Genomic DNA, 45,351 nt, shown 5'->3' on the forward strand with positions numbered 1-45,351 from the left:
CCGGTGCCGCCGCACGCCGCGAGCGGCGCGGCGCGTCTCGGTCTGCTCGCTCTGCACGCCAGCGCAGCGGAATTTCGTTTCGTTAGAGCGTTAAGCGATCAAATGGCCGAAGCCGACGAAGACGCCGCGATCATCGTGCTGGGTACCACCCTTGACGATCTCAAGCTGATGCAGCGCTCGAACGTCACGGTCGCCGGCGCAATCGGCGTCGACGACGTCACGACGCTGATCGAAGGTCACGGCATCACGAAACTGGTTCTCGACATCGGCGAACCGGCGTTCGGACATCCGTTGGTGGACGCGCTGCTAGCCACCGGATTGCCCACTGCCGCGATCGAATGGAGTCCGGCACCACCGGGACGCAGCCGAAACACCGACCTGAAGCTGCAGCCAGGACTTGATGCCGACGACGCGATTGCCGCCGTCCTCGACTGGGTGGCCGAGGACGTGCTGCTACATCCCGATCGGCGGCGCAGTCGGCTGAGGCGGGAGGTTGGCGCGCGGCTTCCATGACCGCGGCGGCCATGCGAGCGACGAGAACGGCGTCGAATCCAGCCCCAGCAGCGGGCTGTAATAGGGATCGTCCAGCAGCACCTCGCCCCACTTCGCGCGCAACATCGCCAGTTCGTGCCCGAAGCGTGCCCTGCGATCCGGCGCGGAATCGCGGCCCCGGCTTGCCGATTCCAGATGCACGAGCTTTGCGTCCGGCGTGAACACGATCCGCTTTCCGAGCTGGCGCAGCTTCAGGCAGAGATCGATATCGTTGAAGCTGATCGGGAAGCGGACCTCATCCATGCCGCCGACGGCCAGGAAATCGCGCTTGCGCATCAGCAGGCACGCCGCCGTCAGCGCCGAGCATTCGTGCGCGACCTGGAGCAGATCGCCGTAGCCGGGATCACCGTCCATCCGATCGTTGAAGGCGTGCGCAGCCGAGAAATTGGCGCCAAGCAACACCCCGCCATGCTGCACGACGCTGCTCGGCCAGAGCAGCTTGGCGCCGACGGCTCCGACATCGGGAGCGGCGAGCCGCCACAGCATCTCCGCCAGCCAGCCGTCATCGAGCGCCTCGATGTCGTTGTTGAGAAAGCAGATGTTATCCGTATCGACGCAATCGACGGCAGCGTTGTTGATGGCTGCGAAGTTGAACGGCCCCTCGACCGAAATCACGTCGATTTCGTCGTCGGACAGGCCCTCCAGATAATCCAGCGCGTCAGGCTCGCTCGAGCTGTTGTCGACGACAAGAATCCTGGCGTTGGTCTCATGTGCGGCCGGCAAGACCGTCTCGATGCATCGCTTGAGAAGCTCGGCGCGATTCCTGGTCGGGATGATGATGGTGGTGCGCTCGTTCCAATCGACGGCGCGCTTGACCCGCACGGCAGGAAGAAGACCCGCTGTCCGCGGCTCGACATGCGCCTCGACGCCGGCCCTCGCGAAATATGCCTCGCTTGCGGCGACAAGCTCGGTGGTTGCGACCGACGCATCAATTCCCGGCAGCGCCGCAACCGATCCCGGCAGGTGATAGGTTCGCTCCCGCTCCGCGCAGGACAGGAAGATGTCGTAGAGCGACGCCGCCGATCGCAGCGCCTCCACAGCGCGCTCGCGGCGCACTGCAAAGCAATACGCGCCATAGCCCTGCTCGAGCGCACGTTCGAGATCGAATGCCGAAAACGCCAGCGGCCAGACGGCGCCGGCACCCGCGGCGACCTCGACGTCGCCATAGACGAGATCACAGCCGGGTTCGGAAGCGAACACGTCGGCGAAGCGCTGCAAGGCATCTTCCGCGAGGATCGTCCCGCTCAGGCAGAACACGAAGAATGCGCTGTCGGCGGCATCGCCGTCGATAAACTCGCGCGCAGCTGCCGGATCGAACCGGCTGAACCCGCGCGCCGGCAGGCACACCGCCGACCAGGCCGCATGCCGCTGGGCTTCGAGGCTCTCGATGCTTTCGTCCACCCTGGCGTCGCCGATCAGGACGACGGCGGCCTCGGATCGAACGTCAGACTCGACTGGCGGCGCGAAACGCTCTTTCCAGCTGCGATAAGTGTGAAATGGCACCGAAGCCGGCAACAGCTGATCGAACAATTGTCCGCGCAATCGCTCGCTATCCCAGCGTCCGAGCTCCGCGATGGTCTGCTCCAGGCCGCGCTCGAAAGCGACGAATGCGATCGGCTCCGAGATCACGCTCCGTCCGGTAGCCGTCCGTGCGGACAGCCCGCGCACGCGTCCATCGGCAAAATGCTCGGGCAGATGAAAATCGATCCGGCGGCCGACGCCGAACTCGCCGCCCCGCGCAACGTTGGTCCACCCGGTCGGCTTCACGGTCATCACCGGCCGCTGCGCGATCAGGATTTCGATGTCTTCGTCGACGTCCTGCGAAAGCCAGCCCTCGAAGCGCAGACCTCCGGCCCATTTGATTTCGCCGATCCGGTGCCACTGTGCGTCCGGTGCTGCGACATCGCAGCGAATCGGAGCACCGACAGCACTTCCGATATTTGCCAGTCTCGCCTCGATGATGCCGGCGTTCGCGCCGACCTCATCCTGCACGTTGAAGGTAAAGCCAAATCGCCCGTCGCCGATTCCGGCATCGGCCAGCTCTGTTACAAACTCGTCACACAATGATGACATGTATGGCTCGCCGTCGACGAGCAGCTCGACGGTGTAGCGCCGGCCGAGATCGGCGCGGTCGTAAACAAATCCAGAAAACGTCGTGCGATCGTATCTGGAGAATTGCGTTTGCAACGACGCGTATTCAGCTCCCGAGGGCCTCTGCTTGCCAATCGTCTTCGTGCTCATGTCCAACCCTCAAACGGCGGCTCGATTGTCAGTCGATTTCAAGTTGAGAATGTGTCCATGGCGCGTCAAAGGTGACTAGCGCGCACTCAACTGCACTGAGGCCATCACCGTTTGCACAAAAAGCCGCCGAGCTCCAACACAAACTATACGTTATAAAACTTGGCGTTATCGGCGCCAATTGTGCTAGTGCTAACTCCTCCTCTCCACACTGATCGACGAGCGGATTCATGAAGATTGCAATGGTTGGAACGGGATATGTAGGTCTCGTGTCCGGAGCGTGTTTTGCCGACTTCGGCCATCAGGTCGTTTGCGTCGACAAGGACGCCGGCAAGATCGAAGCCCTGAAGCGCGGCAAGATCCCGATCTACGAAACTGACCTCGATAAGCTCGTCGAGACCAACACCGCCGCCGGACGGCTGACCTTCACGACGGAGCTCGCGGGAGCCGTCGGCGACGCCGATGCCGTGTTCATCGCGGTCGGAACGCCCTCGCGGCGCGGCGATGGCCATGCAGATCTGAGCTACGTCTATGCAGCCGCCAAGGAGATCGGCGCCGCGCTCAAGAAATTCACCGTGGTCGTGACGAAGTCGACCGTGCCCGTGGGCACCGGCGACGAGGTCGAACGCCTGATCCGCGAGACCAGTCCCAACGCCGATTTCGCGGTTGCCTCGAACCCCGAATTCCTGCGCGAAGGCGCCGCGATCCAGGATTTCCGCCATCCCGACCGGATCGTCGTCGGCACCGAGGACGAGCGGGCCAAGAAGGTGATGGGCGAAGTCTATCGTCCGCTCTATCTGAACCAGGCGCCGATCCTTTATACCGCACGGCGCACGGCGGAACTGATCAAATACGCTGCAAATGCCTTCCTCGCCACCAAGATCACCTTCATCAACGAGATCGCCGATCTCTCCGAAAGGGTCGGTGCGAACGTGCAGGAAGTCGCGCGCGGCATCGGGCTCGACAACCGCATTGGAACCAAGTTCCTGCATGCCGGCGCGGGCTATGGCGGCTCCTGCTTCCCGAAGGACACCCGCGCCTTGTTCAAGACGGCGCTCGATCACGACGTGCAGCTGAAAATCGTCGAAGCCACGCTGACCGCGAATGACAACCGCAAGCGCGCGATGGCGCGCAAGGTCGCCAACGTGCTCGGCGGCGAGCTGCGCGGCAAGACGATCGGCGTGCTTGGCCTGACCTTCAAGCCCGATACCGACGACATGCGCGAGGCGCCGTCGATCCCGCTGATCAACGGCCTGATCGATTTCGGCGCCAAGGTTCGCGCCTATGATCCGGTCGGCATGGAGCAGGCGCGCAAGGAGTTGCCGGAGATCGAGTACTGCACGGACGCCTATGAATGCGCGCGCCAGGCCGATGCGCTCGTCATCGTGACCGAGTGGCGCCAGTTCCGCGCGCTCGATCTCAAGCGCATCAAGCAGGAGATGAAGCATCCGGTCGTCGTCGACCTGCGCAACATCTACCGCCCGGACGAGATGGCCGCGCACGGCTTCACTTACGAGAGCATCGGCCGACCGCGCTGAGCGGCGATGGTCGACCGGCGGCGATCGCCACAGCTCGATCGCAGAGCCCCGTTCCGAGTCAATCGGAGCGGGGTTTTGAATTTTTATCCGAGGCGTTCTCTTCGCGAACCGCTATCGGCTTCGCTGGAAAACGCGCTAGGCGTGCGCGGGCACGTCGAGCTGGACGAACGCATCCAGCTCGCGCGCGAGCGCTTCCTGCCAAGTCGGCATCGCAACCCCGAACTGCGCCTTCAGCCGCGTCAGATCCAGCCGCGAATTGCTAGGGCGCACCGCCTTGGTCGGAAAATCGGCCGTCGCGATCGGAACGATATTGTCGACGGCAAGCGTGACGCCACGCGACCGCAGCCCGCCGACGATGGCCGTGGCAAAGCCATGCCAGCTGGTTTCGCCGGCGCAAACGAGATTGACGACGCCGCCCCTGCGCACCAGCTGATCGTGCAGCGTGGTGATGTTCGGCAGGACGATGCCGGCAACCGCACTGGCGATCGCTTGTGCCGTCGTCGGCGCGCCGATCTGATCGGCCACGATCCGCAGCTCCTTACGCTCGCCGGCAAGCCGCGCGATGGTGCGCAGGAAATTGGTGCCCTTTGCGGCATAGACCCATGAGGTGCGCGCGATCAGATGCGCCCCGCCCGCCGCCTGGATCGCGACGTCGCCAGCAAGCTTGCTCGCGCCGTAGGCCGACAACGGTTCGGTTGGGCTGTCCTCGCGCCATGACCGGTCGCCTGAACCGTTGAAGACATAGTCGGTGGAGAAATGCACCAGCGGCACGCGGTTCGCAGCCGCCCATTTCGCGAGCGCCTCGGGTCCCCTGGCGTTGACCAGGAAGGCCAGCTCGCGCTCGTCCTCGGCGCGATCGACCGCCGTGTAGGCAGCCGGATTGATGATGAGATCGGGCTTCAGGCTCTCAAGCTGGGCCGTCACCATCTCCGGCTTCGACAGATCGAACTCCGCGGTCGGCGGCGAGATGATGGTGCCGTGACTTTCCAGCAGAGGCTTCAGCGCACTGCCAACCTGGCCGCGCGTTCCCGTCAAAAGAATCCGCATCAGATTTGTCCATAGGTGGGAAGATTGCTGGCATCGGCGAGCAGCGGCGCATCCGCATCCTTGGCCGACAGCTGTGGCTTATCGACGCCCCATTTGATCCCGATCGCGGGATCGTTCCAGCGGATCGAGAGCTCGTCCTTGGGGCTGTAGAAGTCGTCGCATTTGTAGAAGAAGTCGGCGGTTTCCGAGAGCACCACGAAGCCGTGGGCAAAGCCGCGCGGCACCCATAACTGCCGGCGGTTGTCCTCGCTCAATTCGACCGCGACATGCTTGCCGAAATTCGGGCTGCCGACACGCACGTCGACGGCGACGTCCAGCACCTTGCCGCGCAGCACGGTCACGAGCTTGCCCTGGGTGATCGGGTTCTGCAGATGCAGCCCGCGCAGCACGCCATAGGCCGAGCGGGACATGTTGTCCTGCACGAAGGGGCGCGCGATGCCGTGCTCGACATAACGGGGCGCCTGGTAGGTCTCGAGGAAGAAGCCGCGCTGGTCGCCAAACAGCTTCGGCTCGACGATCAGGACTTCCGGAAGTTCGGTCTTGATGACGTTCATTTAACAAGGGTTCCAGTTTTGGGCAGGCCCGAAATGTTAATTTGCTACTCATAACAAACTTGTGCGGCGCACGCTATCTGTTATGTTTTGATAGTCAAACTGTGAGGGACCATGAAGGGCATTATCCTCGCCGGTGGAACCGGCTCGCGCCTCTACCCCGTGACCACCGTCGTCTCCAAGCAGCTGCTGCCTGTGTTCGACAAGCCGATGATCTATTATCCGCTGTCGACGCTGATGCTCGGTGGAATCCGCGATATTCTCATCATCTCGACGCCGCAGGACAAGCCGCTGTTCCAGCGGCTGCTCGGCGACGGCAGCGAGATGGGCGTCCGCTTCGCCTACGCCACGCAGGAGACCCCGCGCGGTCTTGCCGACGCCTTCATCGTCGGCCGCGAGTTCATCGGTGATGACTCCGTCGCGCTTGTGTTAGGCGATAACATTTTCTACGGCCACGGCCTGCCGAGCATGCTGTCGGCCGCCTCCGTCCGCAAGAAGGGCGCCACGGTGTTCGGCTACGTCGTGAACGCGCCGGAGCAGTATGGCGTGATCGAGCTCGACGGCACCGGCCGGGCGCTGTCGATCGAGGAGAAGCCGAAGCGGCCGAAGTCCAACGTCGCCGTTACCGGCCTCTATTTCTACGACAACGACGTGGTCGACATCGCGGCCGGCATCAAGCCGTCGCCCCGCGGCGAGATCGAGATCACCGACGTGAACAAGGCCTATCTCGAGCGCGGCGACCTCTATGTCGAGGTGCTCGGCCGCGGCTTCGCCTGGCTGGACACCGGCACGCATTCCTCGCTGGTCGAGGCCAGTCACTTCGTCCAGATCCTGGAGCAGCGTCAGGGCCTGCGCATCGCCTGCCCCGAGGAGATCGCGCTGCGCCAGGGCTACATCTCGCTCGAAGCCTTCGCGCGGGTGGCGCAGAAGACCGCAAAGAGCAGCTACGGCGAGTATCTGCTGTCGGTCTACCGTTCGTTCCAGGGTCAGCCCCGCACAGCCGAGGTATTCAAACATGCGGTTTAAGGGATCGACGATTTTCGTCACCGGCGGCGCCGGCTTCATCGGCTCCGCCGTGGTCCGTCACTTGCTGCGCGACACCCACGCCCGCGTCGTCAACATCGACAAGCTGACCTATGCGGCGAACCTGGCCTCCCTGCCCGGCTCAAGCGAGAGCCTGAACTACACCTTCGAAAAGGCCTGCATCTGCGAGGGACAGGTGCTGCGCCGGCTGTTCGAGAAATATCAGCCCGATGCGGTGATGAATCTTGCCGCGGAAAGCCACGTCGACCGCTCGATCGACGGCCCCGGCGAATTCATCCAGACCAACATCGTCGGCACCTTCACGATCCTGCAGGAGACGCTGCGTCATTGGCGTACGCTCTCGCCTGAGAAGCGCGATCAGTTCCGCTTCCTGCATATCTCGACCGACGAGGTGTTCGGCTCGCTCGGCGACGAGGGGCTGTTCACCGAGACCACGGCCTATGCGCCGAACTCGCCCTATTCGGCCAGCAAGGCATCATCAGATCATCTGGTGCGCGCCTGGCGCGAGACCTATGACCTGCCGACCCTGGTGACCAACTGCTCCAACAATTACGGCCCCTATCACTTCCCGGAGAAGCTGATCCCGCACATGATCATCAAGGGGCTCGCCGGCGAGCCGCTGCCGGTCTATGGCGACGGCCAGAACGTCCGCGACTGGCTGTTCGTCGAAGATCACGCCAAGGCGCTGACCCTGGTGCTGGAGCGTGGCGAGGTCGGCGAGACCTATAATGTCGGCGGCCGCAACGAGCGAACCAATCTCCACGTCGTGGAAAGCATCTGCGACCTGCTCGACGAGGTCGTGCCGGCTGCGGCAGGCCCGCGGCGCAAGCTGATCAACTTCGTCGCCGACCGTCCCGGCCACGACCGCCGCTATGCCATCGACGCGACCAAGCTCGAAACCGAGCTCGGCTGGCGCGCCGAGGAGAATTTCGAGACCGGCATCGCCAAGACGGTGCGCTGGTATGTCGACGAGCAACCCTGGTGGCGCGCGATCCTGGAGCGCGGCTACAAGGTGGAGCGCGTCGGCCTGAACCAGTAGCCGCCGTCTCTCCAAGCCACCGGCGTGGATAGCCAGCGGGAAACCGAGAAGCGCGATGATGATTCAACCGGATCTCATCGCGACTTGACCAGCCGCGACCGCCTTCCGACGGTGGATTGGCAGCCATCCGACAGACGACAAATCGAGAAACCACGGGGTCCCGCCATGAAAATCGCAATGGACGGTCAGGAACTCACACTGTTCAAAAGCTTCGTAGATCTCTCGAAGCGCTATCTGGAATTCGGCTCGGGCGGGAGCACCTGGCTCGCCTGTCAAACCAGCAAGGAGTGGGTCATCTCGATCGATTCCTCCCTGGAATGGCTCAACAACGTCGGTGACGCCACGCGCGATGCGAGCACCAAGCCGCTGCTGCTGCACGTCGATATCGGCAAGCTGCGCGAATGGGGTTATCCGATCGAGAAGGAGAAGGAGAGCTCCTGGCCCGAATATCACGAGCGTGTCTGGGAGCGTCCGGAAAGCCGGACAGCCGACCTGTATTTCATCGACGGCCGGTTTCGCGTGGCGAGCTTCGTACAGTGCGTGCTGCACGGCGCACCGGGAGCCTTCATCGCAATTCACGACTTCGAGAACCGGCCCCACTACCATTCGGTTCGGACGGTGGCGCGGGAAATCGCCCGCGCCAACAACATGTCGATCTTCCAGAGGCCTGCGAGGATCGACGTCGATGCCGCACAAGCCCTGCTTGCGAAATACCGGCTGGAGCCGCTTTAGCCGGCAGCCGTAGCCGGAAGCTTCTGCCGTCGATCGCTGCTGCGGTCAAAGATCACGCAAGCTGCATGATTGATCGGGCGCGCCGCCTGGCGCGCCTTCCTTTTCGGTGAGGAAATCGCTGTCGGCTGGGGTCAGCCCTGGACCAGCTTCTTCAGCTCCGGAAGAAACCGCTGGATCGTTGCGTCTTCGATATCGTTGCGATCCCGCAACGTGAAGAACTCCATCGCGCGGATCTTCTCGGGATCTCCATCGGCGAGCGGCCGGCCGCGCTCGCGCTTCTTCAGCAATTGCTCGCGTGACTTCGTGTAGTAGTGATTGATCACGAGCTTGCTCCGCTTGGGAGCCGTACAGCGGCCTCCGATCGGGAATACCGGCGTGCCGTCTTCCTGGACGTAGCAGCCCAGAACGAGCGATTGATGCGGATGCAGGTAGGACACGATGGTGTCCGGCCGCACGATCGACTTCATGATGAAATGATCCGGGAAGTCGTCCGGAGCGCGACGCGTGAAGGACTCGATGCACAGGCCGGCCGGCCTCGCGTCGTGACCGTTCGATCCGAAGTTCAACCAATGCACCGCCACCGCCGGCGCCGGGCCGAGCTCGGCCAGGACGTCCTTGATGCTGCCGGCCTGCGTCGGAAACAAATACTCATCGGCATCAATGAAGGCGCACCATTCCGCACAATTGCGATAGGTGTCGATCGCATGCGAGAAGGCGCGCATCTGGCCGAATTCGCCCTCCACGAAATGATAGGTGATCATCTCGGGCCACGGAAAGGACTCGATCACGGCGCGCGTATTGTCGGTGCTGCCGTTGTCGTAGAGGTAGAAGTGATCGAAGCCGACCAGTCGGTGGAAGTGCAGCCATTCCAGCAGATCGTCGCCTTCATTCTTGATGGCGCACACCGCGGCGAGGCCGTGCTTCTTCCGATCGACCCCGACATAGAGCTTCTTCGCCTCCATCACGCGCAGGAGGCCGGCAAACTCGCGCCGCAGGTTTTCACTCTTCGGGGCCGCAGCGAGCGCGGACAAATAGACGTCCTGCGCTTCATGGGCCGCCCCCATGTTGAGATCCGCGATCGCAAGACGATGCAACACCCGCGAGTCGGACGGCATCTGCTTGACGAGGTCGAGCAGGATCCCGCGCGCTCCGGCGAAATCACAGGCCTGCACAAGCGCTGCCGCCTTTGCAAACTGGAATTCCTTGTAATCGCCGAATTGCCGCTCCAACTGCTCGACCGACTGGATGAGCTCGTCGGGTTTCGGATTTGCGATCCGCCCGGAAAAGAAATCTCGAAGCTTTGTCTCGACCTCACTTGCTGGAAGCGTATCGAGATTCACGCCTGAGCTGAAACTAGACAATGCAGGAATTTCCATGTCCAACCTGAGCCGCTCCCCACGAGATCAACAAGCAATTACCATTGGTTCGCACCACGAATTCCCTATTACCGCACTTATCCTACAAGAATAAGGCTATAACACGTAGCGCTCACATTTAACTGTTGTAAGGTTATTTCGAGGAAAATCAATACAATAGAGTACAGGGCTCGGTGTCATTTGCACGAAACCGTCACACAGGACGGGAACGACCGGAGATCGCCAATGGACAATGGGAACGAAGCAATCCGTAAGCCGTTTGCGCTTACGAGACGGATGTTTTTGACATCGCTATCCGCAAGCCTCCTGCCCGGCTCGCTCAGCGTCTTGGGTTCCAGCCACCCTGCTGCGGCTGCGGCAGCTTTGCGGCCTCTCGTCGGAGCCATCCGATGGGACGCATGGTATTCGCCGGGCTCGCAGCCGACGGAAGCCATGAAGCAATCGCTCGGTCCGCAGAAATATCGTTGGCGGGCTCCCTTCTTCGGCGCCCAGATCAACCGCGATCCAAATGCGCTGGATTTTTCGAGCTCGATCGAGGCCGAGATCGACAAGGAAATCGACCAGGCGATCTTTGCCGGACTGGATTATTGGGCATTCGCTGGCTATGGGGCCAACCACCCGATGTCGAAAGCCCTGTATGCGTTCAGAACCCGTCCGAAGGCAGCCCAACTGAAGTACTGCATGTTTACCGAGCTCGGTCGATGGGGATCGGCGGCCAAGCTGTCGCCACTCCCCCACGAGCACATCGGCCTGATGGCGGACAAGAACTATCTCAGGGTCGAGGGCGATCGGCCGCTCTACTTCCTGGGCTTCATCAAGGGCGCCGACGTGCAGCGAAGCTGGGGAGGTGTGCAAGGTCTCCGCACCCAACTGAGCAAGTTCAAATCCGATGCGACCGCAACTGGCGTCGCGGAGCCGTACATCGTGCTGGCAGGCGACACGAAATTCCTGAGCCAGGAGGCCGCCAATCTGGGCGCCGATGCGCTCGGATCGTATGCGATTACAACCGGCAACGGCCGCGGGAGCTTTGCCGACCTCGCGAAGTATGCCGAGAAAGGCTGGAATGCCTTGGCCGCCAGCCAGGTCCCTGTTGTGCCCACGGTGATGACAGGATGGGACAGGCGCCCTCGCATCGAACATCCCGTGCCCTGGGAAACGTCGCAGCGTCCCGGCGACGGCATCACCAATTTCTATACGGCTCCGACGAAGCAGGAACTGGCCAGCCACCTCGCGCAATCGATCCGCTGGGTGAACAGCCAAGCACCTGATCGCCGAGCTCCCGCGGTGCTGATCTACGCCTGGAATGAAAATGACGAGGGTGGCTGGCTGGTCCCAACGCTGCCGTGTCAAACGGAGCGCCTTGAAGCGCTGCGCGAGGTTCTCAAGACGACGACACGGGCGGCGGCGAAGAACCTTTGCTAGGCCGGTTTGAGCGAGGTGCGGCGCGGCTTGTGCAAAGCCGCGCCGAACTCGCAAACCAAGGCTCCGTTCCGATTGCATCGGACCGGACAAGATCGGCTCTACACTTTCGATCAGCGCCAGCGAAGCGGCCTGGTCCGGTCGTTCGACTCCACCGTCCGGTGTTCGAGATGGTAGGGCGCGTAGATCTGCTTGACCCAGTAGTTGAAGTTCGGGTGCAGCTTCACGAAGTCATAGAATGAATCGCCGAAATTGGACGGGCTGAGGCAGGTCTTGTTTTGCGGCCGCGACGAGATTGCATTCAGGCAATACGACACCATGCAGGCCTTCGTCTCGCTCTCCGCCACCTTGCTCAGACTTCGGAAGCTGTTGGTGGAGTGCAGCCGGTACAGATAGCGGTCGGCCTCGAGGTAAGTCGGCTCGACCTTGGTGACGGCGCGCAAGGCGAAGTCCCAGTCATGGCAGTATTTCAGGTCGGCAAGCCAGCCCACCTGCCGCAGCAGCTCGCGGCTGAAGACGAAGTTTCCGGTCGACGCGGCAATCTGGGAATCCAGGAATGTCCACGACAGCGGCGCACCGGCAATCTGCGCCCGGTCGATCGCATAACGCAGGCGCGTCGGAAACTGGTAGTTGCTGATCGACTTTCCATGTTCGTCGATCGGCTCGACGGCCGAGAAGCCGAAGAACAGCCGCTCGTCGCCATGCTTGTCCGCGAACAGCTGCACGCGGTCCCTGGAAAAGGCATCGTCCGAGTTCAAGAGGAAGATCATGTCGCCTTTGGTCAGCGACAACGCCCTGTTCCAGGTGTAGTGGGCGCCGAGATTCTGGGGGTTCTTGAGCAGCTTGCACGACACGAAGCGCTTTCCGAACGACCGCTTCTTGATGACCCGCTGCGCGACTTCAAAACTCCGGTCCGGCGAATTGTCGTCGACGATGACGAGTTCGATATCGGCAAACGTCTGCTGGTAGACGGTCTCGAGACATTCCTCGAGATACTGCTCGTGCTTGTAGCACGCGATGACCACACTTGCGAGCATCGGCGGCGACCTCAACGTCTCACGATGATCGAATGGCGCGACCTCACCAGGGCGCTGGCGCCGTCGCCGACCTCCAGGACCGCGAGTTGATATTCACCATCCGGCAAATCTCGAATCGAGAACGACAGCTGGAAACCGAAATAGCAATCCTTGCTTTCGGCCTTCATATATTCCTTCACGTCGACGCGCTCGTGCCAATCGACGATCAGACAGTAGCCGCCGTTGATTGCGCCTTCCGCGGCAAGCCCCGACAGGACCAGGAATCCCGTTCTCTGCCTGCTTGCTTCGAAGGCGTTGCCCGCGCAAATCCATCCCCGCACCAGGATCTCAAAGCGCGGATCAACAATCACCCGCTCGCCGGTCTGTGAATTGATGTTCTCGATGACCAGCAACGAACCTGCCGGATTGTCGGACGCGCCGTCCGCCTCAACCGGAGTGCCGCTCCTCAAGCGCTGCACCCCCGAATGAGTGAGACCCGACCGGTGCAGGCTTGCGAGCACCTCGACATGCGTCGAGGCTTCCTTCACCGCCCACTCAAGCTCCTGCCTGCTCAGGCAATCCAGCAGATCCGGGCTATTTCTGATCTGCGCCGAAATAGGCTCAGCCGACGCGACCCTCCGCACAACCTCAAGGAAGGCGCGTCCATGACGCGAATCCGGCTCGAGATGAGCCCCCTCCGCCCATTCGTTCCAGGAATTGATAAACACCAGTGACTCGGAGAAGCTGTTGCCCTTGGCCCGCAGGGTGGCATCGCGAAGCCAGACCTCAAACGCCTCCGGGCTGGACCTCGTAAAGACGTGACCGCGCGGTCCCTTGCGCGGCGTATTGTCCCAACGCGGCATGACAGCAGGAAAGAACGGGAAGTCGTAGGTCTTGCCGATCGACGATCGCATGGCGTCGACATAATCGTATACCTTCCCGGCGAAGGTCGCCGGAGCATCGACTTCGGTCGGCGGCACTTCCCGCGTCGAGACCGTGTGCGGCGGAAACTCGATGGCCGCATCGCAATTGACGTCGCGCGGATCGAACTCGCCGAAGGTCATCGCATTGCAGATGAGAAGCTCGCCAATTCCGAGCTCCCGAGCTCGCTCGCGCCAGATCTCGAACAGACGCTGCTTGTCCGGCAGCAATGACGGCCGGTAGATGACGATGACCTTTCGACCATCGACCGTGATGTAGCGCTCGTCGAGCAGCAGGTCGGCCATGTCATCGATAAAGCGGACATCGTCGTCCAGCGAGTGATTTTGTCCGAGCAGCAGCTCGGCATCCGAGCCGTCCCACCGGCGGGACCAGTTCTCGTTGGCCCAGCAAATGCAGAAAGGCAGGTTCGGCTCGCCGTCCTCGAGCAGCAGCTGAAGCGGCTTTTCCAGCAACCTGCGACCCTGGAACCAATACACGTAGTAGCAGAATCCATCGATGCCGTACTTGCGCGCGAGGTCGCCCTGCTGGCGACGCGTCTCCGGCAGCCGGACGTCGTAGAATCCAAGATCGGCCGGCAGCCACGGCGATTCATGAGACGGAAACTGGGCGCGCATGCGCGCGACATTGGTCCACTCGGTGAACCCCGGTCCCCACCACCTGTCGTTTTCTTCAAATGAATGGAATTGCGGCAGATAGAAACAAATATAGCGCACCTCCTTGGTGGAGGCGTCCGCCGGTCCCGCAACGCTTCGGTTGTCAACGCTGGGAAACAGCAGATCGTCGTAGTCTTCGAGCGAGAAGCCGAGCGCAACGACCACTTCGCTTGGCGCGAAGTTCTCGAACAGCGGGATCTCGTAATATTCGCCGTCGCTTAGGCTGATGCGCAGATAGATCTGCGCATGCTTGGGCTCGACCAGCGTGTTTCTCAGGGCACGCGCCAGACGACGGCGCACGCCCGGCGTCGACAGATCGATCCGAAATCCGGGACGCCCGATCACGCTGCGCGGACCGATGCGGGCCGGCATGGACCGGCCGGTGCGCCCCTCTTCGACACAATGGGAGCCGACGAAGAGCGCTATCGAAACGGTTGCAGCGGGCGACTGGGCATCGACGATCCAGCCCGAGATTCCTCGTCCCGAATATTCGAGGATCGCGCCACGCAGCCGCGATCCCGACTGGAGATCAGTGATATCGGGATCCAGGAACAGGCTCTGCGCATGGTCGTCCTGCTGAACCGGACTGGCAACGGGCAACATATCCTTCGTATCCCTGACGCTCCGCTCGACCATCTTGTTCATTGCCACTCAATCTCCTGCCAACGCTTAACGCCGGCTCCAGTTTCTTTCCCGGTCACACGGACGTTCGATCCCGAGATCACGCTGCCTGACACGCCTCTGATCATGACCTCTCGGTTCTTATCGATCATCTTCACACAACCAGAGGTGCAATGAGCATTTATTCCGCGAACCCACATTAACGCAATCTCTCTATCGTCGATATGAAAGCCATTGTTAGTTCTGCCTAGATTGTCACGCAGAGGTGCACGCTTCCGTGCCTTCGCGCCCAAAAACAAAGCCGTTCACCGTCTCTGCCATTGCGCGCGTGCGACGAGATGTCCGCCTCCAACAATCTCAGCCGACGCTCTCGCCCATCGCCTGCAGACGACGTAGCGCGCCTTCGTTGTTCTGCTGCGCCGCCTTTCGATACCAACGCAGCGCCTGGTCGCGGTCCTGCGCGACGCCGTTGCCGGCACGCAGTGCATCGCCGATGGCGAGCTGGGCTTCGACCATGCCCTGCTCTGCGGCTGCCGCGAACCATTCGGCCGCCTTCGCCGGATCAGCCTCGCGGCCCTGGCCGCGCCCGAGCATCACCGCAAGGTTGTATTGCGCCGTCGCGTGGCCCTGGCGCGCCGCGGCCTCGTACCACGTCACGCCCTGCGCAAGGTCCTGCTCGACGCCCTGCCCGGTGCAATACATAACGGCAAGCTTGAACTGTGCTGCGGCGTTGCCGCCATCGGCGGCCTTGACGATCCAGCCGGCGGCGGCCTGCGGATCCTTGAGGCCGCTCTTCGGATCGGAATACAGCAGCGCCAAGGTGTGCTGCGCCTCGACATGGCCGGCGCTCGCCGCGCGCTTGAACCATTGCGCCGCCGCCGGAAGATCGACCGTGCCACCGGACCTTCCCATGTGAAGCCCGCCGAGTTGAAACGCCGCCGCGGAATGACCGCCCTCGGCGGCATCGGTCAGCAACGTGCGCGCCTGCGCAAGACGCGCTTCGGACGGCTCCTCCTGAATCAGAAACACGGCATAGGCGGTCTTTGCATCGGCATCGCCGCCGTTGGCCGCCTTACTCAGCCATTCGGCTGCACGCACCTGATCGCGCGGCACGCCGTTGCCCACCGAATAGAGCCGGCCCAGTTGCACGCCTGCCGCGCTGATGCCCCCCTCGGATGCGCGCTCGAACCACTTGATCGCGGTCGCGACATCGCGCGTCACGCCGTTGCCGTTGAGATAGAACACCGCGATGTTGTGGGCCGCGGTGGCGTGACCGCTCTCGGCCGCGCGTTCGAACCATTTCGCCGCCTGGCGGATGCTGGGCGGAACGCCGGTGCCGGTGGCATAGAAGCGTCCGGTGAAGAACTGCGCCTGCACGTCACCGCGCTCGGCCGCCTTCTCGTACCAATACGCCGCCTCGCGCAGATCCGGCTCGGCAGCCGTGCCGAGCGCATAGAACTCAGCAAGCGCCTGGATCGCCGGCAGGTAATCCTTGCGTGCCGCCTTGCGCAAGGCGGTCTCGGCCTTGTCGAGATCCTTGGCAACCCCTTTGCCGCTCAGCCGCAACAGCGCGATGTTGTACAGCGCGATGGCATCGTCATGCGCAGCCGCGCTCTGGAATAGCCGTGCGGCTTCCTCGACATTCACGGGAAGCCCGGTGCCCTTGAGGCACATGAACGCGAGCGCAACCTGCGCGCGGACATGACCCTGCTCCGCCGCCTTGTGATACCAGATCGCGGCCTGCGCGAAGTCGACGGGAACGCCGCGTCCCTGATAATGCACGTCGCCGAGCGCGAATTCGCCGGCCGCCGCCTTCTGCTCGGCCGCAGCCTCGTACCAGCGCAGCGCAACGGCATGATCCTTGGTGCAGCCGTGTCCGTTGGCGTACATGTCGCCCAGGATTGCCTGCGCGTCGGCCTTGCCGGCTTCCGCCGCCACCGACATCCAGAGGAAGGCGGCGTCGAGGTCCCTGGCCACTCCGATTCCGTTCGGGAACACCAGGTCGTGGAGATTGGTCGCCTTGTCGCCGAGGCGCGCCGCCGTGGATTGCCGCCACATCTCGGGCTTGTTCGGTCCGACGGACGCCTTGACCCCGTGGAGGTAGATCAAGCCGAGCTGGAATTGCGCTTCGGTATGTCCATTCAGGGCGGCGCGTTCGTACCACGCGACCGCGTCCGGAATGTTGCCGATAACACCCTCGTTCCTCGCATAGAGCAGCCCGATCCGGTAATCCGCCTCCGGATTGCCGGCCCGCGACGCCAGCCTCCAGAAGCGCAACGCCTCCAGATACTGCCGGTTCTCGTAAGCCTCCAGTCCCCGTTCGAACTGCGTTGCTTCCGAACGAGACGACCCGGGCCTCAGCCGGTCGAGAAGGGATCGCGTCAACACCGTCATGGCTCGCGCATTGCTTCTTTTGCGCTGCGCAGCATGCCGCCGAGCAGATACATCGCCACCGAACGGGTGCCGACATTGACATCGCCCTGCAGCGTCATGCCGGGGATGAGGCGAAAGTTCTTCGGAACATCCTTGAAGTTGGTCTCGTCGACCGAACATCGCGCCTTGTAGTAGGCATCGACGGGCTTTCCGTCATCATCGGTGGTGAAGGCGCCTTCGCTGATCCAGCGAATCTTGCCCTGCGCCGTGCCGTGCTCGGCCGCGTTGAACGCATCGATCTTCATCGTGCAGGGATCGTTCGGCCGGACGAAGCCGACGTCGCGGGACAGGATCTGGATCTCGGCCTCGAGTCGCGTCTTGAGCGGCATCAGCGTGATGAAGGGATCGCCCGGCTTCAGCACCGATCCGACCGAGAGCTTGGCGAGGGTCAGGACGACCGAGGGTTCGGCCGCCGTCCAGCGGACGAGGTCCTGGTGCTTGATCGCCTTGTCATACTGCGAGCGGGCCGTGTCCAGGTTATTGCGCGTCGTCACCAGATCCTGGCTCAGCTGCGCGTTCCACTGCTCGGTGAAGGCGTTGCGATCCGCCTTCAGCGACTCCAGCTGGTGTTGCGCTTCCAGCAGGGTGTTGTGCGTGTTGTCGATCTGACGCAGCAGTTCCAGGCGATTGTCCTGCGACAAATACAGGTTCAGCTTGGATCCGCTGCCGCTTTCGGCCAGCGTCGAGCGCATGTCCTCGATCTTTCCGGCGATATCGGCACGTTGGCTGTAGCGCTCGTCGTCCTTCTTCGCCTTCTGGATCGTCGCTTCGGTCTGGCTGATCTTGGAATCGTAGCTGTTCACCTGCGCGTGGTACTGCGCGACGCGCTGATCGTAGAGCGCCTTTTGCAAGGCGTTGTATCTGGTGACCTCGGGGTCCTTGGATTGCCCGAACGACAACTGCTTTCCGGACAATTCGGCCTCGTCCCGCGCGACTTGCGCCTCGAGGCTCGCAATCTGCAGCTTGTACTGCGTGACGTCGGCAGCGGTGAATGTCGAGTCGAGGGTCGCAAGCTGCTGCCCCGTCTCGACCTGCTCACCCTCCCGAACATCGATCGTTTTGATGATCGATGCGTCCAACGCCTGCAGCACGTTGATCTGATCGACCGGGACGATCCTGCCGCCCACGCTCGTGATCACCCGATCGACGCGCGTGAAGCACATGATCGCGACGACGGCTACCATGAACGCCGACAGGACGAACAGCGTCGCGCGGGCCAGCAACGGCTCGGGCGCCTCGCGGATCGCATCGGTTTCGGACTGGAACTGGCGGACGGTCGCGAGCGAAGCTTGATTAGGAGACAAGGGTCGGGCTCCTGAAGTTCTTTTCGGTGCGGCCCGCCGGCACCAGATGCGTGTTCTGCTGGTACCAGAGCGAGCTGTAGATGTCGTTGCGTTCCAGAAGCTCCTCGTGGCGGCCGATATCGTTGACCACGCCACGATTGAGCACGAGGATCGCGTCGGCCTTCGTCAGCGACGACAGGCGATGCGAAATGATGATCAGCGTGCGCCCCTGCGCGATCCGCGAAATGTTCGCGTTCACGATCGTCTCGCTCTCCGCATCGAGCGCGCTGGTCGCCTCGTCCAGGATCAGGATCGGCGGATTGACGATCAGTGCCCGCGCGATCGCGAGGCGCTGACGCTGGCCGCCGGAGAGGTTGGTCGATCCCTCGTAGATATAGGTCTCGTAGCCGCGCGGCAGCTTGTCGATGAACTCCTCGGCGCCGGCCAGTCGCGCGGCCCTGACGACATCGTCGAAGGTCGCATCGGGCTTGGCGGCCGCAATATTCTCGCGGATCGTGCCGCTGAACAGGAAGTTCTCCTGCAGCACCACGCCCACATTGCGCCGGAGATGATCGACATCGTATTCGCGAACATCGACACCGTCGACCTTGATCAGACCACCGTAGTCGGAGTGCAGGCGCTGCAACAGCCGCGTGATCGTGGTCTTGCCGGAGCCGCTCTTGCCCATCACGCCCAGCGTCGTACCGAGCGGAATCTCGAAGGAGATGCTGTTCAGCGCCGGCGACACCGCGCCCTTGTACTTGAACGTGACGCCGGAGAATTCGATATGCCCCTTCAGCGGGACCCGAACGCCATGGCCGGAACGTCCCTCCTCGGGCGGCTGATTGACCAGCCTGCCGACGATCGTGACCGCGGTGCGCGCCTCGTCATACTGGTTGATGAGCTGGGCCATCTGCATCAGCGGGCCGGCAACGCGTTGCGACAGCATCAGAAACGCGAACAACGCTCCAACGTAGACTGGATCGCCGCTCGACACGGCGAGGTAGACACCGAACGCATAGGGAGCACTCACCGCCAGCCGTTCCAACGGCTTCACCACCGTCTGAATGGCGGTTCCGGTCAGGCCTTCCGCAAGGCGAGCCTTGGCGACGCGCGCCACAAGCACATCCCACATGTGGCGCTGACGCGCATCGAGCGCCAGCGACTTGATGGTCCGCATGCCGTTCAGGCTCTGGATCAGAAACGCTCCCTGCGCGCCTTCAGCGGCCAGAGTCGCCGAGGATTTCTTCCGGTAGGCGGGCAGCATCAGGATCAGCCAGGTTACGATTATTCCGGCAAAGGCAAGAACCATCAGCGTCATGATCGGGCTGAAGAAGAACATGACGGGCAGGAAGAAGAACAACGTCGTCGAATCGAGGATGGTCCCGAACAGCTGTCCGGTCAGAAAGCCGCGAATTCGGAACACTTCGCGAATATCCCGCGAAATCAGGCCGACCGGATTCTGCTCGAAGTAATCGATCGGCAGATTGAGCACCTTCTCGAACACGTAGGTCGACAGCTTGACGTCGAGCCGTGCTGTCAGACGCTGGACCAGGTACTGCCGCAGGAACGTGAACGCCGCCTCGAACAGGATGAGCACGAACATCGCAATACACAGCACGTAGAACGTGTTGTAGGCCTTGTAGAAGATGACCTTGTCCGAGAGCAGCCGCCAGAACATGATCGGTCCGAGGCCCATGAAGCCGAGGATCAGCGCCGCGATCGCGACGTCGCGCAGGATGCGCCGTTCGCGGAACAACAATGCGGTGACGAAGCCGAAGCTGAACGGCTGGGTCTCGTCGGAAATCTCGTAATCGCGCTTGGCCATGACGACGTCGCCCGACCAGATGTCCTCGAAGCGCGGCTGATCGATCACGAGCAGCGCATCCTCGCTCGCGTTCGGATCCTGCAGGACCACCCGGGTGCTGTCTTCATCGCCCTCGAGGCGCAGCAGCACCATGTGGCTGCCGTCGCGTAGGCGGACGATCACCGGCAGCGCCCGCTTGAGATGGCTCAGCCCCCTCCAGTCCAGCGTGACGGCCTTTGCCGTCATGCCCGAGGAATTCGCGCATTTCAGAAGCTCGGGGAGCGTGACCTCCTGGTCGCCCAGGAGATTGTCCTGGATGAGCTGGGTCGGGGTCAGATGCAGACCATGCTGTCTTGCCACGATGACCAGACACGCGAGGCCCGAAGGTGGCAGTCCCTCCACCGAAGGTGCGCCGACGAGCGAGAGGTGTTTGGTCATGGATGCCTCGAAGTTTCGACTGCGCAAGATCGGATCGCTAGCGAGATATAACTTATCACTGTTAGTTCGCTAACGCAGCATTTTCAGCACGCGGTTCCGAAAAGATATATGTGTCGGAACAGGCAAGGAAGCCGGTTCCGGCACTTGCTGCCGTTGGTTTAACCACGGAACCTTATAACATTATTTAACATCGACAATCACGGGGCGGCGGTCGCCGTCTCCCGGAAGTCGAAGCCGCAGGCCTCGAGCTGCGGCTGGATCCGACTGTCCTCGGCCTCCGGCATGAGCGCCAGCGCGCAGACCTCGAAATTCGCGCTGCGAACGGAGACGGTCGGAAACCCGGCGCTGAGCAGCAGGTTTCCCATCCGGTCGCACGAAAAGCCGGTCTTGTGCGCCATATGGTGGCGGCCCTGCTCGATCGCGCCGGAGTGCCCGTAGATCATATCGAGCGGCCGTATCGGACCGGCCGGCGAGACATAGGCGACCGCGCCGAGGCCCTGGGTCAGCATGTGCTGGGCCACCGCCTCCAGGTCGGGGGACATGATCAGCGCGAAGCCGTCCGGCTTGAGGACCTCGCGGAACTGAACGAATGTGGGATGTATCTCATGGGCATAGAGATGTTCCATCAGATGCGAACACCAGATCGCGTCGAACGAGGCCGGCCGGCACAATTTGGCGAGATCGGTAATCGAGCCGACGATGTCCGGTTTCACGCTTCCGTCGACGTCGAGGCGAATCTCCTCCCAGTCATGCGATGACAGCAGCGGCTGGATCCGCTTGGCAACCGTCGATCCAGCGCCGGCATTCAGCATTTTTTTCTTGGCCAATTCGAGAGCTCCGCGGTTCGCACATGATGCAGCTGGTTTCTGCAGCGATCGTTCGTCTGGTCCAAAGGTTGCCGAGGCTGCAGGAAGCCATCACAACTCCTTGTATCAAGCGAGCACCACGCCTTTACAAAAGCTACGTGGTCCGAATGTGACGAACTAACTTCTAACATCCGCCAGTTGAAGTGGAACTTATCATCGAGACGGCCGCACGCGACGAGGACCGGGCGACCAAGTTCCGATCGTCACGTTCGCGCGCAACACGGCTCAACAAGGGTTGAGGGGGATACCTTCGACTGGCGCGGACCTCGTGTCCTACAGCCTGGTCGAGTGACCATCGTTGAAGATCAGATATTCGATGTTGCTGATCTGGGTCACCTGGCCGTCGCTGAAGTTGACGTCCAGAGAACCATCCTTGCCGGCGGCGATGCCGGTCACGTCGGTCGAAGCGTGATCGAGGAAGGTCAGCGAGTCCTTGCTGCCGGCGCCACCGTCGACGGTGTCACCGCCGGTGGCATTGGACAGGTAGAAGTAGTCCTGACCGGAGCCGCCAACCATCGAGGCCGTACCGGTGGCGGAACCGACGAACGACGAACCATCATTGCCGCCGATCAGCGTCTGCGTGCCCGAACCGGCGACCATCGTATCGTGGCCGGCGCCGCCATGCAGCGTATCGTTGCCGGCACCGCCATAGAGCGAATCGTTGCCGGCACCGCCATCGAGCAAGGTCGCGTGCGACGCATCGCTGCCCGAGTAGAGCACGTCGTTACCGGCGCCACCGTACTCCGCAACAGTTTCCTTCCCTCCGACCAGCAGGTCATTGCCGGCGCCGCCATACAACGTATCGGCACCCGCACCGCCGTAGAGCGAGTCGTTGCCGTCGCCGCCATCGAGCGAGGTCGCGTGCGACGCATCGTTGCCTGAGTAGAGCACGTCCTTGCCGCTGCCGCCGTACTCGGCAACGGTGTCCTTGCCGCCGACCAGCAGGTCGTTGCCTGTGCCGCCGTACATCGTGTCGGTACCCGAGCCGCCATACAGCGAGTCGTTGCCGGCGCCGCCATCCAGGATCGTGCCGTGCGGCGCATCCGAGTGCGAGTACATCGCATCGTTGCCGCTGCCACCATATTCCGCAACAGTCGCGGCAGCGCCGATCAGCAGGTCGTTGCCGTCACCGCCATCCAGCGTGTCGGTACCGATATTGGCAGGGTTATACCCGGCACCGGCAACCAGGGTGTCGTCGCCCGCACCGCCGTCGAGCAAGGTCCCGAACATGCCACCGGCACCCGAATAGAGAATGTCGTTACCGCTGCCACCGTACTCCGCAGCAGTCCTGATGCCGCCCTTCAGCAGGTCGTCGCCGGCGCCGCCATCCAGCGTGTCGGCAACGCCGCTGGCACCCCCCTCCAGCGTGTCGTTGCCGTCACCGCCCGACAGCGTCGAGCCTTGATTCGCAAACAGATCCGCGTAGAGCACGTCGTTGCCGGCGCCGCCGTAGAGCTGGCAGCTGTATACGCCGGCGACGAGCGTGTCATTGCCCGTGCCGCCGTCGAGGATCTCGTTGCCATAACCCGCGCTCAACCAGTCGTCGCCGGCGCCGCCATACAAGCGATCATTGCCCCAGCCACCGAACAGCAGGTCGTTGCCGCTCCCGCCGTCGAGCGTGTTGATTTGGTCCAGTCTGTCCAGCGAGCTGCCGGACAGCAGAGTATCGTTGCCGCTACCACCATGCAGGTCCGACCAGCTGCTGCCCCAAAGCCAGTCGTTGCCGGCCCCGCCGTAAATCTGGCTGTGACCCACGCCGCCACCGTACACCGTGTCGTTGCCTGCGCCGGCAAGAACCGTCGTGCCGCGGTTGTTGTTGAGGGTGATATCGTCGTTGCCGTCGCTGGTCGCGACGATCACCGGAGCGGCGCCGTTCACGGTCAGCGTCACGTCGCTCTTGGTGGCTTCGATGATCGCCTTCAGCTTGGCGTCGAGCTTGATCGTATTGTTGGCATTGGTTTCGATCAGAACATTGGCGCCGGGATCCGGGTTGCTGATCCCTGCCCCCTCCTGCACCGGGATCGTCGCGCCGTCATCCGGGCTGGTGTAACCGATCCCCGCGCTGATCAGATAGTCGAGAATCTGTTGCCGGCTTGCGTGATCGATCGTGGAGCTGATCGCGGCCTTGAGCTGCGTCTGGTTCAGGCTTTGCGTCACCATCGATGTAGCCCCTGCTTGAACGCGCTACATAATCGCTAGGCAAATACTCAAACTATCTCGATGACTGACAATTGGAGCAGGCTGCAACACTGCAAGATTATCAGACAACATTTCAGAACACCACCTGTAATCGCAAGAAAGCGCCGCCTCAACCTGCGTTGAGGCGGCGCCTTGGCTTAGTGAAGACCTAGTCGTGAAGACCTGGGATCTTACAGCTTGGTCGAGTGACCATCGTTGAAGATCAGGTATTCGATGTTGCTGATCTGGGTCACCTGGCCGTTGCTGAAGTTGACGTCCAGAGAACCGTCCTTGCCGGCGGTGATGCCGGTCACGTCGGTCGAAGAGTGATCCAGGAAGGTCAGGGAGTCCTTGCTGCCGGCACCACCGTCAATGGTGTCGCTGCTGTGGAGGTTGGACAGGTAGAAGTAGTCCTGACCAGAGCCGCCCACCATCGAGGCCGTACCGGTCTCGGAGCCGACGAACGAGTCCTTGCCGTCGCCGCCGATCAGTGTCTGGTGGCCCGAGCCGGCGACCAGCGTATCATTGCCGGAGCCGCCATAGAGCGTGTCGTTGCCGGCACCGCCGTAGAGCGAGTCGTTGCCGTCACCGCCATAGAGCGAGGTCGCATGCGACGCATCGCTGCCCGAGTAGAGCACGTCCTTGCCGGCGCCGCCGTACTCGGCAACAGTACCGGTACCGCCGACCAGCAGGTCGTTGCCGGCGCCGCCATACAGCGTGTCGGCACCCGCACCGCCATACAGCGAGTCATTGCCCGCACCGCCGTCGAGCCTGGAGCCGTGCGAGGCATCCGAGTTCGAGTAGAGCGCGTCGTTGCCGGTGCCACCACTGAGCAGGTTGTTGCCCGTACCGCCAACCAGCACGTCGTTGCCGCGACCGCCCTCCAGATCAGACGAGGTACCGCCGTAAAGCGTGTCGTTGCCGGAGCCGCCGAGCAGCGTGTCGGCGCCGGTGCCGACCAGCAGATCGTTGCCAGAGCCGCCATCCAGCGTGCTGTGACCGGAGGCATTGTCGACGAGCACGTCGTTGCCGGCGCCCCCGCTGAGCGAGTCGTGACCCGCGCCACCGAAGATCGTGTCATTGCCGGCGCCGGCGAGAACCGTCGTATCACCGGTGTTGTTGATGAAGACCTGATCGTTGCCGGAGCCGGTCGCGACGAGCACCGGGGTGCTGCCGTTGACCGACAGCGTCACGTCGCTGTTGGTGGCCTCGATGATGGCCTTCAGGTTGGCGTCAGTGTTGACGGTGTTATTGGCGTTGGTTTCGATGAGAACATTGGCAGACGGATCCGGGTTGGAGATGCCCGCACCCACCTGCACCGGGACCGCCGTTCCGTCATCCGGGTTGGTGTAGCCGATGCCCGAGTTGATCAGATAGTTGAAGATCTGTTGCTGGGTCGCGTGATCGATCGTGGAGTTGATCGCATGTTTGAGGTCAGTCTGGTCGAGATTGTAAGTCGCCATCGATGTAGCCCCTGCTTGGGATACGAGGATTCAAGCCGCTCGTCCGCACCTAAGCTGTTGAATCACAACTGGTTTGTTGCGACGCAACTTAAATGTGGACACACGTTACGAACTTGTTAAGTCCATTGTTAAGACCGCAACACCGGAGTGTCAATCAGCAATGCGCCATTAACGACTGGTTCCATGTGATTTATGTGAGACTTAGCGCCACTTCGCACGCGCGCTAACATTCAGCGCGGGCAAATCCCAAATGTTAGCCGCGACGCAAAAAAGGGTAGTGATTATACGGGGTTTCGTCGGCCCGCGGGATCGCGCAAAAGCCCGGAATTTCACCGATGTTGTGCGTGCTTCGAAGCGATTTTCTGCTCTGAAAAAATATTTCTGCACCGCATGAGAGCTTTTGCAAAAAAGCGTCAAACTTCACAACCGGCCGGCAGGCTGACCGGTGTTATGGCTGGTTCCGGTTGCAAACCCAGGGCTCCGGCGAACCAAAATCGGGGAATCGATCGCAGAATCGGGAGCAATCCGACCGCCTCGTCGAAGCTCGTGGCGTCAGAGCAAGCGCCCGATATAACAAATTAACATCAGATTTGCCGCGCCCCGTTAGGGACGACGACGGAACCGCGCAAGACGGTGCCCGACGCCGACGGAGCAACCGCCGGCATCGGTCATTACGCAGCTGCGCGCGCGTAGATGGCCTCGAGCAGCCGGAGATTCTCATCCGGCGCGTAGCGCGCGAGATAGACGGCCCGTGCAGCCTGCCCCCATGCCGCTGCGCGATCGGGGACGGCGAGAAGCTCAGCAATCCGGTTTCTCAGCGCGGCCGCGTCGCCCGGCGGCGCCAGCGCGCCGGTCTTGCCGGCGCTCACCACCTCGGCAAGTCCGCCGATCTCGGATGCGATCACCGGCGTACCCTGTGCGAAGGCCTCGACCACCACCATGGGAAATCCCTCGTACCATAACGACGGCACGACCAATGCCTGGGCATTGGCCATTTCCCGAAGCACCTCCGCGCGTGAGCGCGCACCGAGGAAACTGACATGACCGGGCGCCCGGGCCTCGAGCGCAGCGCGTTCCGGCCCCTCGCCCACGATCCGCAACGGCACACCGGTCCCCGCCACGGCGTCGAGCAACACGCCGACGCCCTTCTCGCGGCTCAGCCGTCCGACATAGAGCAGCCCGGCGCGCGGCGCGGCTGAATCAGGCGCCCCCGGATCGGCCATGAAGTTCGGCTTCACATCGATCCGGCCGGCGTCGAAGCCTGCCTGCGTGAACAGGGTGCGGGCGAACTGCGTCAGCGCGATCAGGCGCAAGCCGGGACGCGTCCAGGTGCCGCGGCGCTGATGCTGCGCGATCATGTAGGCCGAGGCCAGCGAGCCCGGCAACGACCCGCGGTAGCAGCGATGGGCAACGCCCCAGAGATGGCCGCGGTCGAGACACTTGTGGCAGATGCGGCCGTCGCGCAGCAGCATGCCCCCGGTGCAGATGGTGCGATAATTGTGCAGCGTCACCACCGCGGGCACGCGCCTTTGCCGGCAGACATCGAACACGGCGGGCGAAAGCAGCGGGAAAAAATTGTGAACGTGCACGATGTCGGGGCGGAAGCGGTCGATGGCCTCCGCCACGGCCTGTTTTCCCCGGATATTGTCGACGATCGACAGCGTCGTCGCGATCCGCGCGGCGAGCGAGTTGATCGCCTCGTTGCTGACCGTGAGGGTTTCAACGCTGTGTCCCGCGCCGCGCAACAGGTCGACTTCCGCTTCGAACACGACGTCCTCGCCGCCGCGGCCCTGATACCTGTTGTGCGCGACCAGGATCTTCATGACCGACGCGCCGGATCGGGAAACCAGCGCAGCTCGGTCACCAGGTCTTGGCCGGCAGCGAGCGTACCGGAGCCGATCAGCGTCGTCGCCGGCACCTTGAGATCGAAGGACGGCGAATACCAGCCGGCCGGCGTGGCCTCGTCACCGCGATACGATGTCCAGTCGAGCGCCGCCGGCAGATCGAGCTCGCCGCGTCCGCCGGGCCATGCGAGCAGCGCCGTGCGTCCGTCGAGCTTGCATTCGACCTCGGGACCGAGATGCCAGCTGAGGCTCGCCGGCACCGCAAGCCCTTCATCGGCAAGCACAATATCTGACACGACGAGCCGCATCGCCTGACGCTGCAATCGCACCGAGCGGCGATGCACGAGACCGGCTTCGTCCTGATATCCCGAATGCTCGGCGACCCAGCTTGCGTCCGCATCACGATCATCGAGGCCGTTTGAGGCGATCAGCCGGCTCTGCGCATGCCGCGTCCAGAGAAACGGCCCGCCCGACACCGACTGGTCGCGCGCGAACAGGCAGAGTGTGTTGTGCGCCAGCGTGGAGCGGAAATAGGCGCGCCAGCGCGGATCGCCGTGATAGCAATAGGTGCCGGGGTCGGCGAGGATCTCGACGCCGCCGATCCTGCATTCGAGCGACAGCGCATCGGCATGGGCATGCGCCGCAATGCGGCCGAAACCATGCGGGCCGTGATCGCAGCGGCACCACACGGCGCGGTCGGCATCGACCAGAAACGCCTGCCCCGCCGCATCGAGCAAATAAGGGCGGCGCGGAGGCCGCGCCGCGATCGCCCGCGCACTGACGCCGTCGGTCAGAAGGAACGTGCGCAGATCGGGCTCCGGCAGTCCGGACCACCATGGCAGAGCGCCGAACAGGCGCGCGCCGGTGGCGAGCAGACCGAGCCAGCGATTGCCGGCGTGATCGTCGAGCAGCAGGCCGATGCCGTCGTCGCCATCGCCCTGGCGCGGCGGATGGGCGCCATCGTCCAGCATCGCGGCAACAACATCGCTCATGCGGCACATCGTGGTCCAGACCGCATCGTCAAGCGGATGCCCCGACGATTCGCCCTGCACCGTCGCAGCGAGCAGGAGCTCGAGGACAAAGCCGTGATAATCGGTCGCAAGCTCGCCGTTGCTGCCGCAGGCGAGGGTTTGCGCAACGGCTTCGTGTGCCAGTGCGGCGGCGGATTGCTCGCGCCATCGCGCGCTGTCGCGGAAGAACGGAAACACACAGGCCGCCACGAACTGCCCGGCAGCCTCCGCGATCACGTGGTTATTGGCAGAGGAGCCACGGCTCGGGAACTGCGACAACCAGAATTGATGCGCGTAGAGCTGTGTCACGAACAGCTCGTTGTCCTCGAACAACGCGGGGGCGCCGGGCCAGTTCTGCAGCAACTGGCGCACCCAGGCCCACGAGATCAGCCGCACGCCAAGCTCGATGCCGCTGATCCAGTGCGGGCCGCGGGGGAATGGATTTTCACGCCACCAGCTCATCAGATGCTCGGCCACGCGCCTCGCGTAGCGCTCGTCCGAGGTCAGGTAATACGCTGATGCCAGCACCGTGAGATGGTGGTGACGCGACGGCTCCCAGATGTATTTGATGTTTCCGACCGCAGCTTCGTCACGATAGGGAACTGCAAACGCGTACATATCCGCGGGTGCCCGCCTGCCGCTGCGGACATCGACGAACCAGTCGGGCGTTTCGCCCAGCGCCCCATGATCCCTGGCAAAGATCCGCCAGTGGCCGGCAAGAATCCGCTCGGCGCTCTGGATCAGCCGCTGGGCGGCTTGCCGCGGCGCGCACGCCGGCGACGGCAACGGCTTCAGCCGCGGCTGCCGTGAGCCCGGCGCAAGCCTGGCGCCGGCATGTCGCGCGATATCGGGCGGCGTGATGCGCCAGAGCAGACGCAGCACCTGATCGTTCACCCGTCCGGCAAGCTCGGACGGCTCCATGCGCTGCAGCCGGCGCAAATACCAAGCCGGATTCATCTCGCGCCGGTCGCGGCGCGCACAGCGCCCTGCTCTGCTGCGCCAAGCGTCAGATCGACCGGCATGCCGGCGGCCGCGCTCTCCTGCACCGCGAGCGTCGCGCGGGTGGTCGCGAGCAGCGATTCCAGTGCGATCGGCATCGCGGCCCCCGATGCCACCGCCGTGACGAAGGCATCCAGCATCGGCCGCTGCCCCTTGTCGAGCCGCGCTGTCTTCGCCGTGCGCTGTCCGGCATGCCAGACCTCGAAGCCCGAGAAATTGTCGAAGGCGGCAAAGCCGGTGCCTGCCGAGATTTCGAGCGCCTCCTTCGGCACCCGCGGATCGCCGCCGGTGAGATAGCTGAGGCTCGCGACCGACCCGTCGGCAAAGTCGAAGGTGGCGACGAGATTGTCGACGTCCTTGCCCGCCGTACTTGCAGAGACGCGCACCGGCTCAGCGCCGAGCCACCACGACAACACGTCGATGAAATGGCCGCCCTCGCCGACGAAGCGGCTGCCCTCGGTCTCAGCCTGCAGATACCAGGATGATTTCTCCAGCGGGCCGGCAATGACGCGATATTGCAGGGTCTGCGGCCCTGTCGGCGCGAACGCCGCGCGCATGCCCAACAACAGCGGCGAGAAGCGGCGATTGAAGCCGACCATCAGCCGGTTGTTGCCGGTCTCGCCGATCACCTGCTCCAACTGATCGAGTGCATCGGTGTCGATCGCCAGCGGCTTTTCGACGAACACCGCCTTGCCGGCGCGCAGCGCTTGCGCCGCCAGATCGGCATGGGAGGCATGCCGCGTCGCGATCAGCACGGCATCGATGTCGTCGGCCTCGAGCACCGAGGCCGCATCCGTCGAGGCCCGCGCAAAGCCGAACTTGCGCACCGCGGTGGCGCCGCTCAGGCCGGTATTGGTGGCGACCTCGACGAGATCGACGCGCGCGTGATTTGCAAGCTGCGGCAACAACATGCTGGAGGCATAGTTGCCTGCGCCGATGACGCCGAGCCGCACCCGGCCGCTGCGCAGCGCAACGGCCGGACGATAAATCATCTGCATCGCGCGGGGCGCAGCGTCCGGATAGGCGAACACCATGCCGAGGCCGATCTCGCCCCGGCTCATGCGCTCGAACGCCGACGTCGCCTGCTCCAGCGGCACGGCTTCGGAAATCAGCGAAGAAAAGTCGAGCCGCCCGTCGGCGAGCAGCGCGACGATCGCCTCCATATTGCGCTTCTCGGTCCAGCGCACATGGCCGATCGGATAGTCGATGCCACCCTCCTCGTAGAGCGGATCGTAACGGCCGGGGCCGTAGGAGCGCGAGAAACGGACGTCGAGTTCCTTGTCGTAGAACTCATTCCACGGCAGGTTCAGCGTGCATTTGCCGATATCGACAATGCGGCCACGGTCGCGCAGCAGTGCTGCTGAACGCTGCGCGAGATCGGGATCGTCGCTGCCTGCGGTGATGAACACGCAATCGACGCCGTTGCACGCGGTCAGCTGGTCGATCCGCGCGCGAAACCCGGCCGCGGCATCGTCCGATGCCACGGCGCAAACCGCAGCGCCCGCCGCCTCGGCCTGACGACAGCGCACCTCCAGCCTGTCGAGCCCTGTGACCACGACGCCGGCGCTGCGCAGCAGGCGCACCATGATCTGCCCGATCAGGCCGAGGCCGATCACGCAGGCGGTCTCGCCGAAGCGGATTTCCGACTGGCGCATTGCCTGCAGCGCGATCGAAGCGATCGTGGCGAATGCGGCCTGGTCGAGCGCGGCACCATCGGGCAGCGGCACGCAGAGGTTCAGCGGCACCCAATTATATTCAGCATGGGTTGCATATTGATTGCCGCCGCAACACACCCGCTGGCCCACCGAGAAGCCAGCGACACCCTCGCCCACCTCCACGACGGTGCCCGACAGCGAGTAACCGAGCGGCGTGTAGGAATCGAGGCGGTTCATCACCTTCTGATAGGTCGCAAGCAATCCTTGCTGGCGGACCGAGCGCATCACCTTGGCCACCTGGTCGGGTCGCGCACGCGCCTTGCCGATCAGCGACAGACGGCTTTCGGTGAACTTCATCATCTCGGTGCCGGTCGAAACCGCCGAGAACGCCGTGCGCACCAGGACCCCGCCGGGGCGGCAGCGCGGCGCCGGCACGTCGATCAGCTTGAGGTCGCCGCTCTTATAGTTCTGCGCGATCTGCTTCACAGTTGGTCAATCGCCTCAAGTTAACAGTGCCCTTGTATCGCGCCCGCCGCCCGCAATGAAGCCGGGAATATCATCAAAGTTACTTCATGACGCACGGATTACCATCGTTATCATTCCAGCAGCAGAACCGGTTTGGGCGAGATTTCGACCTCGCCATTGGCGACGGCTCCTTCGCCACCATCGAGGCCCTGGTAACGGCTGAAGCGCGGGTCGACCCGATAGGAGGACCGCCCCTTGGTGGTCCACAGGATCAAGCCGTTGCGGCCATCCGGCATGCGAAGCTCGACGCGCCAGATCAACGGCGATGTTCTGCCTGCGGCCACGACGCTAGCGCCGACCAACCATGACTGCACGGTGCGGTAGGCCACTCCGCTCGGAAGCAGCCCGCGCGCCGGGTCCCATAATTTTCCGAAGTCGCTGCCCCCGCCGGCGAACTCGTACCAGTAGAACCGATCGACGCCGCTGATCCATTTCAGGATGTAGGCGCGCGCCAGGCACCCGTCCGGATTGTCTTCATAGGACGACCAGCCGGCCTCGGTGTCCCAGATCGGCCGTGCGGACAGATCGTGCGCGGCGAGGATCTGCTTGAAGCGCGCGATGATTCCGAGCACGGCTTCGGGCTCACTCGTATAGCCGTGAAAGGCGAACACGTCGGCATATTGTCCGCCGCCTTGCGCCATGAAGGCCTTTTGCCAGCGATAGCCGTCGGGCGTGCCGTTGGACGGCGGCGTCAGCACGGTCAGGCCGGGATCGCTGGCCTTGATGATCTGATAGGCCCGCTTCTGCATCTGGACCATGGTGGCGATATCGCCCGAGTAATATTTGGGATCCTCGGGCTCGTTCCAGATTTCCCAATATTTGATGCGGCCTGCGGCACGGGTGACGGCGGCGCGCACCCATTCATCCCATGACGCGAGATCGGCAGGCGGCGAGCTTGCGCCGGGCGTGAACGCTGGCGGCGCATCTTTCGCCGACGCGGCCCAGCGCGGCGTGTAGGCGAGATTGAGCACGATCTCGACATGCTCGCGCTCCGCCGCCGCAAGGATGGCGTCGAAGCGCGCCCAATTGTAGATGCCGGGCGCCGGGTTGATCTGCGCCCAGTAAATCGCGCCCCACAGCCGAACGCCGTCGAACTTCAGCTCGGGCCATGGTTGCGACTGTCCGATCGCGTTGATCGTCATGCCGAAAAGCGACGGCGGGATCACGGCATTCACACGGTTCGCGTTAAGCGCATCGTTTGCCGCCGCGCCACTCCACTGCAACGGCCATTTGTGGGCAAGCGGCAGCACCGTGCTCAAAACCAGTGCAATCAACGCCCTTTGACCCCAATCCCTCACTCTGCCTGCCATGTCCCTGTCTCGTCGCCGTCACATCGGTGCCGGGATTGCATAATGGAAGCCGCGTATGTTAATGCCGATGTTAGTCGGATTGTGATGCTGTTAGGTCAATGGTATAGATCATCGCAGATGTCGAGAGCTGAACCATCACCGCGGCGGATCCTGATCATCGTCGAGAACCTTCCGGTTCCTTTCGATCGCAGGGTGTGGTGCGAGGCAACGTCGCTGCGCAAGGCGGGCTATGAAGTTTCGGTGATCTGCCCGAAGGGCCGCGGCCATGACGAAGCTTACGAATGCCTCGAGGGCATTCACATCTACCGTCATCCGATGCCGGTGGAGGCGCGCGGGATCGCCGCCTATCTGATCGAATATCCGGTCGCGCTGTTCTGGGAGACGCTGCTTGCGATCAAGGTGGCGTGGAAGCACGGCTTCGACGTGATCCAGGGCTGCAATCCGCCCGACCTGATCTTCCTGATCGGCCTGTTGTTCAAGCTCGGCGGCAAGCGCTTCGTGTTCGATCATCACGACGTCAATCCCGAGCTCTATGAGGCAAAATTCGGCCGCAGGGACATATTCTGGCATCTGCTGCGGCTGGTTGAATATCTCACCTTCAAGATCGCAAGCATCTCGATCGCGACCAACGAATCCTATCGCGAGATCGCGATCACGCGCGGCCGAATGCCGGCCAACCGGGTCTTCGTGGTACGCTCCGGCCCCAATCTCGACCGCGTGCGTTCTCGCCCGGCCGATCCGGCCTGGCGCCGCGGCCGGCGCTACAGCGTCGGCTATGTCGGCGTGATCGGTCAGTCGGAAGGCATCGATCTGCTGCTGCAGTCGATCGGCCACATCGTGCACGACCTCGGACGCACCGACATCCAGTTCAACATCGCCGGCACTGGGCCGGAGTGGAATGCGGTGGTCGAACTCTGCGAAGAGATGCAGCTCTCCGACTACGTGAACTTCACCGGCGCGATCGCCGACGATGCGCTGTTCACGATGCTCTCGACCGCCGACGTCTGCGTCAATCCGGACCGCGTCACGCCGATGAACGACATCTCCACCATGAACAAGATCATGGAATACATGGCGCTCGGACGGCCAATCGTTCAGTTCGACGTCCGCGAAGGCCGTCGCTCGGCGCTCGATGCCTCGCTCTATGCGGCGAAGAACGACCCACAGGATTTCGCCGGCAAGATCATCACGCTGATCGATGATCCGTCGCTGCGCCAGTCGATGGGTACCTTTGGCCGCAGCCGCGTCGAGCGCGCATTGTCCTGGACCCATGAGGAGCCGAAGCTGCTCGCCGCCTATGAGGCGCTGTTCGCCAGGAAAATCCCTTCGAAGGTTTCCTGGCAGAGCCACGTCCCACGCACCAGCGCGGCCAGCGAGCGGCCCGCGTCACAAGCCTCCGGCGTCAACGCCAATGCGGCCGCCGGGCGGGCCTCGCGTTGAATGCCCTGCCGCCTCACTCTCGTCAAACACGACGCGGCCACGGCCGCGCGCAAGTCCCTGCGTTATTGCAAGTCCCTGCATTGTTGAAGGTCGAAGCATGAATGTCAGCATTTTCGGCCTTGGCTATGTCGGGACGGTCTGCGCCGCCTGCTTCACCGAACTCGGCCACCAGATCATCGGCGTCGACAAGAGCGTCGCGAAAGTCGATCTAATCCGCGAAGGCAGATCGCCGGTCATCGAGCCCGGCATCTCGGACAAGGTCGCGCGCGCCGTCGCAACCGGTCAATTGACCGCGACCACCGATGCCACCGAGGCGATCGTCAACAGCGACATATCGATGGTCTGCGTCGGCACACCGTCATCCGGCAATGGCAACCTCGATCTCACCGCGATTCGGCAGGTCGCGGTCGAGATCGGCCGCGGTTTGCGCGCGAAGAACGCGCCGCACACCGTGACGATCCGCTCCACCGTGCTGCCCGGCACCACCCGCGGCACCGTCGGGCCGCTAATCGAGGAAGCCTCCGGCAACAAGATCGGACGCGATTTCGATCTTGCTTTCAATCCCGAGTTCCTGCGCGAAGGCAGCGCCATCGCGGACTTCAACGCGCCGTCCAAGACCGTGGTCGGCGCCTTCAACCAGGAAACCGCCGACCGCGTCATGGCGCTCTACAAGGACCTGCCCGGCGCCAAGATCACGCCGCCGGTCGAGACTGCGGAACTCGCCAAATATGTCGACAACAGCTGGCATGCGCTGAAGGTCAGCTTCGCCAACGAGATCGGCACGATCGCGAAGACCCTCGGCATCGACGGCCGCGACGTCATGAACATCTTCCTGCAGGACACAAGGCTCAACATCTCACCGGCCTACTTGCGGCCGGGTTTTGCCTTCGGCGGCTCCTGCCTGCCCAAGGACGTCAAGGCGTTGAAGCATCTGGCGCACAGCCGCGGGCTGTCGACCCCGGTGCTCGAAAGCATCCTGCCGAGCAACGACATGATCATGTCGCGCGGCGCCGACTGGATCCTGTCGCATGAGGGCCGCCGAATCGCCTTCCTCGGCATCAGCTTCAAGGCCGGTACCGACGATGTGCGCGACAGCCCGTTCGTCGAACTGGTCAAAGGCCTGCGCAGCGAGCAGCGCGAGATCCGGATCTACGACCCCAACGTGCAGCTGTCGCAGCTGATCGGCGCCAACCGGGACTTCCTGATGCGCAACCCGGATCTGGTCGGCCTGCTGCATGACGATGTGACGGCGACGATCGAATGGGCCGACATCATCGTGCTGACGACGGCCGATCCGCGCTTCGTCGCGGCGCTGAAGGCAAGCCGTGCCGACCAGACCGTGCTCGAACTGTCGGACATCGGACTGCCCGCTGAAGTCAGCGCCCGAGTGAGCGGCTTCCACTGGTAGGGAACATCATGGCCACCATGGCCCGCGACCGTCCCGAAATCCGCTTTCACGACGAGATTTCGTCGGGGTGGGAGACCCTGCATCAGAGCCGCACCTTCAGGGCGCGCACGGCCGCAATGTTCGATCTGCTCGGAAACGCGGACCTCGACGGGCAGCGCTGGCTGGATGCAGGCTGCGGCACCGGCACGCTCTCCCGCCTGCTCGCCGCACGCGGCTGCGACGTCACCGGCGTCGACGCCTCGCCGGAGATGATCGCGGCGGCACGCGGCCGCCGCGCCGACGGCACGCCGGCCGAACGGCTCACATTCCGGCAGATCCCGACCATCGCAAGTCTGCCGTTTGCGGATCGATCCTTCGACGGCGTGCTCTGCGCGAGCGTGCTGGAATATGTCCCCAACGTGGCGCAATGCCTCGCCCAGATCCATCGCGTGCTCAGGCCCGGCGGACTGCTGCTGGTCTCGATCCCCAATCGCGATTCGCTGCTGCGTCAGAGCTACAAGCTCGCGCATGCGGCCTCCTCGCGCGTGTCGGCGCGGCCGCTGTTCCGCTATCTCGCCTTCTCCAAATTCGAGGCCTCGCCGGCCGCGATGCAGGGCCTGCTGCGACAGCATGGTCTCACGATGCTGGCGACCGGGTTCGCCGGCTCCCCGCTCCCGCCGGCGCTCGATCGCCGCCCGAGTGTGGGCACGCTGATCAATATCCTCGCCCGCCGCGACGGCTGATGCGGCGGGCAGACGTCCGCCTCAAGCCTTGATCGCCATCAGCGACTTGGTCATGCCGAGATATCGTTCACGATAGATCTTGGCGTCCGGAAACGTTTCCGTCATCTCGCGCCAGTCGAACAGATGCCAATCGGGCGCGGTCCGCTTGAACCAGAAGCGGTTGAACAGTTCGATCAGCGAGATCTGCAGCCGCCTTGGCAACAGCACGATGATGCCGGGCAGCCAGGTATGGCTCTCGATCGGAAAGTAGCGGTACGGCGTTTGCACGTAGAAGGACTTTGCGACCCGCGAGATCTCACCCGCAAAGCGGTTCTGGTGCTCGCGCGCGACATTCAGAAAGTCCGCGTCGCTCGCGATCGTCACGACGTTCTGCTTCGGCCCGGTGACATGCTCGATCACCGACGAGCAGAAGCAGAAATCGAACGTCTGATCGTCGAACGGCAGGCGCTCGGTCTCCTGCAGCAGCACGGTCTTGAAGCCGAAGCGATCGCGCGCGGTCTTCAGATCCTCGGCCGAGATGTCGCAGACCGTGATGTCGGTATGAAACGGCAGGATTGCGCGAATGTGCCGGCCGGTGCCGCCGCCGAGATCGAGAATCCTGGCATTGAGCGGCAGGTTCACGGTGCGGACGAGGAACTCGCCGCGCCGCAGGCGTGCCGCACTGGAAAATCGGGCTTGGATGGCGCCCAGCAATGTCAGTCTCCTGCTACTTGATGGCCTCGAAGAAGATCGACTCGTCCGGCCGGTTGTCGAGCCGGTCGATGTCGGGACAGACACCCTCGCGATACGCCCTTGTATGGGTCTCCGAGCAGCCTGCGTCGCGGAACAGTGCCGCCAGCGAGGCGCGGGTATAGCCCCAGTGATGTGCAAAGGCGGCCTCGCTGCGGCGCTCGATCTCGAACACGCCCTTGAGGAAGGCCTGCGGCGCAGAGGGATCATAGAGCGCGACGATCCGTTCCATGTCGGGGACGACGATGCGGCACACCCCGCGCGGCGCCAGCACTCGGGCGATCTCGCGCGCCAGCCGCTCGACCTCGTCGGGAAATAAATGCTCGAAGACATGCGCGCTGAACACCGCCGCAAGGCTGCCATCGGCGAACGGCAGCGGCCTGGTCAGGTCCATGTAGCGGAGCCCGGCAAACCTGCCCTGGCGGTGCTCGGCATAACGGGCGTCGCTCAACAGGCCTGCCAGATGCAGCGCTTTGGCCGCGAACGGCAGGCGCGCGATCCACAGATGCATCGTGATGTCGGTGTTGATCCAGCCCTCGATGCCGCAATTGAAGGCGCCGATATGCAGCCTCGAGAGCGCGCCGCCGGGTGCATCGTCGGTCATGCCTGCTCCCGCACCGGATTAGTCAGCACGACTGTGATCACTGACGCTGCGCTGGAGGCCACCATCGCTGCAACCGCACCCATCACCAGCCACGCTTGTGCCGCGAACGGCAGCACGCAGCACAGCGCGACGAGGCCGGCCAGGCGGCTGAGCATGAACCGCTGCGGCTTGCCGGTCGCAAACAGCGGCAGCGCGAGGCCGAGCCACACCGCGTCGAGCCCCATCGCAAGGCCCATCAAACCGAGGGTGCCGGTGCCGATGTCATAAGTCTGGCCGTGGATGACAAGGGCGAGAATGCGCTGGCCGAACAGCACGACCATCGCGCCATAGGCAGCGGCGATCGATCCGAGCAGCACGGCATTTTCGCGCGCCGCGGCGGCGACCGCGCTGCGCCTGCCGGCGCGCAGCTCGGCCGCGATCTCCGGCAAGCGGACCGAGAACATCGTCGCGCAGAACTGGCTCAGCGGCGCGAACACCAGCAGCAGGATCCGTAGTGACGCGCTCGCGTCCAGCCCGATCAGGAGGCCGCAAACCGGGATCAGCCCGATGCTGCCGATCCAATAAGTGAGCGAGGTCGCGACGAACCAGCGGGCATTCCTGAAAAGCCGCCGCAACGAGCCGCGGAAGATTCTGGCGTGCGGCCGGGCCAGCTCGCTGGTGTGGAGCAGCGAGAGGCTCGCGGCAATAGCAGCCGAGATCGCGATACACGTCATCGCCGCCGCGGCGCCGGCGAGCTTGAGCATGATCATCAGCCCGGCCGAGGCGACCAGCGCCACGCAATAGGTCAGCGACGACGCCACCGCGCGCGGCAATCGCCCGTCGAGATAGCAGATGCGGCGGAACATGCTTTGCAGGCGAACGGCGGGGATCGCGAGCCCGGTTGCGATCACGAGCCCGCCTGCATCGCCGCCGATCGCGACGATCACCGAACCCGTAACCACCAGCAGCAGGCCAAGCGCAGCGGAAACGCCGAGCGACGACAAATAGAGGCCGAGCCGCAGCTGCGGCCACAGCGATTTCGGAATGCGATGCGCGGTCGCCGGCAAGCCGTCGTCGAACAGGCCGCGCAGGAACACCGCCTCGATCAGGATCGAGAACGACCAGGCGATACTGAATTGGCCGAACGAACTGATATCGAGCACGTTGGCGAGCACGATCGTCAGCACGAAGGCGGAGCCGCTGAGCAGCGCCTGGTCGATCAGCCCGAGCGCGACATTGCCCCCGGCGCGCCGCAGCCGGCGGAGTGCTCCGCCAACGGCGCCGGCGACCCGGGTCTGGGCCGCCATTCGGTCGAGCCTTTCCGTCAACGCACTCACGCCTCACTCACGCGCAGTCTGGTGAACGCCCGCCGCGGCGCCACTTGCAGCCGGGCCTCCGGGCCGAAATAGCACCAGAACACCAGCACGCAGCCGAAATAATTATGCAGCAGCTGGCTCGAATCGTTGGCCGACGCGATCACGACAAACAGCAGCATCGCGAACGGCGCCAGCCAGTACATCCCTTTCCGCTCGAACGTGAACACGATGGTGTTCCACAACGCGCGCGCCAGCAGCAGCATATAGAGCGCACCACCGAGCAGACCGAACTGGAGAAACGCGTCGAGATAGGAATTCTCGAACGAGCCGAACTCGGTATTCCAGGGCGCCATGCTGGTCAGCTCGTTCGCCGGCGAGTTCGGCAGCTCGTTGAAGAACCCGGAAAAGCCGTAGCCGAGCCAGGGGTGTTGCCAGAAGAAGTAGGGCCAGACCGACCAGAGGAACGAGCGGCCGGTCAGGTTTCCGCTGCGGCCGACCAAGCCATACAACTCGTCGCTCGGCACGGCGAACACAACGAGCGCAACAAAAGCCAGGCAAAGCCAGTAGATCGAGGCCGCCCCTCTGTGCCCGAGCACCACAAGCAGCAGCCCAAAAGTGACGGCGAGCGCCGTCAACATGCTGATCAGCGGTCCCGCGGCGCCGGCCGCAGCGAGCGCAAAAAGATGACATCCCATCAGCAACAGCGACCAGCCGAACTGCTTGCGTGGCCCCGCCAGCATGCGCACGAAACAGATCAACACCATGAGGCCGAAGAAAGCGCCGGCGAGGTTCTTGTGGCCGAACACGCCGGCATAGGCCTGGGTGCCGAGCACGGTCGGCCGATGCAGCGGGTCATAGTCCCATTGCGACCCGATCACCGGAAACAGCAGGACGTGCACGATCAGCACGACGATCCCGATCCGGAACAAGGTGTCGACCAGACGGTCGACCGGACGGCTGACCACGACCCATGCCGAGAACATCGTGGTGAGCAGATACATCGCGAACTTGACCGACGAGCCGGCGGGGTCGGCACTCAGCGCCAGCGACACCAGCGCGAAGGCCATGAATGTGAGATAGAGATGCGATTGCAGCATCAGCAGGCCGAAGCGCTTCCGGTCGACCGCGATATGCAGCATCAGCAGGATGTAGAGCAGCAGCCACGCGGCACGGAACAGCGTGGATTCGCCGGCCCGTTCCGCGAACGAGATGCCCTCGATGAAATTGAACAGGAAATAGATGCAGCCGAGCACCATCACCAGATAGGCGTGCAGAAAGACGTCGGTTCGAAACCACCATCGGCCGATCATTGAACGGCCTCCTGCCGGGCCGGCGCCCTCGCAAGGTGATCGACCGCGGCCATGAAGCGCGCCGCGGCGTCGGCAAGCGCATCCTTTCGCACGCTGTGCCGGGCCTGCTGCGACATCATCTCCCAACGCGCGGGATGTTCGAGCAGGCCGCGCGCCGCGTCGACCCACGCCTGCTCATCAAGCGCGCAAACATGGCCGTTCACGTGGTCGCGTACCAACTCGCCGCCCGCTCCGACATGCGGCGACACCAGGCACGGAACTCCGCACTGCAAGGCTTCGTTGCACACCAGACCCCACGGTTCCAGCAACGAGGGCAGCAGCAACAGCCGGGATTGCAGAAAGACTTCCGATATCGCCTGCCACGGCACATAGCTGTCGTGGCTGACATCGATGCCGGCGCCATCGAGCCGCGCCAGCATGCGCTGCTCGGCGGCGCCGGACCCGACCACGCGAACCCTGAGCGCTGGCAGGACCCGGCCGAGCGCGATGGTGACGTTCTCGAAGAAGATCGCGTTCTTGGCGTCGTCGTTGATGCGGGCGCACCAGAGCAGGTGAAATGGACGGTCGTGGAAGCCGGGGACAGTCTCCGGCGGATCCCATGCCGGCACCAGCGGCACCACGAACAGATCGTCGTCGCGGAGACCCGCGCCACGGAAATACGCCCTGCCCTTGTCGCTGCAGCACACGACCGCCTCGCACTGGCGCAGCAGCCATGGCCGCGCCAGGCGATGATACGCGGTGTTGGGCATCGTCTCGCGCCAGCCGTCGATCGTCAGCGCGAGCGCCTTGCCGTTGGCGCGCGCCCATGCCGCTCCCGCCAGCATCGAGGGATAAAGCCCGTTGACGAACAGCAGGTCGGGCGCGAGCGCATTCAAGGCACGCCCGATCCAGATATTGAGATGGGTGTGACGCGACCGCGACAACGGGATCGAGACACCGGGCACCGTGCGCGTCGTGTAGCGCGGCATGAACGTTCCCGCCCAGGAGCGATCGGCTTCCTGCGCGGTGCAGGACAGCACCGCAAGATCCAGTCCACGATCGACCAGCTCGTTGTAGAGCCGGTTGGTGTAGGGGGTGATCATGTTGTTGAAGACGACCACGCGCGGCGCCATGGCTCAGCGGTCCCGTGGCGGCGTCTGCGCCTCACCGCGCCGGCAGAGCGCCCCGCAATGATAGGTCGCAAGCCGGGTGGCGAACGCCGGGCTGACCGACAGCAGCGACTTCCGCACAATGCTCTTTGCGAGCCCCTTCATCCGCGATGAATGAAATGCGTGCACCGGCAGGCTGTGGTCATAGGTGCCGAAGCCGATGACATGGAGTCCGGCGGTCTCCAGCACCAGGCGGAAGGTGTCGGGCGTGTAGAAATTGATATGCCCGATGTCGAGCGTCGATTGCAACGCCCGGCGGTTTGTCCGCGCGTGCAGTTCGCACGGGACTTCGATGTAGATGAAAGTCCGCGCAACGCGGGCAAGCTCGTACAGCAATGCGCGCGGTTCGGGCACGTGCTCCAGCACATGGCTGGCATAGACGAGGTCGAACGATCCGTCAGCGAACGGGATCGTTGCACCGTCATAGCTCGACCAGCGGAACGGCGCCGCTGCGGCGCCGTCGATCTCCAGGTTGGTCGCGGGATCGATGACGTCGATGCCGGTGAAGTCGCGGCCGATGCCGATCGCGGACAGCCGCGCCAGCACGGCGCCGGTGCCGCAGCCGACCTCGAGCACATTGCCGACCCCGGCCGCGGACGCACCGAGCAGGCCGGCGATATGATCGGCCTTGTCGACTGCGCAGACGCGGCGCCAGTCGCGCTCCTGCGCCGAATAGACGCCCTCATAATGCGCGTTGTGCTGTCCGACGCTGAATTCCATCGTCATGGCCTGGCCCTCGCCTCCGGCGGCATTCGGGCAAGCTCGTCGAGGCGGTCGTTCGATTTGTGCTCCGGATTGCGTCGCTCAGCCGGCGAGCGGCGGTCGAGGTCGTATCCGATGTCGGCCATGGCCTTGGTCAGGATGTCGACGTTCCGTTGCGGGACGGCCGCAAGGCCGGCCAGCAGCCTGTCCCGATGCGTCCAGCCTGGTCCCTTCAGCAGATCGATCGCCTCGGTATATAGTTCGGTCTTCACGAGGCGCGCGAACTCGGCAACCACCGCGTCGGACAGGTCGGACGGCAGCGCATCGAGCATGGCGAGCGCCATGGCGCTGCGCTTGACGGCGATCCAGCCCTCATTGGGTCCGAGCCGGTACGACATCCGCAACAGGTCGAAATTGGCATCGCTCAAGCCCTGTCTTGTGTTGCGAAGCCAGAACAGCACGACCCAGAGATAGGGATCGGCCGGTGCGCAGCCGAGCGATTTGCGGACCGCCGCGTCGAGCTCCCCCATCCTTGCGTCCACCTGATCGCCCGATGCGAGTGCGTTCTCCGCGAGCCGCAGCCGGATCACCGCCGCGCTGCGATCGATCGCCGGCACGCAATCCCTGTCCGCCGCGGCACGCGATAGCAGCGGCGCGAGGTCACCGAGCTCGGCGTCGCTGACCGGTACGTTGCGCAGGATCAGGTCCCTGGCGCCATCCAGCCGGGTCTGCTCGACAAAGACCGGTAAGGTGGTGGCGCCCCAGGCGACCGACGAGCACGCGACCGCGGCCAGGAAGCCGCGCGCCAGCCAGGCGGCGGCGCGCCGCGGCATCTCGCCTCGCGTCTCACTCGGTGTAGCCATATCGTCCATAGTGCGAGTTGTAATAGTAATTCTTGCCGCCGTAGCCGCTGTAGCGGCTCATCGCGGCGATATCGGCCTTGTTGAGCACGACGCCGAGCAGGTTCTCGTTGACCGCCCGCGCACTGCGCAGCGCGCGCTCGACCACCTGCACCTGGGTCTTGCCCCACTCCACGATGAAGACGAAGGAATCCACGAAGTGCGCGGTGATGCGGACATCGACCACCGGCGTCAGCGGCGGGAAATCGACGATCACGTAATCGTAATGGCCGCGGACCCCGTCGATGAAATCCTTCATCTGGTCGGAGGCCAGCACCTCGTGCGAATGCGCGATGCGCGACCGCGTGGCGCCCGGCAGGAAGGCAAGGCCGGTCTCCGGATCGCGCCACAGCGTGTCATGCAAGGTCGCATTGTTCGACAGCACGTCGAGAATCCCGCGCTCGGCGTTGGCGGCAACCTTGCGGCTGAGCGAGGGATTGCGCAGGTCGCAATCGACCAGCAGCACGCGCGCTCCGCTCTGGGCGACCAGTTGCGCGAACACGAAGGCCAGCGTCGACTTGCCCTCGTTGGGCAGCGCCGAGGTCAGGCCAAGGATTTTTGACGGCTTGGTGACATTGAGGTCGGCATTGACCTTGATCGAGCGGATCGCTTCCGAGAAGCGCGAGAAAGGCGCATCGATCGCCGCCCACAGCACCGGCTCGTCGCCGCGCTGGATCGTGCGCGGCCTGACCGGCAGGTTGGGACGTCCGGTCACCGGTGCCTTGAGGTGGCTTGGCGAGACGCGGGGAACGATGGCGACGCAATCGGCGTCGAGGATCGTCTCGACCATTTCAGCGGTGCGGAACACCCGGTCATAGAGGTCGCGCAGCACGCCGAGCCCGAGCCCGGCGATCAAGCCGCCGAGCGTCGAGAGCGCCAGCACGACCAGGGTCTGCGGATGGCTCTTGCTCAGCGGGCGCGAGGCACGGGTGATGACCCGCGCCTCGCTGACCGGGAACGACTGCTGCTGCACGTTTTCCATGTAGCGCTGCAGGAAATTGTCGTAGAGCGAGCGATAGGTCTGGGCCGAGCTCTCGAGCTCGCGCAGCGTGACCTGCGCCTGGTTGGTGGACTGCGACTGCGACACCGAATCGTTCACGGCGCGCTCGATCTCGTTCTGGCGCTGCACGGCGATCGCATAGTCGCTCTTGTAGCTCTCCGCGAGCCGCTTCAATTCGTCGATGATCGACGACTGGATCTCGCGCATCTGGTTGCGCAGATTGACGGCGGCCAGGTGATTGTAGCCATAGCGCGACGACCAGTCGGCCTCGCGGTTGGCCAGCTCGAGATATTGCGAGCGCAGCTTGGTGATGACCTGGTTGTTCAGCGTATCGGCGACCGTGGCATCGGGAACGCCGCCCTTCACGACAGCCTCGATGCGGTCGAGCTTGGCCTTGGCGTCGGTAACCTGCGACTTCACATGGACCAGCTGCGTATTGAGTTCGCCGAGCTGCTGCTCGTTGAGCAGCTTGCCGCTGGAGGTGACGATGTTGTTGGTCTTCTTGTAGTCGAGCACCGCGCGCTCGGCATTGGATGCCTGCGTGCGTAGCTCCTTGATGCGGTCCTGCAGCCAGGCGCTGGCGCGGCGCGTCGCCTGATACTTGGAATCGAGCTGGTCGACGATGTAGGCGTCGGCGACGGCGTTGGCGATCTGCGCCGCGCGCTCCGGATCGAGCGAGCGGAAGCTGACCTCGATCACATAGGTCATGCCGCGGCGGCGGACGTCGAGCTGCTTCTGGAAGGCGCGCACCGCACGCCGGGTCCGGTCGAACTCGTTGGGCGGCGCACTGCCGGCAAGCAGGCCAGACACGAAATCCAGCACCGCGCCCGCCGCACCGGCCCTGGAGCCGATGAATTCCGGATCCTCGTTGAGCTTGAGATCGCGGATCACCGCGAGCGCCACGTTCTCCGACTTGAGGATTTCGACCTGGCTCTCGACCGCGGAGGAATCCACCGGGACGTCATTTGCCGGCGATTGCTGCTGGAAGGCCTGGAATTTGTGCGTGTCGATGATCATCGTGGCAAGCGCGGTATAGCTCGGCGCCGCCGTCATCAAATAGCAGATGCCGCCGAACAGGCACAGGCCAGCCGTCCCGAGGATCACCCAATACTGCCGGAGCAGATAGGTGACGAAGGCGTCGAAGGTTTCCGCCAGCGACGGCAATTCGGCCGGACGATTTCTCAGATCGACAGACGGCGGAATCTGGTTGCGCTGAAGCATCTCGTCCTATCGCCGCGCCGGCAGGCTGGTGCCTGCCCGCGCGCCCTCCAACGGCATCGGGAAGCGTCCCGCCGCCGACATCGAAGTGCATTGCTGCAGAGAGTTCTCCATTGGCGACCGGAAGCCCGCTCAGGGAGTCACTGTTGAAATGAGCGTGGTGCCGGTGCCCGTGGCCGTCCCCGTCGTCGTGTTACCCGAACTGCTGACCGACGAGGTGAAGCTGAATATGCCGGTGTTCACGCTGTTGCCGCCGATCGCCTCGAGGGCGCCGCCTCCGGCGCCGGCGGCGCCGAT

The 45,351-nt window shown here is 63.6% G+C and carries 33 protein-coding genes; 9 read left to right on the plus strand and 24 right to left on the minus strand.

Going from position 1 to position 45,351, the window contains the following annotated elements:
• A partial coding sequence (locus AC628_RS43835; RefSeq protein WP_168193339.1) for a hypothetical protein occupies positions 1–513 on the plus strand: 513 nt, incomplete at its 5' end.
• Here the strand turns inward: AC628_RS43835 and AC628_RS09455 are convergent.
• Complete coding sequence (locus AC628_RS09455; RefSeq protein WP_074126589.1) at positions 454–2,793, minus strand: glycosyltransferase family 2 protein; 2,340 nt, start codon at positions 2,791–2,793, stop codon at positions 454–456. The two genes, AC628_RS43835 and AC628_RS09455, sit on opposite strands and share 60 nt — an antisense overlap.
• Positions 2,794–3,020: 227 nt before the next feature.
• Here AC628_RS09455 and AC628_RS09460 point away from each other — a divergent pair, with 227 nt between their 5' ends.
• Positions 3,021–4,328, plus strand: coding sequence for a UDP-glucose dehydrogenase family protein (locus tag AC628_RS09460; protein ID WP_050425699.1), 1,308 nt, complete (start codon positions 3,021–3,023; stop codon positions 4,326–4,328).
• 135 nt (positions 4,329–4,463) lie between these two features.
• Here the strand turns inward: AC628_RS09460 and rfbD are convergent, their stop codons facing one another.
• Positions 4,464–5,375 carry a dTDP-4-dehydrorhamnose reductase gene (gene rfbD, locus AC628_RS09465; protein WP_074126590.1) on the minus strand — a complete coding sequence of 304 codons (912 nt, stop codon included), beginning with the start codon at positions 5,373–5,375 and terminating at the stop codon, positions 4,464–4,466.
• Positions 5,375–5,929 (minus strand): dTDP-4-dehydrorhamnose 3,5-epimerase, encoded by a 555-nt coding sequence (rfbC, locus tag AC628_RS09470; RefSeq protein ID WP_074126591.1) that lies wholly within the window; start codon positions 5,927–5,929, stop codon positions 5,375–5,377. The genes rfbD and rfbC overlap by 1 nt, the downstream gene beginning before the upstream one ends.
• Before the next feature lie 111 nt (positions 5,930–6,040).
• Here rfbC and rfbA point away from each other — a divergent pair, with 111 nt between their 5' ends.
• The 3 genes from rfbA to AC628_RS09485 all read left to right on the plus strand — a co-directional run bounded on the left by rfbA (position 6,041) and on the right by AC628_RS09485 (position 8,741).
• Entirely contained in the window at positions 6,041–6,952 is a 912-nt protein-coding gene (rfbA, locus tag AC628_RS09475; protein WP_050630279.1) for a glucose-1-phosphate thymidylyltransferase RfbA, read from the plus strand.
• Positions 6,942–8,009: a dTDP-glucose 4,6-dehydratase gene (gene rfbB, locus AC628_RS09480; RefSeq protein ID WP_074126592.1), complete on the plus strand. Its 1,068-nt coding sequence runs from the start codon at positions 6,942–6,944 to the stop codon at positions 8,007–8,009. Before rfbA ends, rfbB begins: the two co-directional genes overlap by 11 nt.
• A gap of 84 nt (positions 8,010–8,093) precedes the next feature.
• Positions 8,094–8,741, plus strand: a complete 648-nt coding sequence (locus AC628_RS09485) for a hypothetical protein (protein ID WP_245321108.1) — start codon at positions 8,094–8,096, stop codon at positions 8,739–8,741.
• Positions 8,742–8,872: 131 nt separating this feature from the next.
• Here AC628_RS09485 and AC628_RS09490 read toward each other — a convergent pair whose 3' ends face one another.
• Positions 8,873–10,102 carry a glycosyltransferase family 92 protein gene (locus tag AC628_RS09490; protein ID WP_245321109.1) on the minus strand — a complete coding sequence of 410 codons (1,230 nt, stop codon included), beginning with the start codon at positions 10,100–10,102 and terminating at the stop codon, positions 8,873–8,875.
• A 447-nt stretch (positions 10,103–10,549) separates the two neighbouring features.
• Here AC628_RS09490 and AC628_RS09495 point away from each other — a divergent pair, with 447 nt between their 5' ends.
• Positions 10,550–11,539, plus strand: a complete 990-nt coding sequence (locus tag AC628_RS09495) for a glycoside hydrolase family 71/99 protein (RefSeq protein ID WP_245321110.1) — start codon at positions 10,550–10,552, stop codon at positions 11,537–11,539.
• Between the two features lie 110 nt (positions 11,540–11,649).
• Here AC628_RS09495 and AC628_RS09500 read toward each other — a convergent pair whose 3' ends face one another.
• The 12 genes from AC628_RS09500 to AC628_RS09555 form a co-directional block, all read right to left on the minus strand.
• Positions 11,650–12,573 (minus strand): glycosyltransferase family 2 protein, encoded by a 924-nt coding sequence (locus AC628_RS09500; RefSeq protein WP_074126596.1) that lies wholly within the window; start codon positions 12,571–12,573, stop codon positions 11,650–11,652.
• 11 nt (positions 12,574–12,584) lie between these two features.
• Positions 12,585–14,792 (minus strand): glycosyltransferase WbsX family protein, encoded by a 2,208-nt coding sequence (locus AC628_RS09505; RefSeq protein WP_074126597.1) that lies wholly within the window; start codon positions 14,790–14,792, stop codon positions 12,585–12,587.
• 333 nt (positions 14,793–15,125) lie between these two features.
• Positions 15,126–17,162 (minus strand): SEL1-like repeat protein, encoded by a 2,037-nt coding sequence (locus AC628_RS09510; protein ID WP_074126598.1) that lies wholly within the window; start codon positions 17,160–17,162, stop codon positions 15,126–15,128.
• Complete coding sequence (locus tag AC628_RS09515) at positions 17,159–18,505, minus strand: HlyD family type I secretion periplasmic adaptor subunit (protein WP_074126599.1); 1,347 nt, start codon at positions 18,503–18,505, stop codon at positions 17,159–17,161. The genes AC628_RS09510 and AC628_RS09515 overlap by 4 nt, the downstream gene beginning before the upstream one ends.
• Complete coding sequence (locus tag AC628_RS09520; protein ID WP_074126600.1) at positions 18,495–20,729, minus strand: peptidase domain-containing ABC transporter; 2,235 nt, start codon at positions 20,727–20,729, stop codon at positions 18,495–18,497. Before AC628_RS09520 ends, AC628_RS09515 begins: the two co-directional genes overlap by 11 nt.
• Before the next feature lie 197 nt (positions 20,730–20,926).
• Positions 20,927–21,541, minus strand: coding sequence for a class I SAM-dependent methyltransferase (locus AC628_RS09525; RefSeq protein WP_074126601.1), 615 nt, complete (start codon positions 21,539–21,541; stop codon positions 20,927–20,929).
• A 327-nt stretch (positions 21,542–21,868) separates the two neighbouring features.
• Entirely contained in the window at positions 21,869–23,755 is a 1,887-nt protein-coding gene (locus AC628_RS09530) for a calcium-binding protein (RefSeq protein ID WP_074126602.1), read from the minus strand.
• Between the two features lie 209 nt (positions 23,756–23,964).
• Positions 23,965–25,236 carry a calcium-binding protein gene (locus tag AC628_RS09535; protein ID WP_074126603.1) on the minus strand — a complete coding sequence of 424 codons (1,272 nt, stop codon included), beginning with the start codon at positions 25,234–25,236 and terminating at the stop codon, positions 23,965–23,967.
• Between the two features lie 671 nt (positions 25,237–25,907).
• Positions 25,908–27,059: a glycosyltransferase gene (locus AC628_RS09540; RefSeq protein ID WP_074126604.1), complete on the minus strand. Its 1,152-nt coding sequence runs from the start codon at positions 27,057–27,059 to the stop codon at positions 25,908–25,910.
• On the minus strand, positions 27,056–29,047 hold the full coding sequence (locus AC628_RS09545; protein ID WP_074126605.1) for a heparinase II/III family protein: 1,992 nt from the start codon (positions 29,045–29,047) through the stop codon (positions 27,056–27,058). Before AC628_RS09545 ends, AC628_RS09540 begins: the two co-directional genes overlap by 4 nt.
• Positions 29,044–31,230: a bi-domain-containing oxidoreductase gene (locus tag AC628_RS09550; RefSeq protein WP_074126606.1), complete on the minus strand. Its 2,187-nt coding sequence runs from the start codon at positions 31,228–31,230 to the stop codon at positions 29,044–29,046. Before AC628_RS09550 ends, AC628_RS09545 begins: the two co-directional genes overlap by 4 nt.
• A 110-nt stretch (positions 31,231–31,340) precedes the next feature.
• Positions 31,341–32,579, minus strand: a complete 1,239-nt coding sequence (locus tag AC628_RS09555; protein WP_245321111.1) for a glycosyl hydrolase — start codon at positions 32,577–32,579, stop codon at positions 31,341–31,343.
• Positions 32,580–32,696: 117 nt separating this feature from the next.
• Between AC628_RS09555 and AC628_RS09560 the strand changes: the two genes are divergently transcribed.
• From AC628_RS09560 to AC628_RS09570, 3 genes are all read left to right on the plus strand, one after another.
• Complete coding sequence (locus tag AC628_RS09560; RefSeq protein WP_074126608.1) at positions 32,697–34,019, plus strand: glycosyltransferase family 4 protein; 1,323 nt, start codon at positions 32,697–32,699, stop codon at positions 34,017–34,019.
• Between the two features lie 97 nt (positions 34,020–34,116).
• Positions 34,117–35,427 (plus strand): nucleotide sugar dehydrogenase, encoded by a 1,311-nt coding sequence (locus tag AC628_RS09565; RefSeq protein WP_074126609.1) that lies wholly within the window; start codon positions 34,117–34,119, stop codon positions 35,425–35,427.
• Positions 35,428–35,435: 8 nt separating this feature from the next.
• Complete coding sequence (locus AC628_RS09570; RefSeq protein WP_074126610.1) at positions 35,436–36,149, plus strand: class I SAM-dependent methyltransferase; 714 nt, start codon at positions 35,436–35,438, stop codon at positions 36,147–36,149.
• A 21-nt stretch (positions 36,150–36,170) separates the two neighbouring features.
• On the opposite strand, the gene AC628_RS09575 is transcribed toward AC628_RS09570, so the two are convergent.
• From AC628_RS09575 to AC628_RS09610, 8 genes are read right to left on the minus strand one after another with little or no spacing between them, the layout of a single operon-like run.
• Entirely contained in the window at positions 36,171–36,842 is a 672-nt protein-coding gene (locus AC628_RS09575) for a class I SAM-dependent methyltransferase (RefSeq protein WP_074126611.1), read from the minus strand.
• Positions 36,843–36,855: 13 nt separating this feature from the next.
• A complete protein-coding gene (locus tag AC628_RS09580) occupies positions 36,856–37,482 on the minus strand; it encodes a class I SAM-dependent methyltransferase (RefSeq protein ID WP_074126612.1) in 627 nt (208 codons plus the stop codon).
• A complete protein-coding gene (locus AC628_RS09585) occupies positions 37,479–38,768 on the minus strand; it encodes an MATE family efflux transporter (RefSeq protein ID WP_245321112.1) in 1,290 nt (429 codons plus the stop codon). Before AC628_RS09585 ends, AC628_RS09580 begins: the two co-directional genes overlap by 4 nt.
• 26 nt (positions 38,769–38,794) lie before the next feature.
• Positions 38,795–40,087, minus strand: a complete 1,293-nt coding sequence (locus AC628_RS09590) for an O-antigen ligase family protein (protein ID WP_074126614.1) — start codon at positions 40,085–40,087, stop codon at positions 38,795–38,797.
• On the minus strand, positions 40,084–41,199 hold the full coding sequence (locus AC628_RS09595; RefSeq protein WP_074126615.1) for a glycosyltransferase family 4 protein: 1,116 nt from the start codon (positions 41,197–41,199) through the stop codon (positions 40,084–40,086). Before AC628_RS09595 ends, AC628_RS09590 begins: the two co-directional genes overlap by 4 nt.
• A 3-nt stretch (positions 41,200–41,202) precedes the next feature.
• Positions 41,203–41,961, minus strand: a complete 759-nt coding sequence (locus AC628_RS09600; RefSeq protein ID WP_074126616.1) for a class I SAM-dependent methyltransferase — start codon at positions 41,959–41,961, stop codon at positions 41,203–41,205.
• A complete protein-coding gene (locus tag AC628_RS09605; protein WP_245321113.1) occupies positions 41,958–42,800 on the minus strand; it encodes a hypothetical protein in 843 nt (280 codons plus the stop codon). Before AC628_RS09605 ends, AC628_RS09600 begins: the two co-directional genes overlap by 4 nt.
• Complete coding sequence (locus AC628_RS09610; RefSeq protein ID WP_074126618.1) at positions 42,784–45,057, minus strand: polysaccharide biosynthesis tyrosine autokinase; 2,274 nt, start codon at positions 45,055–45,057, stop codon at positions 42,784–42,786. Before AC628_RS09610 ends, AC628_RS09605 begins: the two co-directional genes overlap by 17 nt.
• Between the last annotated feature and the right edge of the window lie 294 nt (positions 45,058–45,351).

Source organism: Bradyrhizobium sp. NAS96.2 (assembly GCF_001908235.1).
Classification (GTDB): Bacteria; Pseudomonadota; Alphaproteobacteria; order Rhizobiales; family Xanthobacteraceae; genus Bradyrhizobium.

Coding starts and splice junctions, on each gene's coding strand:
- AC628_RS09565 (WP_074126609.1), top strand. CDS start 34,117: ATGAATGTCAGCATTTTCGGCCTTGGCTATGTCGGGACGGTCTGCGCC.
- AC628_RS09590 (WP_074126614.1), bottom strand. CDS start 40,087: ATGATCGGCCGATGGTGGTTTCGAACCGACGTCTTTCTGCACGCCTAT.
- AC628_RS09600 (WP_074126616.1), bottom strand. CDS start 41,961: ATGACGATGGAATTCAGCGTCGGACAGCACAACGCGCATTATGAGGGC.
- AC628_RS09510 (WP_074126598.1), bottom strand. CDS start 17,162: ATGACGGTGTTGACGCGATCCCTTCTCGACCGGCTGAGGCCCGGGTCG.
- AC628_RS09520 (WP_074126600.1), bottom strand. CDS start 20,729: ATGACCAAACACCTCTCGCTCGTCGGCGCACCTTCGGTGGAGGGACTG.
- AC628_RS09460 (WP_050425699.1), top strand. CDS start 3,021: ATGAAGATTGCAATGGTTGGAACGGGATATGTAGGTCTCGTGTCCGGA.
- rfbD (WP_074126590.1), bottom strand. CDS start 5,375: ATGCGGATTCTTTTGACGGGAACGCGCGGCCAGGTTGGCAGTGCGCTG.
- AC628_RS09455 (WP_074126589.1), bottom strand. CDS start 2,793: ATGAGCACGAAGACGATTGGCAAGCAGAGGCCCTCGGGAGCTGAATAC.
- AC628_RS09595 (WP_074126615.1), bottom strand. CDS start 41,199: ATGGCGCCGCGCGTGGTCGTCTTCAACAACATGATCACCCCCTACACC.
- AC628_RS09560 (WP_074126608.1), top strand. CDS start 32,697: ATGTCGAGAGCTGAACCATCACCGCGGCGGATCCTGATCATCGTCGAG.
- AC628_RS09555 (WP_245321111.1), bottom strand. CDS start 32,579: ATGGCAGGCAGAGTGAGGGATTGGGGTCAAAGGGCGTTGATTGCACTG.
- AC628_RS09540 (WP_074126604.1), bottom strand. CDS start 27,059: ATGAAGATCCTGGTCGCGCACAACAGGTATCAGGGCCGCGGCGGCGAG.
- AC628_RS09545 (WP_074126605.1), bottom strand. CDS start 29,047: ATGAATCCGGCTTGGTATTTGCGCCGGCTGCAGCGCATGGAGCCGTCC.
- rfbB (WP_074126592.1), top strand. CDS start 6,942: ATGCGGTTTAAGGGATCGACGATTTTCGTCACCGGCGGCGCCGGCTTC.
- AC628_RS09495 (WP_245321110.1), top strand. CDS start 10,550: ATGAAGCAATCGCTCGGTCCGCAGAAATATCGTTGGCGGGCTCCCTTC.
- AC628_RS09505 (WP_074126597.1), bottom strand. CDS start 14,792: ATGAACAAGATGGTCGAGCGGAGCGTCAGGGATACGAAGGATATGTTG.
- rfbC (WP_074126591.1), bottom strand. CDS start 5,929: ATGAACGTCATCAAGACCGAACTTCCGGAAGTCCTGATCGTCGAGCCG.
- AC628_RS09570 (WP_074126610.1), top strand. CDS start 35,436: ATGGCCACCATGGCCCGCGACCGTCCCGAAATCCGCTTTCACGACGAG.
- AC628_RS09500 (WP_074126596.1), bottom strand. CDS start 12,573: ATGCTCGCAAGTGTGGTCATCGCGTGCTACAAGCACGAGCAGTATCTC.
- AC628_RS09525 (WP_074126601.1), bottom strand. CDS start 21,541: ATGCTGAATGCCGGCGCTGGATCGACGGTTGCCAAGCGGATCCAGCCG.
- AC628_RS09535 (WP_074126603.1), bottom strand. CDS start 25,236: ATGGCGACTTACAATCTCGACCAGACTGACCTCAAACATGCGATCAAC.
- AC628_RS09610 (WP_074126618.1), bottom strand. CDS start 45,057: ATGCTTCAGCGCAACCAGATTCCGCCGTCTGTCGATCTGAGAAATCGT.
- AC628_RS09585 (WP_245321112.1), bottom strand. CDS start 38,768: ATGGCGGCCCAGACCCGGGTCGCCGGCGCCGTTGGCGGAGCACTCCGC.
- rfbA (WP_050630279.1), top strand. CDS start 6,041: ATGAAGGGCATTATCCTCGCCGGTGGAACCGGCTCGCGCCTCTACCCC.
- AC628_RS09605 (WP_245321113.1), bottom strand. CDS start 42,800: ATGGCTACACCGAGTGAGACGCGAGGCGAGATGCCGCGGCGCGCCGCC.
- AC628_RS09530 (WP_074126602.1), bottom strand. CDS start 23,755: ATGGTGACGCAAAGCCTGAACCAGACGCAGCTCAAGGCCGCGATCAGC.
- AC628_RS09580 (WP_074126612.1), bottom strand. CDS start 37,482: ATGACCGACGATGCACCCGGCGGCGCGCTCTCGAGGCTGCATATCGGC.